This is a genomic window from Legionella sp. ST3F1, from assembly GCF_048553315.1.
Classification (GTDB): domain Bacteria; phylum Pseudomonadota; class Gammaproteobacteria; order Legionellales; family Legionellaceae; genus Tatlockia; species Tatlockia donaldsonii.
Genome location: NZ_JBLZIO010000022.1, coordinates 1 through 57,671, shown reverse-complemented (window position 1 = coordinate 57,671; position 57,671 = coordinate 1). Strand labels below are relative to the sequence as shown.

Genomic DNA, 57,671 nt, shown 5'->3' with positions numbered 1-57,671 from the left:
GTTTTAGGCGCGAGAAATTTGTGCCCTTCGGTGGTCCAGATGGTGGAGATGGTGGCGATGGCGGAAGTGTAGTTCTGGAGGCGAATGCGAACTTAAATACGTTGGTGGATTTTCGTTACCAACGCCATTACAAAGCCGAAAATGGTCAACCGGGTATGGGAGGCAATTGCACTGGCAAGAAAGGTGATGATTGTGTTATTCAAGTTCCTGTGGGTACCATGGTTTTTGACGTCGATACCGGCGAACTTTTAGGCGATATTAAACAAGCGGGTGAGCGCTTGCTTGTTGCGCAGGGTGGCTTTCACGGCTTAGGAAATACTCGTTACAAGAGTAGTGTTAATCGGGCACCACGACAAACCAGTCCAGGTACCCCAGGCGAATCGCGGCATCTGCGTTTAGAATTACGCGTATTGGCGGATGTAGGCTTACTGGGTTTACCTAATGCAGGGAAGTCGACACTAATTCGCGCTGTTTCAAGTGCAAAGCCTAAAGTTGCCGATTATCCTTTTACGACGTTACATCCAGGATTGGGAGTAGTGAGAGTTTCTTCCCATAAAAGTTTTGTTATGGCTGATATTCCTGGTTTAATTGAAGGGGCAGCCAGTGGCGCAGGCCTTGGTCACCGCTTCCTAAAGCATTTATCCCGTACTTGTGTTTTATTGCACGTTGTGGACGTGGCGCCTGTAGATGAGAGCGATCCCGTGGAATCAGCAAAAGCAATCCTTAATGAATTGAAAGAGTATGATCCGGAGTTACTTGATAAACCACGATGGTTGGTACTCAATAAAATTGATATGTTACCCGATGAGCAAATAAGGCAAAAAACCGTGCAAGCCATTGTTGATGGCTTGCAGTGGCAAGGAAAAATATTTGCTATATCGGCTATGACCGGTGAAGGAACACAGCAACTATGTTATTCATTGATGCAGTTGATTGATGAGATGAAAGAGGCGGAAGCTTAACCATTCAGCGGCAAAATGGACAACCAGATTACTGCGGTAAGGAATCATGTGCTCTTCTTTTCCTTGTTTATTGCCATGTTGATAACGAATTAATAGATCAGTCTTGGCATTTGCCGCAGGTTTTTGCTCCCAATATTCCTTAAGCCCTTGCAAATGAAAATGAAATTTGGCATCCGGGCTGTCATAAAATTTCAACCAGGGGTAACTGCCAGGTTGTTGCAGAAGTGTCTGTAAAATGCCTCCCGTTACCTCATCAATAATAGCAATAGGCATTTGCAATTGCTGAATTCGTTCAGAGAAGCACTCAGACGCTTTTTGGGTTGGTGTCGCGATAATATGGGGAGCAACAATAGGCTCCATGATTTGTTTGACAGTGGCGACCAGATGTTCTTTACAGCGTACTTTACACTCTACATAAGGTGTTTCTAAGCGGTAACCAGTCTGGCAATCTATGCCTGCCAGGGCGTCATCGATTTGTTGGGCAATTTGACTTTCAGCAACGCCAAACAAGCGCCACTTGAATAAATGCTTATCACTATGTTCTGTCTGTTGTAATAAGGGAAGGATGTAATTGTTAAACATAGGTAGGCATTCGCGCGGAGGCCCAGGAAGAAGAATGAAGAGTTTGTTTTGCCAGCCATAATAACAACCCATGGCTGTACCATTAGGATTGGCCAGAATAGTTGCCTCGGCAGGAAAAAGAGCCTGCTGTCTATTCCCTGGGCTTAATTCAATATGTCCGCTTTTTAAGCGCGACCGGATATGTTCAATAGCGGCTGGAAATTCTATCAAAGGTGTCTCAACAAAATGTCCCAGGGCAAAGCGTGTTCGGTCATCTGAAGTAGGGCCCAGGCCGCCAGTAATAATAATAATGTCATGGTTTGTTGCTAAAAAACCAATACAAGCCTGGATTTCTTCTTCCTTATCACTGCAGGCTAGCTGTAAGCCTAAGGAGAGTCCTTCAGAGCTTAAAGCATGAGCAATGTTGTAGCTATTGGTGTTTAGGGTATCGCCATGAATAATTTCATCACCAGTGGCAAGTAGGGCTATGGTCATTGTTTAGCTTCCAGGTAAATATAGTTTAATGCAGCAACATGGGGGCGTCTGGCGTACCAGGATCCATCTTATACGCGATGCACGGTCACTTGAGGTAGTGGCGTTTCTATCCCTTCACGATCAAATTGATGCTTAATCGTTTCCTGCAAGGTATTTCTGGTGGCAGATACATCCACAGTATTAACCCAAACCATGAATTTAAGCTCGACTGCCGCGTTAGCGAAATTATCAATGGTAACGTATGGCGCCGGATCTTTTAAAACCAGGTCGCAGTTATCCGCAATAGTAAGTAGCATTGCTTTTACCTGAGTAATGTCGCAGTCGTAGGCAACACTAATAATTAAATCAATACGGCGTGTTGAGAAGTAACTTAAATTGGTAATTTCAGATTTAATCAAGGCTTCATTGGGTATCCGTACCAATTTATTGTCTGGTGTTTTCAGCTTGGTGGATAACAAATCAATTGAATCGACAATACCATTGATTCCTTTAACCTCAACGGTATCACCTACTTTAAAAGGGCGCTCAAAAAGTAAAAAAATACCACTGACTAAGTTGGATGCAGCAGTTTGTGAAGCAAAACTAATTGCAACAGTAAAAACACCGGCAGCCCCTAACAAGACACTTAAGTGAAAACCAAGGTGTTGGAGGCTAGCCACGAAAAAAATAGTAAAAACCACATAAAAAACCGAGCGATTAATGAGCATGGTATGGTGGCGAGAAAAGCGATTCGCAAGAGCGCGTTCGGCAATAATGCCCAGTCGCTTGGCGACTATATAGCCTACTAAAAACAAACTGATGGCATAACCAATATTTAGCAATTTTTCGGGGTCAAACAGGTTCATTTCTTTCTCCATCACTCGACAGTAGCCATGATAAGCGCTTGCAAGGGATAGAATACCATAACTCAGTCTAAGCAAGTAGATTGGTTAATAAAGCTGGAGAGGCCATTGCCAGATTGCATGACTGAAATGGATTACAGGATGCAGGCAAACTCTGAGGCCGAGGCAACATGTGATTTAACGAAGAGGGGGGCGGTCCTCTATTACTGACTACGCAGATGGAGTGAATCTGTGAAGAGCAGTAAGTCGTTTCCTAGTGGGCCTATAGGCGTCAGGGCATCTTTTGCCAGTTTGAAATGATGGGCAATCAGATCAAAAAGTTCTGTTTGAGTGTAAAGGCTGGTAAAAGTAAGTTTTTGGTTGGCGGCGTCTGAAGCTCGACCTTTACCAAGTAAATCGCCTTTAGCATAGTAATCAAGATAATCGTCTTGCATTTGAAAGACTAAACCCAGATGGGTTGCATAACTGCGTAAAGCATTGGCTGTACTCGCAGAAGGAGCTGAGGCCGCTAATACCATATTGAAACAGGCTAGAATCAATTTTCCAGTTTTCAGAGAATGAATTTGACGTAACTGTGATTCATTAATGGCAGGTTTGCACAATTCGGAGAGATCAAGGCTCTGGCCGCTTACCATGCCGGCTGGGCCGCTGGCATTTACCAATTCTCGCGTTATTTCGATTGATTGTGCAAGAGATAGATGTTTGGGCAAGTAAGTAAGAAGGATGTCAATGGCCAGTGCCTGCATGCCATCGCCAACTAAAATTGCTGTTGCTTCATCGAATGCTTTATGGCAGCTTGGTTTACCTCGTCTCATATCATCATCATCCATAGCAGGCAGATCATCATGGACCAGGGAATAACAATGAGTAAGTTCAACTGCTGCGGCAATAATATCCAGAATGGCTGGTGCGATAGCCATTATTTCACCGCATAAATAGACCAGGGTTGGTCGTAAACGTTTACCACCTGGAAAAAGGGCATAGAGCATCGCATTTTTGATTTGTTCGGCAGGAATTTCAGCGGACAAGACTAATTGGCGAAGAACCGATTCATGGTGAGTTAAATAAGTGTTGATGTTTTTATTGGCCATCGAATTGTTCGCTATCTTTGATGTTAGACAGAGTGAGCGTCTCGATTTTTTGCTCAGCCTGACTTAAAACGTCCTGGCATCGGCGTGCAAGTGTGATTCCTTTTTCGAATTGTTTTAGAGAATCTTCAAGTGATAATTCCCCTTTTTCTAATTGCATGACGATTTCTTCGAGTTCAATCATGGTTTTTTCAAAATGAATAGGTTTTGTCATCGCTGCCAGCCTAGTTTGGCAAATGATGGCAGTATACTGCCTGATCATGAAGTTTCAACAGCTTTTGTGTGAAAAAGGTCCGGGAGATGACAAAATAAATACCAAAAATAGCAGGCATGAATTGCTTAAGTAGGGTACTTGAACCAGGTTGATATGACCTTGTCCAAGTAAACCATGAATTTCCACAATCCTACTTGCGATTCGATACTACCATAAGAATCTGCTTTCATTTCCGGGTAGGCGATTCCCAAACCAAATAACCCTGGTCCTATGATTCCCACATGTGGATTATGATGAGTATCTTCATAATCACCAATGACAATATTTTTGCGTTTTTCAAACCCAACTGCGTAGATGACTTTGTCACACTCAGGAAGAAAACGTGCAATATTAGGTTCACTGGTGTTGTAACGCACAAGATTGGGAGGTAAAACACCATCTATATTTTGTCTGGCCCAAGTCGCAGTTTGTCCCTTGAGTCCGGTATTATCAAATAAGATCCAATCGCCCATATCGATTGCGTAACGACAAGGAGAGCGGTAAAAATTAATAATTTTTTTCACACCCAACTCAACCAGATAGCGCACGATGATGATTGCTGAGTGGGAAGAACCAAAGACGGCGTAAGTTTCGTTAGTGTTGACCGTCGCAGCCAATCGATCTTTATCAATGGCTACATCGAAAGGGATGACATCAACACCAGGGTAATTCAGGCTTGAAGGAACTGCCCCAGTAGCTAAAATTACATTTTTCGCTCTGAAGGTGTGAGTATCGGTATTTAAGGTCCAGGTGCGTTCGGATAAGGCCATACTATGCACTGTTGCTTGTTGGGCAACCACTTTTTTTGTTAAGTGTTCTGAAACCCATTCTAGTGGTTTAACAACCTCGAGCAGAGTGCAAGTACTTTCCGGTTCTATGCGATTAAGCTGAAAATCAATGGGTGTGTGGTTATAGTTAAATGAATCAACGGCCTTTAAAAAATCAACAAAGCGTCTTACCGTGGTGTTACTGGAAACATGGCGCCATAATTGGCCAAAATCACCTACCTTGAAATGGGGATCAAGCCATAAAATATGCTGTGGATGAATATTGTTATCCAGTAATTTTCCTACGGCAGCGATTCCGGCTGGCCCAGCTCCAACAACTGCCCAATGAAAAGGCTTTTTGGTAAATTGATTCAAAATAGTTTTCTTCGGTTTAAATAAAATAATTTTACTGGTGGAACCTTTTTTAAACAAGAACATGATCCTGACAAAAAATATTTTTTTGCCTGTAGCAAATTTAATTGCATGATTTTTGGTATTCATGCAGGATTGGCTATTAAAAAATAGCCGCCAAGGCAGTAAGTTAATAGATGAAAACGAAGACCCGATTTGTTTGCAATCAATGTGCAGCGGTTTTTTCTCAATGGGCTGGCCAGTGTACACAATGTTCTGCCTGGAATTCAGTGAGTGAAGAAGGCATTACTGCTGCTGGACGTAATACCCGGATGGGACATTATGCGAATCAGCGTTCGGCAGTGACGTCCGTTGAGGAGGTTGTGCTTGATGCAGAAGTGCGTATGGATTGCGGTTTGTCAGAATTAAATCGGGTCCTGGGTGGTGGTTTGGTGGACGGCTCAGTGGTATTGATTGGTGGCGATCCCGGTATAGGTAAATCTACCTTATTGCTACAAACGTTAGCCAATTTATCCCAAACGCAGAAAGTTCTTTATGTGACCGGCGAAGAATCTTTACAACAAGTCGCAATGCGAGCCAAGCGTCTGCAATTACCTCTGGCGAATTTACGCTTGTTAGCAGAAACACAAGTAGAAATCATCCTCAGTCATGTCCAGCAGGAAAAACCACGCATTGTTGTGATTGATTCTGTACAAACCATTTTTACCGAAACGTTAAGCTCAGCACCGGGGGGAGTAAGTCAGGTCAGGGAATCAGCAGCGCAATTAGTACGTTTTGCTAAAATGACGCAGACTGCTGTGTTTATTGTGGGACATGTCACGAAAGAAGGCGCTTTGGCTGGTCCTAGAGTATTAGAGCATATGGTTGACAGCGTGTTGTATTTTGAAGGCCAAAGTGACAGTCGTTTTCGAGTAATTCGGGCTATCAAAAACCGTTTTGGTGCGGTGAATGAGCTGGGTGTTTTTGCGATGACTGATCGTGGATTAAAAGAGGTCGCTAACCCTTCAGCTATTTTTTTGTCCCGTCAGCCGGAAGCAACGCCTGGAAGTGCCGTTATGGTAACCTGGGAAGGTTCACGGCCAATGTTGGTTGAGGTACAGGCTTTAGTGGATGAGGCTCATGGTCAGCAAGCCAAGCGAGTTACGGCAGGTCTTGAGCATAATCGCCTGGCTATTTTACTGGCAGTATTGCATCGTCACGGGGGGGTTGCGACGTTCGATCAAGACGTTTTTATCAATGTTGTTGGCGGTGTGAAAGTCACGGAAACGGGCAGCGATTTAGCCTTATTGGCTGCTGTAGTTTCCAGCCTTCGTAATCGAGTTTTTGATCGTGAAACCATTATTTTTGGAGAAGTAGGTTTAGCAGGAGAAATAAGACCCGTACAAAGTGGCCAGGAGCGTTTGCGTGAGGCAGCCAAGCATGGCTTTAAACGGGCTATTGTCCCCTTTGCTAATGCGCCCAAACAAAGCAATTCGTCGTCGATGGAGGTAATTGCTGTTAAGCATTTGCAGGAAGTATTAGGGCAACTCTAGATTTGCTGATCAACGTCCTTGTTATCCAGCAAGAGATAATTTACGCTGTGAAAAGTGCGCGGTAGTTTTCTTCACTAATTTCCGATTTTTCGATACCCTGAGTTAGCCCCAGAGAGTCACTGGTCTGCAAATATTTTTCTTTATCGTCCACTAACTTCGAGACCATCTCCATAACCGCTTCCTGACAAAACATATCTTGCACAGACAGAGAGTGTGGGCCAAAGATTGCTTGTTCTGTGGCACTATTACAATTACTTGCTGGGATATATCGGTCGTAGAACGGATGCAGGCTGCTGTGCAAAGTATAATTGGCTTTTTCTGCTAAAAGATATTCTACGTTTTCACGGTAAGTTTTCGCATTAATACTTAAACCTGGTACTAAAGGGATAATATGGAAAAAAAGCGGATAATGAGGTAAGGATTTTGCTCTTTCAAACCATTTCTTTAGATCTTCTTCTACTGAGGTAAATTGTGGAAGAAAAACGCGTAGATCTAGCGGTAGATCTTTGAAGCGGGAATCAGGAATGCGTTTTTGTTTGCTGACTACTTTATTAGTGTCAGGCCGTTTACTCATTGAACAGGTAATGGCCCCATTTTCATTCGTTATAAATGAGAAATTATGGCCCGGGTATACACTCTTTCCGAAAGTACTCGTTAAGCTGGTGGTCGTCGGTGTTGTACCAATAAATAAACTGTTTTTATGAGCTTCTATAATGCTTTTGCTAATGGTAGAAAAAGGATTAGAGTTACCTGAAAAAAGTATTTTTACTATTTTTCCCGTTTGCTTTGGCGTACTCGCCAAACTGAATTCGCCAATGCGAGTGGAAAAGTTTCTGTGTGGCAAAGTATACAAGGATGGTATGCCAATTCTTGTTGGGTTTCGAAAAAATTTAGGCATAAGTTTCTCCCGATTTTAATCTAGGCAGGTTAGTCCCTTTACCTTGCGGCTAGTTTATTTTGATGAATTAATAAATTTGCAAGAAAAGCTAAGTTCTATTGCCAGGAAATTGCCTGTTCCACTACCCCTACTTTTTAGCGGGCCAGCAAAACAGGCGAATCACTTGATAAATCAGCTGAGGAATAGTGAGTAAAATAATAGAGATAAGAGAAAATCTTACTGTATGAGTTGCATTGGTTACTGCTAACAATAGGATAGTTGTAGTTTTCATCTCTTTACTCTTCAATGAAGTAAATTATCTAAAAATTATTTTTCATGGCCTTCTAATATACATGTTGATAATATTGTTGGCAACAAGTCGGTGGTAAAAATTTTATTTTTTTGTGAATTAATTTCACATTGATTTTATAAGAGGGTTAATCATGGACGACGATTAATTGGTTGTGGGTTAGCGGGTTCGGGCTTTAGGTTCCCGCGAGCAAGTCGCGGGAGGTTGAGAAGGGTAAACGTTCTTAGGGCTGTTATCTTTTAGGATTACCAAATAACACAGCGATTCTGGTTAATCATCGGGCTTGGTTCTGAAATGGCAAAAGCAGCCTGGAATTGCGGCATATTGGCTAAAGTTCCATTGACGCGGTAAATCATAGGTGGATGTGGATCGGTAGTCACCATATTGCGGAGTTGTTGAGGACGTACATTAGAAGCCCAAACATGCGCTGTGCCTAAAAAGAATTGTTGATCGGGCGTAAATCCATTGATGGTTTTAGCATTTTTATAGGCTTTGGAAGCATGGAAGGCGTGATAGGCCAGAGTGAGCCCGCCGAGATCAGCAGTCGCTTCGCCCATTACCAGTTTACCTTTCACTGGCAAATCGCCATCTACCTTATATTGGGAAAATTGCTTCTTAATACAATTGGTTGCATTTTGGAATTTCTTTAAATCCTCCGCTGTCCACCAATTTTTCAAATTACCATGACCATCAAATTGAGCACCTTGATCATCAAAACCGTGGGTTATCTCATGACCAATGACAAAGCCAATTGCACCATAATTGACAGCAGCTGGCGCTTTGGGATCAAAGAAAGGTGGCTGCAAAATACCAGCTGGGATATTGATATTATTCATAGAGGGATCATAGTAAGCATTGATCGTTTGTGGTGTCATATTCCATTCACTTCTATCAATCGGCTTACCAATTTTGTTGAGATCGCGCTTGATCAAAAACTCATTAGCACGACTTACATTGAGCACATAGGGGCCACGGTCAATCTTCAAGGTGGAGTAATCCCACCATTTACTCGGGTAACCAACACGCTCTTCAATCAGGGCTAATTTTTGCAGGGCTGCCTTCCGTGTAGCAGGGGTCATCCAGCTTAGGGTGGTTAGATCGTTATGCAAAGCCTGGCGGATATTATGTAAAATTTCCAATACCTCCTTTTTGGAGTCAGGCGAGAAATATTTTTCTACATACAATTTACCAATAGCGAATCCTAATGCCTCATTTTCTGTATGAACTACTCGTCGCCAACGCGGCAGTAATTTTTCTGTCCCCGTTAAAGCAGAAACCATACGGAAATTTTGCTCAACGAAGGGTTGCGATAAGTAAGCGGCGAAAGCATCGATTAAATGCCAACGCAAATAGATTTTCCAATCTTCGAGAGAAACACTTGGTAATAGTTCATTCACTTTAGTAAAAAATTCAGGCATTGCTAAATTAATTCGTTTTATTTCTGGTTGACCGATGGCGTTAAAATACCGTGGCCATGAAAAATTAGGGGTAATTTTATCGAGTTGTTTTATATCCATCATATGATAGATAGCATGAGGATCACGTTGTGCCGTTTGGGACATCGATGCTTTGGCCAAGGTTGTTTCAATAGTCATGATGGTCTTGGCTGCGGTAGCGGCTTGTGCGGGAGTATCGCCTAATAATTCAAACATTTTAGCGATGTGCTGCACATAGGCACTGCGAATTTGCTGAAATTTTTTATCGTCTTTTAAATAGTAATCGCGAGTAGGTAAGCCCAAGCCGCCTTGCATGGCAGCACCAATCATTTCGTTACTATTTTTGAAGTCTTGCATACTGCCAAAACCAAACAGGGCATTGACTCCAATCAGTTGCAGATGAGTAATTACCGTTTGCAAATCAGCCAAATTTTTTATGGAATCAATACGCGCAAATTCGGGGTTTAACGGTGTGGCTCCCAGTTTATTAATACGGTCCTCATTCATACCACTGAAGTAAAAATCACCAACTTTTTGTTCGATACTGCCAGGTTTTGCTTGTTTGTCATTTGCTGCCTGGATCAGCATTTGATGAATCGTTTTTTGATTTTTCTCTTGTAGAATATAAAAAGTACCCCAACTGGCATATTCAGGAGGGATAGGATTTTGTTTTTGCCAGGTGCCGTTTGCATAGCTAAAGAAATCTTGATGAGGCGCAATACTCGTATCAAGCCAGTTTAAATGGAGTGCTTCGGCACCCTCATTTGTGGTAGCAACTGGTTCTGCAGCGAAACTGGGTAAGCAGAACATCAGGGTGAAAATTCCATGCATTAATCGCATAAAAGAACTCCTTTAGAGTAGTTTTGTCAAAATCTCTATAATACAGTAATTAGAAGTATATCTATTCATTTTAGTATCATAGTAGTAAGGGGCAACGCCCTACTTGTCAATTCTATCTTTGCTATACTGATAAGGCGAATATCAGATTGTAGGGATACTTAGTTTATTATAAAGAGCGTCAAGGGAAAAACATGGATAAATTCCGCCTCTTTGTTTTCTTATTAGCCTTACCTTTTCTTTTTATCTCTCTTGCGAATGCTGATGATAGTGAGCAACGAGTCTGTACCTGGGCTGAGCAAATACTTATGAAAACCTTGTCAGCCAGTTATGCGGACACTCCCGAGGATATTGCGTCAGTTCAGCAATATTACATGCCTTCAGCCTGGTGGCCGATGAAGGAGTTTTTTTCCGATAAACGGGATTTAATCAATAACCAAAGACTGATTTTGCATCCGCAATTGCAAACAGCTGCTACAGTGATATCGCAGGGTTATTGCGGTGGTGTGCTATGCTGGCGAGTCAATCTTGCTTTTTATATCCCTGAGTTACATCAGGATATTAAGTTTTCTTTATTGATTCTGCCTACCTCTAAAGCTAATGCGCCATTTATTGTTCAAAGTTTGGACATGATTCTGAATTATTATTAACTGGCTTTATTGGGAAGGTTGACTAAGGGGGCGTTAGCATCTTCGCGATCGAGGGTAAGGATTTCTTCTAAATAGCGCCGTAAGACAATAGCTTCCGTTGTATACCCTAGGAGCTGTTCTTCGTTATCAAGGACAACCAATTCATTCGTAAAATTTTCTTTATTGGATTCAATATGTTGCGCTAGAGAGTCAGTGGCGTGGACACAACTTGGCTTTTCAATCAGTTTATTGAGGGGTAGTTGGGGATTTGTTGCCGCAGAGGCAAGTAAATGTTGGGCACGAATAAAACCAATAAAACGATTATGCTCGACAACCGCCAGCATTTGATTGTTTGTCCCGAGGAGAGGCAACAATTCACTTATTGAATGGTTAGGGGTTACCCGTAGTGGATTAATAAGCGCTAGATCAGCGAATTTTAAACTTCGCAAGCGGCCGATATCACGTGGGCTGGATAAATCATTCCCACGCACATGGAAGCGCCAGGTTGAGAATGAGTAACCAAACCAGTAACGAGTCAGATAATTGGCAATGACAACGGTAATGGCAGTAGTCACTACTCCAACTTGTAGGCCAGCTGTTTCCAGCGTTAGCAGGACAATAGCGATAGGAGTACCAATAATCGAAGTGGCTACCCCTGCCATACCGGCAATAACGGTTAGATCAAGGGGGGCCTGAGAACCCAGGAAAGGAACAATAAGAAGACCATGGATTAGACAGCCTAGTGCTGCTCCCATAAATAGAGAGGTAGAAAATAGACCACCACGAAATCCTGAACCAACACAGGCGACTGAAGCAGCTATTTTTGCCAGTAAAAGAGCCAAGGTTGGGCCAATCAAATCGTAGCCATCAAGAATTTGTCCAATACTATGATGACCAGGACCCATGACTTGGGGGATAAGTAGAGAAATGGATGCTAAGATGAGGCCGCCAATGACAGGTTTTAAGGCTGCGGGGATCCCAACCAACTGAAGTAAATTTTCGAACGCAGTAGTTCCACGCATGACCGCGATACCCACAATAGCAGCAGAAACACCCACCACTAAAGCCAGCGGAAAATGCCAGAGTGCTGGTATACCTAAATGAGAGGCAAGGAAAATAGGCCGGTAGCCAATCAGCGTATAAATGGCATGGCTACTCATCGCACTGGCCAAGAGGGTTGGTAACAAGGCGCGCATGCCATAACCACCAATAACCAACTCTAGAGCGTAGAAAGCGCCTGCCAGGGGGGCGCCAAAAATAGCAGCAATGCCAGCCCCTGTCCCGCAGGAAACGAGTATTCTTAAATCACTGCGTGGGAGTTTCAAGCGTTGGCCAATAGCACTCAATGTACCTGCACCCAGTTGAGTCATAGCTGCCTCAAAACCCACTGAGCCGCCAATCGTAATGGAGACGGCTGATAATCCAACAAGAATTAAGCTGTCCATAAAGGACATTTTCCCTCCTTCAAGGGCATTAGCTTCTACTGGATCAACAATAGAAAGGCGATTAAAGCGACCTGCAAGAACGAGAAGTAAGCCAAGCAACAAACTACCGGGCAAAATGATGGCCATGAGTCGCCATGGCGCGATGCTTACTGCGTTAAGATTGACATCCGTACCAAACAAAATTGTTTGTATAAAGCCGACGCAAAAGCGGATGCCCGCTACGGTCGTACCAATTGCAGCACCACCCAAGGTAGCAAGTAAAATTATTTTGACATTGGGCACTTCTCGCCCAAGGGCAACTTTGTCAGTTGTAGTCAGTGTTGGTGTTGAAAAAGAAGTCATGGTCGATCAATGGGTGGCTGACAAAAAATATTGTTGAATAATCTGATAGAGAAAATCAATATAAACAAAGAGTAATTTCAAAATTTTCTATCCTTGGCAGGGAGCTCTGTTCGTTGAAATTGAAGTGTGCTTATGGAAAAGTACCTCGCCTGATACTTATTCTTCAACCTTAAGAAGCCGTTTGGGTCATTATGATTTTTTTCCCTGTTAAAAATCTTGTTGACAGCATATCTTTTAATCTGATAGGGTAAAAAAATGAACAGGGGTATTTATATGATGTCAAAAAACCAACAAAATGCACAAGTGATACAGAAGAGCTCGCTCTCTGTAATGAGTGCTTTTGTACCTGCTCATCGCATTTTAAATCTTCACTCTAACCTTCTACTTAGCCTTAGTCGCCTTTCTTAGCGGCCATGCTTTGTTTTGCAACGCTAAGTTAGGCTCTTCAGTACAGCAAAACACAAAACGTCCTTAAAGAACTCAAGGTTAAAGAGAAGAAGGTTATGACAATTCAACAAACCACTCGTTACTATAAAATTAATTATTTTATGCCTGCCTGCAAAGCTGGCTTATCTACCTCTATTTTATTCTCCGCAGTGTTTCTTCTTAGTCTACTCCTTTGCCTTGATTTGGGGCGACTTAGGAATGGCCTATCCAAGATTGGCCTAATACCGAGGGCGCCCATAGAGGCGCCTTTTTTTTATCTTAAGAGGTATAAATAATGGAACAGAAAAAGACTGAGAAAATTATAATTTTTGATACAAGCTTGCGAGATGGTGAACAAGCACCTGGTGCGACCATGACTTTAGCTGAAAAAATCACTATTGCTGAATCATTGGATAATATGGGAGTTGATGTCATCGAAGCGGGGTTTGCTATCGCTTCGCCAGGGGATTTCAATTGCATTGAAACCATTTGTAAACAGGTTAAAAATGCGTCTGTTTGCAGTTTGGCTCGTGCAAAAAAAACGGATATAGAGGCTGCACATGCAGCTCTGAGGACGGCCTTTAACCCTAGAATTCATACCTTTATTTCGACCAGTGCGATTCACATGCAGCATCAGTTAAAGATGACACAAGAAGAGGTGCTGCAAGCAATTTATGAGTCTGTCTATTATGCCAGAAGGCTGTGTGCCAACGTTGAGTGGTCTGCGATGGATGCTACCCGCAGTGAGATTGATTTTCTAGCGCGCGCTGTGGAGACGGCAATTAGTGCTGGAGCCACCACGATTAATATTCCTGATACAGTAGGATATACCATTCCAAGTGAATATGCGGCACTGATCCGAACAATAAGGGAAAAGGTTCCGACTAGCGATAAAGCGATTATTTCGGTTCATTGTCATAACGATCTTGGTTTGGCAGTTGCTAATTCATTGGCAGCAATTTCAGCAGGTGCCAGGCAAATAGAATGTACTGTAAATGGTATCGGTGAACGTGCTGGTAATGCGGCCTTGGAAGAGATTGTGATGGCTATCAAAACTCGTCGTGATCAATTCAATTACATGACTCAGGTTGATCCCAAGCATATTGCTGCAGTATCGAAATTGGTTTCTGCTGCAACGGGTTTTCCAATACAAAAAAATAAAGCAATTGTCGGAGCCAATGCTTTCGCTCATGAGTCTGGAATCCATCAGGATGGGATGTTGAAAGCCCGTGAAACCTATGAAATTATCAGCCCTGAATCAGTTGGTTTTGGCGAATCAGAACTGGTATTAGGCAAACACTCAGGTCGTGCAGCCTTACGGGATAAATTAAAGGCTTTGGGTATTGAATTAGACGAGACTCATTTTTCTCGTGTATTTAACTGCTTTAAGCGTTTGGGTGATGCCAAGAAACAGATCTGTGATGAAGATATTATTGCTTTAGTTAGTGACAAAGAATCCCAGATCATCGCTTTAAATGAAGCTAAACTGCAAGTTATTTGGTTGAACGGAGAGTTTGTGCCTTGGGATGAGGCTAAAACCCATGTTTTAACGCATGGTCTTCACTATGCAAGTTCTGTCTTCGAAGGGGAGCGGGCTTATGAAGGCAACGTGTTTAAATTAACTGAACATAATAAGCGTCTGCATGAGTCAGCTAATATTTTAGGATTCAAAATTCCTTATTCGGTCAGCGAATTGAATACGGTTACCCGTGAATTACTCAAAAGAAATCAATTAAAGAATGCTTACATAAGGCCAGTTGCCTGGTGTGGAACTGAAACTTTAAGTGTTGCTTCACAAACTTGTTCAGTGCAAGTGGCTATTGCTGCCTGGGAGTGGCGTTCTTATTTTGCAGCCGACGATTTATTTAACAAAGGGTTAAAGCTGATGTGGGCGGATTGGGTAAGGCCATCACCCTCGATGGCACCAGTCAAAGCAAAGGCTGCTGGATTATATATGATTGGTTCTTTGAGTAAAAACAAGGCTGAGCGCGCAGGTTTTCATGATGCATTGATGTTGGATTATCGTGGCTATGTTGCTGAATGCACTGGGGCTAATTTTTTCATGGTGAAAGATGGGGTTATTTACACGCCGATCGCTGATTGTTTTTTGAATGGTATTACTCGTCAAACCATCATAAAACTGGCTCGAAAACATCATATTCCCGTTATTGAACGCCATATTTATCCGCATGAAATTGCGCAGGCGGATGAAATCTTTATTACAGGTAGTGCTGTTGAAGTAGCGCCTGTGGGGCAAATCGGTAATCACCGCTTTGCCATAGGAAATATTAGTAAAACGATCGCGGCAGCATATAGCCAATTAGTGAGGGGGCATGAGTATGAAAACATTGTACGACAAGATTCTGGCGCAGCATAAGGTCTGTGATATGACAGATGGTACCTCGCTTGTTTATATCGATAAGCATTTAATTCATGAGGTAACAAGTCCACAAGCTTTTGAGGGGATAGAGCTGGCTGGCAGGAAAATTCGTCGTCCGGATAGTATTTTAGCGGTCAGTGATCATAATGTACCTACAAGTAATCGACGTTTAGGTATTGCCGATCCAGAGTCACGAATACAAGTAGCTACCTTGCAGGCGAATTGTTTCAAACACCGTATTCCTTACATTGAACTTTTGGATAAAAGGCAGGGAATTGTTCATATTGTTGGGCCAGAACAGGGATTTACTTTGCCAGGTACAACCCTTGTTTGTGGTGATAGCCATACGGCAACCCATGGTGCTTTTGGTGCCTTGGCGTTTGGTATTGGTACCAGTGAAGTAGAGCATGTTTTTGCTACCCAAACACTTCGACTGAAAAAGGCAAAGAATTTTTGTATTGCCATAGAGGGTAATTTGCCCGCTGGGGTTACTGCAAAAGATCTCATTTTAACGATCATTGCTAAAATTGGTACAGCAGGTGCGACAGGATATGTGATTGAGTACACAGGAAACGTCATTAAATCACTATCCATGGAAGCCAGAATGACACTATGTAATATGTCTATTGAGGCAGGTGCACGGGCGGGTTTAATAGCACCCGATGAAGTCACTTTTGCGTATTTGCAAGGAAAACCCTATGCACCGAAGGGAGAACTGTGGGATAAAGCGGTCAGCTATTGGAAATCCCTCTACTCCGATCCAGGTGCTCATTATGATAAGCAAATGAAGATACAGGCCGATGAACTTGCTCCCTATGTTACCTGGGGAACAAGTCCTGAAAATGCCTTGCCCATTGATGCTTTAGTACCTGATCCGGCGGCTGAAAACGATCCGGTTCGTCAACAGAGCATGTTACGGTCTTTGCACTATATGGGTTTGCAACCAGGTATGCGATTGCAAGATATTCCCATCGATAAAGTATTCATTGGTTCTTGTACGAATGCCCGCATTGAAGATTTACGTGAAGCGGCCAAAATCCTGGAAGGACGTCAAATAGCCTCCCGTATTTCGGCAATGGTGGTCCCCGGTTCTGGGTTGGTCAAGGCTCAAGCAGAAGCGGAAGGGTTGGATAAAATTTTTATTGCCAGTGGTTTTGACTGGCGAGAACCGGGTTGTTCAATGTGTCTGGCGATGAATGCAGATAAATTAAATCCGGGCGAGCGCTGTGCTTCGACGTCAAATCGCAATTTTGAAGGACGGCAGGGGCGCGGAGGGCGCAGTCATTTGATGAGTCCGGCAATGGCTGCAGCTGCAGCCATTACAGGCTATTTAACGGATGTCCGAACACTGAATAATGAGAGGTAAACATGCGGGCTTTTAAAAAAATTACTAGTATTGCGGTTCATTTGCCAATTGCTAATATTGATACCGATATGATCATCCCTAAGCAATATCTTAAAACGATAAAAAGAACCGGATTGGGTAAATGTCTCTTTGCAGAATTACGGTACGATGAAGCGAATCAATTAAAGGCAGATTTTGTTTTGAATAAACCTGCGTATCGAAATGCTGGTATTTTATTGACAGAAAAAAATTTTGGCTGCGGTTCAAGTCGTGAACATGCTGTGTGGTCGCTGCTGGATTTTGGGATTCAAGTGATTATCGCACCCAGTTTTGCTGATATTTTTTATGATAATTGTTTTAAAAATGGCTTATTGCCAATTCAATTATCGTCGGAAGCGATTCATTCTTTGGCAAATAAAAAGGATGAATTGATGACTGTTGATTTGGAAAGCCAATGGATACAAGTTGGTTCGCTACAAATCTTATTTTCTATCGACGCCTATCGACGCGATCAAATTTTACAAGGTCTCGATGACATTGCTCGAACCTTGGTCTACGAGCAACAAATTACCGCTTTCGAACAAAACCAGAGAAGAGGACAGCCCTGGTTATACGCTGGAGAGAGAAATGACTAAAACGATTTTGATTTTACCTGGTGATGGAATTGGACCTGAAGTAACAGCCGAGGCAAGCAAAATTTTCGCTTGGTTTAATCAACATACGGGACATCGCTTTGAGTTAATGCATGATTTAATTGGTGGGGCGGCCATTGAGCGAAGCGGCATCCCTCTGCAAGAAAATACAATTGCTTTGGCAAAGCAGGTCGATTCCGTCTTGTTAGGGGCTGTAGGTGGGCCACAATGGGATGCTGTAGAGGAAGCGAGCAGGCCTGAAAAAGGCTTACTGAAAATTCGCCAGGAATTAGGCTTGTTTGCCAATCTGCGTCCGGCAACTTGTTTCACCGCATTGGCAGATGCTTCGCCGCTAAAGCCTGGGTTAATAACCGATTTGGATTTAATGATCGTGCGCGAATTAACTGGCGATGTTTATTTCGGACAACCGCGCGGTATTACTAGAAAGGGAGAAGAGCAGGTTGCTTTCAACACGATGTGTTATTCCACGACAGAAATTGCCCGCATTGCCAGAGTCGCCTTTGATTTGGCAAGGCAGCGCGATAAAAAAGTTTGTTCGGTGGATAAAGCAAATGTTTTGGAAACTTCTGCTTTGTGGCGTACAACGGTTCAGTCGATTCGTGACCAGGAATACCCGGATGTTCTTTTGTCGCATATGTATGTTGATAATGCTGCCATGCAATTGATCCGTAATCCTAATCAATTTGATGTCCTATTAACTGCTAATTTGTTTGGCGATATTTTATCGGACGAAGCATCCATGTTAACGGGGTCTCTCGGGATGTTGCCATCAGCTTCATTGGGGAATAAACACTCTCTTTATGAACCTATTCACGGCAGTGCACCCGATATCGCAGGGCGAAGTATCGCTAATCCTCTAGGAACGATGCTGAGTGTTGCCATGATGTTTCACTATTCCTTCCAGCTAAAAAAAGAAGCTGAAATGATTCGCATGGCAATCACAGAAGTACTGGATGAAGGATACCGTACCGCTGATATGATGACGCCAGGGGGCATATTACTATCCACGGCAGAGATGGGTGATAAAGTGATCGCAAAACTGGGGAACGGGGCTCGGGGCTAAAACCATTGCCCCGCCCTGTTCAGGATGAGGCATTTAAACTAATGCTGGTCAAAATAATCAGAGGGTACACCATAAATAGAACAGGCTAGTGTTTTTTGTGATTTTTTCTCCCACTCGGGATTATCAAGTACAGCAAGCGCATTTTTGTACCCTGTTTCAATACGGAAGTTAACAGCCGAACGTATAAAATTATAATCTTTAAAGGAATGGGCATAAGGGGTACCATTGTAAATAATGTGCACGACACTGAATCGTTTCTCATGGCCAAGTGCCAGTATCTTTTGTACTTCGGGATCTTTTTTTGCTTCAGGGGTTAATTTGTCACTGAGAAACTGGATAGCTGCCTGTAAATTTTGGCGACTGGTATAAACATTAGTGAGACGGCGTGAATGGCTGGCATAGCGAATATCTTTTTGCCGCTCTTCAAGTTGATCCATGTTTTGTGGCAAGGGTCCCTTTAAAGAGAAACAGTCTACAACAAAGCACAGCGTATCTTGTTCGGGTAGGGCATCCAGTACAGTCACTAAGGGGGTATTAGCATAAATACCTCCATCCCAAAAGTAATCTTCGCCGATTTTAATGGCCGGAAAGCCAGGGGGTAAGGCACCACTCGCCATAACGTGCTCAGGAGTGATGGTGATCATTTGATTATTGAAAAACTCCATTTCACCGGAAGTAATATTCACTGCACCAAGACATAAGGTTACTTTTTTGTCGTTGATACGATTAAAATCAATCAGATTTTCCAAGGTATGGCGGAGTTCGCCTGTATCATAAAAGCTCAATTGGTCAGGCGTATCCTGGGTAAACGCTGAGGGTGGAATAAGCCGTGGTTTAAAAAAACCATCCAGACCAAAAAACAAAGAACGCAAAGCTCCAAAACGATTATGTAAATGGTGGGTTATCTCAAAGGTATCAAAATCGATGAACTGATCGCTCCACAGTTTCGGGGTGACCAGATCCCAAAATTCCATCAGTTTTTCGATTTGTTTTTCACGTGGATTACCGGCAATGATGGCACTATTAATGGCGCCAATGGATACACCAGCCAGAAAATTAGGGGTATACCCGCGTTCATGGATGGCTCGAAAGGCGCCTACCTGATAAGCCCCTAGGGCACCCCCTCCTTGAAATACACAGGCAATACGTTCATAAGTTTGTTTTGCGGTAGTTGTTTTTTCTGGTTTGTTGATTAGGCCAAGTGCGCGTTTGTGAGGTTTCCGAGATGTCTTAGTTCGGGCTTCTTTTGCCGCCATGAGTATGCTCCAAAAATCCCTGTATTAAAGAAGTATATACCCGCTAATAATAATTTTGTAATTGCAAGCTGAAAAACTGGTTAAAAGAGGACAATGTGATTAGTTATCATCGCTTGCATAAGCGATTGCAAGGGTAAGCCTCGAATAGTGCTGTCACTACCTTGCACATTCTTAAAGAGCCATTTTCCTCTTCCTTCGTAATGATAGGCACCACAACTTTGATAGGGTTGTTCTAATCTTAAATAGGATTCGATAGTTTGATTGTTGAGTTCCCGCATAGTCAGGGTTGCGGTTTCATAACCTTGCCAAACAATCTCACCTGCCTTAACAAGACAACAGGCAGAAATTTGTCGATGAGCCTTCCCACTCAGTAAACGAAGGTGCGTGATTGCCGTAGGATGATTTATTGGTTTATCAAGACATTGTTCACCGATTAAGCAGAGTTGATCGGCACCAATAACAAAATAGTCCGGATAACGCTGGCTAATTTCCATTGCTTTACTACGGGCAAGCAGAGCGGCCAACTCAAGCTTGGAGCCTGTAAAGGCTCTTTTGAGGCTCTCTTCATCACAGTTGGCGGGAATGACCTCAAATTGCAAGCCTAGTGCTCTTAGTAGTTGTATCCGACTTTGCGAGGCAGATGCTAATATAATCGGTTGCTGATTGATAAAATCAGACATAAATAGCAACCGAAGCCATCAATAAAAAGCCAATAATGACAAAGCTGAAATCACGCAGATTACAGCAGCGCTCAACCATGACGCAACGCTCCAGGCCATGCAGGGTACCGAGGTAGAGAAAGGTTCCAGCTGAGGCAGCAATGAGGATTGGATCAAACAGGGAGTTTGTTTCTACCCCATGGCCAAAATACCAGCCAAAGAAAATACCGAGAGGAGTCATAAGACTAAAGCTGATGAAAAATGCGAGACTTTGTGCTCTGCTTAATGAGCTTTTAGTCAATTGAACCGCGATTGCAAAACTCTCAGCCCATTTATGAGTGATGATTGCCAGAAACAGCATGATGATCATGGAATTGCTTTCATTCAACCCCAAGGCTGCACCAAGCATGATAGAGTGAACGGAAAGCATGCCCCAAGCCATGATAGCGAAGGCCGGATGGCTTGCATCATGATGGTGATACAATTCTTTGCCTAAATGCTCAAACCATAAAAAAATCAGGAACACTGCACCCGTGATAATGTAAGCAAAGGGATAATGATAACCCATCTCATGAAACAAACTGCTTGATTCAGGGAGCATATGTAAGAGGCCTGCGCCAAGGAAAACGCCTGTTGCCAGAGTTTCACCAATTGGAAAATCAACGTGATGTTCTTCATCTTTACCTTGTTTTCGCTTTTTAAAGGGGTACCAGCCTGCAAGTAAGATGACTATAAAAATAGCTAAAGCAAAGATTATTTTTAAAGTGGCCACAGCCATAATGTTTTATCCTCTATGAAAGCTGAACGACGTTAATAGGTTTTTGATCAAGGAAGTGAATAATATTTTCACAAACTATATTTAGCAAGCGTTTTCTTGCAGCCACACTGGCCCAGGCAATATGAGGCGTGATAATACAGTTTTTTATACCGAGTAAAGGATTATCCGTTGCAGGCGGTTCCTGACTCAGGACATCAAGGTAGGCTGCTGCAATACCTTTTTGTTTTAAGGATTCAGCTAAGGCCGCTTCGTCGATTAATCCTCCACGTCCTGTGTTAATCAGGATACTGTTTTTCTTCATTAGCGGAAGGGTATTGCGATTGATAATGTGTTGGGTCGCTTCTGTTAGAGGGCAGTGTAGGCTTAAGACATCGCTTTGTTCCAGGAGTGTGGTAAAGGAAACCGAGGTTACCAGATTGTCGCTAAAAGGTTTTGGTTTATGAGCAATGACCTTCATTCCCAGGACCTGCGCGATAGCAGCTACTTTTTGTGCCACTTTACCGTAACCCAGCAAACCTAAAGTCATGCCCGCCAATTCCGTAATTGGATTAAGCCAATAGGCAAAAAAAGGTTGTTTTTGCCAATCTCCCTGTTGGATGGAGTGATTGTGGGCTTCAACCTGATTGGTATGCGTTAATAGTAAGGCAATCACATGTTGGGCAACACTATTGGTGCTGTAATCAGGAATATTAGTGACGACAATACCTCGTTTTGTTGCGGCTGCGATATCAATATTGTCTACTCCAGTCGCTGTTTCACCAATATAACGAAGCTTAGGTAATTGTGAAAAGTGGGAATCATTTAATTTAATCTTATTAGTAATAATAATGTCCGCATCTCTAGCACGTTCGAGTACTTGTTCTGCTGTAGTTTGATCATAAAGATTCACTTCACCGAGTTCATATAAATTATCTAAACCTAAGCCATCATTAATCAGGGGGTTAGTATCAAGGAAGACAATATTAGGCTTTTTCATGAGTGATAACTCCCTGTTGACTTAATACACGTATTTGTTTGATTTCTTGATAAGCTTGCAGATCAGAACTAATACGTCCTTTGAGTGATTCTAATCGAGTACTATTATTCTTACAGATCAAGTCGATGGTCATTTTGCCATCGAGATAATGGATCGTCCAATCTTGCAATTCAGGATACTCTAGCTGCCAGGCCCGCAAGAGTTTTTTTTGTAGTACTTTACGGCTTGGCAGATTAAAGGAAGGACAAGTGATTTCATCATCTTCAGGATCAACATGAACGATAACATCTTTGACCCGCATAAATTGTTTAATCAGGGTTCGATGGACGTGTTGAGCAATATAATGACCTTCCGATACTGAAATATGTGGAGTGACCAAAATATGAACGTCAATCAAGATATCCCCACCCATGAAACGACTGCGTAACTGATGAATTTTTTCTACACCATCAACAGCTTGAATAATTTGCTCTATTTGAGTTAGCAGTTTGGGATCAACGGCAGTATCGACTAATTCCTTGACACTGTTCCAACCATAACTCCAGCCCATTTTAACGATCATGCATCCAACAATAATTGCCGCGATGGCGTCAAGATAGATAAAGCCAGCCAGAGAACCTATTAAACCCAGGGCAACCACGATGGAAGAGGCAGCATCAGAACGGTGATGCCAAGCATTAGCAAGGACCAGAGCTGATTGAATAGAGGTTCCTACATGCCGAGTATAATGAAATAAAATTTCATTGGCGACAATAGATAACAAGGCAATGGGAAGTGCAATCCAACCTGGTTTATCATGATTACCATGAATGATTTCATCCAAAGAATCCCAGGCAATACCGATCCCTGCCAAGATAAGCAGTAAGGCCAGAATAAGGGTAGCTGCCGTTTCAATCCGCTGATGGCCATAGGGGTGGGAATCGTCGGCATCTTGACTGCCATATTTGGAAGCAAAGATCACCATAAAATCGGTGATGAGATCAGCAAAAGAATGCACACCATCAGCGGCCAGGGCATGTGAGTGATAGAGAAAACCACCAATTAGTTTAATAACACCCAATACAGCGTTAGTAAGTGCGCCAATAAGCGTGACTTTTTTCGCCTGCCAGTAACGATCCTGTTGTATCATTCGCTATCCTTCACTAGTTGTAAAGTAATATGGATTTCATCATCCTTGTGTATGCAGTCGATAAGTTTGTGGCCATTAATACGACACCAGCTTGGCAGATCGTGTTGGGCGCCGGGATCGGTTGCAATGATTGTTAATGTATCACCATGGTTCAGTTTTTTCGCCATGTTTTGTGCTTTTATGACGGGCATAGGGCATAACAAGCGACGAGCGTCTAATTCGAAATGGGGCATAACAATCTCACAAATACCATTCTTGGGGAATTTCTTCCGCGCGCATCGGTTTAGCCTGTAATATCTGAGTTTGGCCATCCAGATGGTGTAAATCTACTTCAATCTGCGGCTCATCACGTCCGGAGCAAAAGCGGCCAGCAATGCGAGCACAAGTAAACAAGTCATCCGCTGTAGGTTGCCCCTCAATCAAAATCATCGGACCACGATGTGTGCGTACTTGCATATGAATGAATTCTTTGCGATAGCCGGTTAAGAAATTACTTTCGGCTTCGTCGCGGGCAATGATCATTTTATAATGAGGTTGGGGACGGATATGCCTGCCTGCTTTTAAAAGAATAATATCTTCCATATCGTAATTACGACTGTCACGGTGTTCCCACATATCTCGTAAGCGTCGGGTGTAATTTTCATCAGTTAATACACAACAACCGCCAGCAGGCTGGGCGAATTCTTCAATGGCCATTGCTGCAGCCAACCCTAACTGTGGTTTTCGATTACGGCCTTGAAAATCATACAGTTTTTCACGATTAATCCAACCCTCACGTTCTGGCAAGGTTGGCGGCAATAACTTCGCACATAAAGGGCGCAATAAACGATCGTCTGCCCCTGATTCGTCTGCAATAAGAGGCATGGTGGCTTTTCGTTGCGATTTTGGACGTTGGCCGACGACTTCACCAGTAATAATGAAGTCAAAATGATTCTCTACCATCCATTCGTGTGCTTGTTGCACCATGAAAATTTTGCAATCGAGGCAAGGATTAATATTTTTGCCATAACCGTGTTTGGGATTCAATAGAACATCTTTGTAAGGCTCAACGATATCAATGATGTGTAATTTAATGCCGAGTTGCTCTGCAACCCACAGAGCATCATTGCGAAGGGGTTTTGCACTATTTTTCCGATTACGGATGGCTGACGTATGTCCGGAATGGCAAAAACCCGTATAAAAATTGATTCCCTCAACATGAATGCCTTGTTCTTGAACAACTTTAACGGCTAACATGGAATCTAAACCACCAGAAATCAAGGCGACTGCTTTACGTTGTAACGACATGGGGTGACCTGATAATAAAATGACCAGTATTTTAACCTTTCCCTGCTAAGGGTCAAGCTCAAGTATTTCAGGACTTACGCAAAATCCGATCTATTCGTTAAAATTTCATTTTAATTCATATGGTTAGTTTTGATGAAGGCCGTCATTAAAAGCGAATTTTGCCTTAATCTCGACGTGTTTCATAAGCCTTGTTAGTAAGCGGGAGCAGGTTGGTAAGTTCTGAAGCAGGTAAATGATACGCTTTATTTTCAAGCTTTTTCCCATCCTGTACACAGGATTATCCACAGATTATGTGGATAAAAGGAAGCGCTAAATAACTAAAGAAAAAACAATATAAGCTGTTCCTGGCAAAGATCGATGGTAGAGAAGGGGGCATGGCGCGTGTTATGGTGGTAGAAGTAATGAATAAGTTATCCACAGGAATGGCTTGAGGTGACAGCGAAACCATTTCGACTATATTAGCTAAAGAAAAAATGAAAAAACAGTCTTGACTTGGAATATTTTAACTATTTTTACAAAATTTATTGTTGCGAGGAAAAATAGCTTTCCAGGCGTTTTAACCTTGCAAAAATTGTTCAAAATCACCTAACCAACGCTGAGCAATTGCGCGTGCCAGCTGAGGATTCTCAAGCACTAACTGTTTGGCCATGCTTGCCACGACCGGGAAAAAATGTTGATCGCGCTGTAGATTGGCCACTTTAAATTGATGGTAACCTGTTTGCCGAGTACCCAATACTTCACCCGCTCCACGTAATTGCAGATCTTTTTCTGCAATGATAAAACCATCGCAGGTTGCCCGCATAATGCGTAAACGTTCAGCACCCAATTGTGAAAGGGGTGACTGGTAAAGGAGCAGGCAATGAGATTGTGTACTACCACGACCGACTCGGCCGCGTAATTGATGCAATTGTGAAAGGCCCAGGCGTTCTGCATTTTCAATAATCATTAAACTGGCTTTAGGTACATCTACCCCCACTTCAATAACGGTAGTTGCCACTAATAAATCGATTTCTCCTTGTTTAAATGCTGCCATAGTGGCTTCTTTTTCGATGCTTTTCATTCGACCATGAACCAAACCTACACGGACATTGGGTAATTGGGCCTGGAGGTTTTCTGCAGTGGCAGTTGCTGCCATACACTGTAATTTTTCCGACTCTTCAATAAGCGTGCATACCCAATAGGCCTGCCGGCCATCAGCAATGGCTGATTGTAAGCGACTGATAACTGGTTCACGTTTTTCCTGGCTTAATACGGCGGTGCTAATCGGTGTACGCCCTGGGGGTAATTCATCAATAATCGATAAATCAAGATGAGCAAATTGAGTCATTGCCAAGGTTCTTGGAATAGGGGTAGCAGTCATTAGCAGTTGATGAGGATTAAGTGCGGCCTGCTGTCCCTTTTGTTGTAATAATAAACGTTGCTCGACTCCAAAGCGATGTTGCTCGTCAATAATCACTAGGCCAAGTTTGGCAAAGAGCACATTCTCTTGAAAGAGGGCATGGGTTCCTATAAGCATTTGGCAGTCATTAGTTGCCAGCAATGCCAACGTTTCCTTGCGTTCACTGGTTTTCATGTTACCGCTGAGCCTACGGCAGCCTATCCCTAGAGGACTAAACCAGGTTTGTAGATTGGCTGCGTGTTGTTCGCTTAACAATTCTGTTGGTGCCATAAACGCCACTTGATAGCCATTCGCAATGGCTTGTAAAGCAGCCAGTGCCGCTACCACCGTTTTACCAGAACCCACATCACCTTGAACCAGGCGTAACATGGGTTTTGATTGCGATAAATCTGTCGCGATTTCTTCACTGATGCGTTGTTGTGCCGCTGTTAATGCAAAGGGTAACTGCTCAATAAAGCGTGTCTGTAATTCCTGATTTTGGGAAATCAGTGGTGCTGATAACTGGCTTCTATGCTGCCTGGCAAATTGCATGGCCAGGCGCTGCCCCAATAACTCATCAAATACCAGACGCTGCAGAGCAGGGTGTGTGCCTTCTTCTAAGGTTTGTAAGGAAATGTCGGGGGGTGGATTATGCAATGTTGTAAGGGCCTGTGCGAGAGGGTAAAACTGCTGTTGTTGTAGCTGCTCTGCTGTCATCCATTCCAATTCGTCGATGGTTTCTTGGCAGGTTTGCAGGGCTATTTTGACCAGTTGTCGCAGGCGGCTTTGTGTTAACCCTTGTGTAGAAGGATAAATCGGAGTCAAGGTTTCATCCACTATACAATCTTCTTCATTCGCTAATAATTGGTATTCCGGGTGAATCATTTCAAACTTATTAGCAAATTCGCGAACTTCCCCAAAGGCGCGTATCAGAGTACATTCCTGCAATGCTTTGATTTGTTGTTTATTAAAGTGAAAAAAGCGCAGCTGCAAAATACCGCTTTTATCTTCCACATGGCAATAAAGCATCATGCGCTTGCCATATTTCACCTCTGTTTTGCAGACTCTGCCCACAATAACAGCCCAGTCATTGGCGCGCAGGTCACGAATGGCTGTAATGCGAGTTCTATCCTGGTAGCGATAAGGTAGATGAAAGAGCAGATCAGCCACTGTGGTTATACCACATTTGCTAAGTTTGGCACTCAATGTCGGGCCTACCCCTGCTAAAATTTCACAAGATTGATGTAACACAGTATGATTTGTAAGAAAAAAAACTCATAATAGCAGAAAATAAGTTACTGTTGACCGTTATGACTATAAATGCTGGAACAAGGGTTCGTACCGTTACATTTGCAGCCAGTTTGATTTTAGTATGGATCATCGGCTATTTGCTTATTGCTGGTCGCAGTTTATTAATTCCTATCGTCATTGCAGTCTTTATCTGGCATCTGTTAAACACAATCCATAACGCTGTGCAGCGGACACCTTTTGTTGGTCCCCGGTTACCTAATTGGCTTAGTATGGTACTGGCGTTATTGGTAGTAGCACTTCTGGTGAAGATTCTCATTGATATTATTGGTAATAATGTCAATGACGTGATTGCTGCTTCCTCTCGTTATCAGGAGAATTTGACCAATATTTTTAATAAGGTGGACGAGCGTTTTCATATTAAAACCCTGGCAAATGTGGATGGTTTTATCCGTGGCCTTAGTTTGCAAGGTATTTTAGTCAACATTTACGGTGTTTTTACCTCTATCACAGGCTCTGCCGTTTTAATTGCTCTCTATGTCATATTTTTATTTGTAGAACAACATTTTTTCACTCAAAAGCTGGACGCTCTTTTTCCTCAGGCTGGCCATCGCCAATTGGTCAATAACATCATTAGCCACATTGTAAAGGATACCCAAACCTATTTGGGTTTAAAAACCCTGTTGAGTTTACTTACGGCAACGACGAGTTGGATTATCATGAAATGCGTCGGTTTGGATTTTGCAGAATTCTGGGCCTTACTGATTTTTTTCTTAAATTTTATTCCCAATATTGGTGCTATCCTGGCGACAGCTTTTCCTGCGTTATTGGCGCTAATTCAATTTCAAAGTTGGCTGCCTTTTATAATCATTACTTCAGGCCTTGTCGCAATACAATTTATTGTTGGTAATCTTGTGGAACCACGCTTTTTAGGAAAATCATTAAATTTAAGTGCCCTGGTCATTTTATTTGCCTTGGCTTTATGGGGTGCTGTCTGGGGTGTTTTAGGCATGTTTCTTTCGGTGCCTATTACCGTCATGATGATGATTATTTTTGCTCATTTTGAGGCAACCCGGCCTTTGGCTATTATGTTGTCGCAGGATGGGCAAATACACAAGGCCTACGAAACCTTATAGCGGCTGGCTTTCTAATAATTTTATTTGGTTTATACTGATAGAAACGGCTTCATTCAAGGCGCTTACTGATGTCAGTTTTTAAGAAGCTAAAAAAATTTTATCAAGCATCTGCAGAGAATAGAACCCAGATTCATGTCTTTTTGGGCTTTCTTGTCATTCCTGTGATTGGTATGAGTCTTCTTTATGCCTATGTTTGTATTTTTTGGTTATGAATGAATAGACCCAGGTTCTGACGTAACTTGCTAATGGCTCATTCCTTTTGCGGATTGAAAACCTGCCCTATAAAGAGAATTACTCCTGATTGTGTATCATAGAGAATAAATAAAAAAGGATGGTTTGCATTGAATTGCATCGGTTGCTGTACAGCGGTACCGAACATCACTACAGCCGTTGCAGCCGCCGCTACAGTACCTTTTTCATCGACTTCTATAACCGCCTTTTGAATCATATCGGAAATTGCCAACGCAGACATTGTTATGTTGGAAAAGTCAGCTTTATCACTGAAAGCATCGATAACACCCATCTGTTGTAAAGGCTGTTTTAAGGATTTAAAGGTGGATGCCAGTTTGAATTTCGGCAGACTAACAAGAACCTTGCGGTTAGTGGCGCTTTGAAGAAGCTGGGCAAATGTTTCTTGAGTCAATGTTTGTTGTATTTCCTTTACTGAGTGAGTCGGTTTTGGCAATAAGACCGCCATTCTTATGGTGCTTTTTAAATAAGGTAATTGCAGCATTTGTAAACGATCATTTTCACTATAGAAAAAGTTATCCAGCTTTCCCATCATAGCTGTTTGTAGAGGGTTTCCGTCTGATAACAGGAAGGGTTTTTGTTCCGTGGCTTCCGGTTTGAAGGGGGACTCCCATACCCCATTAAAATAAATCGCATTGACCAGAATGAGTTGCGTCGCTCTGGTAATCATGCCTGGAGTAATCAGCTCTTTGATATATTGGTCTGTTTTCTCTTCGACCCAGTTATTAATACGTTGTCTGGCAGCCTCAGGTGCTTTATTAAAATTAACTCGGTAAAAATGATTTATTTGTCCCATAGCGGCCAGGAAGGGCGTCTTATAAATCAAACGTTCTTCTGCCCAAAATGAATTAGCAATTAAAAAAGTGGATGATTGGTTGAAGCCAAACCATTTACCAGCGTGTTTAAATTTGCAACTGAGCCATCCCTGGCAATCCCCATCGGGCATTAACGCGGTATCAATTTGAGCTAATTCAGCGGCATGATCGGTATTTCCTGCAGGAAAATGAAGCGCTTGATTTAGCTGTTGTTGAGTATTGCCACTAGCACCATTAGCTAAAATAACTAGAAGGGACGATAGGCTATAGGGTGATAAAATAAGATTTTGATCGGTTGTGCCTAGTTGTCGATAAAGATCAAAAGCGAACTCATTGAATGGTTGTGCTTCGGGGGCGAAATGGGTTGTTCTACTTGATACTGACAAAGCATAGCCCAGAAATAGAAACAGGAGAATAAAGAGACATCCTTTGGGTCTTATTGCTTTCAAAATAGCCTCCCTTTTCCCTATGCGGCAGTTACAAAAAATTCCTTACGAATAGTTCTTTTTTTTCCATAATAATGATTGTAAACCATTGGGTCATTTTTTATTCTAAATGTTTAATATTTTCTTAATTGTTGATCGTTAAAATAGGGCTCTTTGTGTTAAAAAAATAAGCCATGATTATTCTTTACATTCCTTTTTCCAGAGATGAAGCAGGGGATCTGCCGAGTGGGGCTGCCTTATGGAAAACAAATCATAGAGTAAGCTCACAAGAGCGGTTGAAAGTTATTTATCATCAAGATGACTACTCTCCAGACTTAATAAGCCCGGAGAGTAAAGTTTATATACTTGCTCATGGTTACGAAGAGAAACCAACGGTAGTTGCTAATTGTGCGGAAGCCAGCCAAGCTATTTTCCTGGATATGGAAACTGTAACAAAGCGCTTTGAATATGATCTGCTTGTTATAGCTCCTTTTATCACAACAGTGCACACTTATTTTTGCGGCTCACAGAAAAATAATTATGAACGTGCCTCAACCTTTCAAACTCAATGGTTGCGATCAGAGCAAGCTCCCATTCATTATTATGCGGGTAATCTTGCGACACCGGATAGAAATGGTTTTTTCTGGGCACAATCTAATAGCGAGTATGTTCCTTTAACCCGCTGTTGCCACACCCTGAATTCCACTTCAATTGATGAGGAAGAAGCTCCTAAACGCGCTAACATTAAGATGGAAAAAATGCCAGCAATGTTCGCTCATCGACATGAAAAGAAGCGAGAAAATTTTTTTACCCAAGCTAAGAAAAATAGACAGGATTTAATTGCTCTTTATAGAAATATTGATGAATCTATACCACCAGTGAGTTGTAGCCTGTAGATCTCCTTTTGTGTTTTTGTTTTAGTAAGAAGATAGACCGGTTTAAACCGGTCTTTTATAGAGCTAGCACCTATAGAGGACACTTATTTAGGGCCATTGAAAGCGCTACCAGTACCAAGGACAGAATCTTCATTATGGAAACGAGTCTCTTTTGACTCTCCATAACCATTAATTGCTGTAGCAACAGATCGAGTTATTAAGCTAACTGCGGATTTTAAGAAGCTTGCAACTGCGCCCACAAAGCTTGCTGCGGAAACCATTAAACCAATGGCAGCATTTTCTCCATGCTCTTTCCCATCGTCTTTAGCGAATCCTGCATGAATTGCTAAAGCTTGAGCACCTTCCCATATAGCGTAACCAAGAGCAGCAACAGAAGCTACCATTCCTAGAGCCGGAATGGCAGTAGCCCCCACTACTTCATCTGCAAAATCATAACGATCACGAAATCCCTCAAGGAAGTTCATTCGTTTAGTAGCTTCATCTTTGATGAAGTTAAAGGCTTCTTCGAAAGAACCTTTGTTTTTTGTTTTTTCCCATATTTTTTTAGCATCTATTTCTAATTGATCCAAATGATCAGAATAGTTCTGGAGAAAATTTTTCTTAGCATCGGGTGTTTTTTGGCTAGAGACTACCTTAACATCTTTTGCCCCTTGCCACAGCTTATCGAAAAAACCGGGATTTTTAGGCATGTTGATCTCCTTAGGGAAGCGAATGCATTTCTTTAATTTTAGTATAATATTTAATTATTAAGAAAAAATTACAAACATTGTGTGTTTGCGATGAACAATAAAATGAATCAATAGGGTATTTTTTGTTTTGCAAAAATTAGTTTCAGTGTTGCTTTGTGGGAGTTAAAACAGAAAAATTAAGTGTATGCTGGAAAACAGTTAATGTACGGCGTAATTATCTGGCTTTGGATTTTCTTTCTCTAATAAAAATAACACGGCCTTTTGCCCAGACTCTTCATACGGATTAAAATCCATTGTTACCGCAAAACCGAGATCATTATCCTCAGTAGACCAGGAGCGTTGATGCAAAATAGGTTCTATTCGTTTGGTTATAGCCTGCAAGGCTACTTCGTCGATAGAGAGGAGATATTGTTTGCTACTGGTTAGCATTTTTTGCAGGGTGATATGAAGAGCGTATTTTAATAGATAGAGCGCATGTTCATCGGTTTTGCTTCGCTCGCTCTGTCGAATAGGTTGGGCTCCATCATAGAGATGGCTAAACTGATATTCATAAGCAGAAAAGGCTTGCTCAATAAGCTCTTTTTTATCTGTTTTATCGCATTCACAACGAAAAAAGAGCAATCGTTGCTTATTTTTGCTTTTATCTGTCAATTTAAAACAGCCTTGAAAGACAAAAGGCTTCTCCCAAACTGCCACGAGTATTAAAGTCTCTATATTAATAGAAGTGAATGTCGACATGGTTGATTTACCTATTACTGCGAAGCACCCCGTGCATCAATATCCCAGACGTCAATAACGATGTCGTTGCTGGTGATATAAAATTTATCGAATAAATTGATGGTGGGATCACAATGCGGAACGATTAATTCCAGGACTTCTTTATTAGCTGGTAGTGGAGCATTGTTTTGGGCCGTTATTTTGCCATGCTCATCACCAAAGCCACCCCATTCGTAATTTAAATGAGGATGACTGATGATTTTAGGTTTATTTACGGGATCAAAATAAAGTGCTTTTGTACCTGCATCAACAGTAACATGTTCCTGACGGTTACTGCTAATGACAGTAGTCAGTAATGTCATGGCATGTTGAAAAGTAGTGAACTGATGAGGATTTTCTTTGGAGCCAATTCTGGCGTAATCAACATCCATAACGGCATACGATCCTGGTTGTATTTCAGTGATTTCTGCCGCTACGCTATCGATATCATAGGTGCCTGTGCCAGTACCCGTTAGGATAGGGCAGGGCAGTCCGGCTTTTTTAAGTGTTTGTACTACTTCGCTGGCCTGTTGCATTACTTGTAAAGAGCTTTCTTGCCGTTGCTGATAAGAAATAATATGTTGCAAATTCCCTGCATAGCACTGGACTCCAAGGAAGTTTAGCCATTGGGAATTCATGATAGCGGTTGCCAAGGGCAAAGCGAGCTCAGGTTTGACCCCAGTTCTCCCTATACCTGGATCCAAATCAAGTAACACATTTATTTTTTGATTAATGGAAGCAGCTGCTGTGGCAAGCTCCGCAATATTCTCCTCATTATCAACGACTAATATCGTATCAGGTGATTTTTTTAGGCAGTTCAATAAACGTCTGATTTTGTAGGTACTGACAAGGGGAGACGTAATTAGAAGACCCGTGATCCCTTGGTTAATGAGTACTTCTGCCTCAGAGATTTTTGCTGCGCTAATACCAATTGCGCCATATTGGCGTTGAAGTTTTGCCAGTTGCGAGCATTTATGAGTTTTACAGTGGGGTCTAAGATTAATACGATTTGCATCAGCATGTTGCTGCATGAGTTTAAGATTGTAATCCAGTTTGTCTTTATCAATAACTAGGCAGGGAGTATCCAGGGCAAATTTATTAACCCCCATAAACGCTTTTGGCATGTTCATTTTAGAGCTAAGGTTTGTTAGGGAGGTAGGATAGCACAAAAAATCCAGGCCTAACTGCTCATTCGAGTAGAAATGTAAACAACCCTTAAATAGGTTTAAACAAATGCTGAGAGGAGAAATCCTCTATCAAATAGTCCGTTTACTCTATCTCAGGATAAATTACTGACGCCTTATGACTGCCGTGCCAAATTTCTTGCTCACTTAATTCTGTTTCAATGAATTCAATAGGTGCACCACACTCTGCAATCATAGCGACCTTAAATCCCGGGAAAGGCTCATAAGGTGCAAGAATCACTTCTTTCCCTGCTATGGCTTCATTAAGGCTAGGTACTTGAAAGGCCACATGGACTTTGGATTTTATTAAAGGATGTAAAGGAGAATCGGGTTCAAAGCGATGGTATTGAATACGATACTCACTGTTTTGCCCGCCACTCGTGTACATTTTGAATGTGGAACTGTATTTTTCACCTTCACGGGGACTATCCGTCGGTATACCTAAGTGATGGTATTGATAGCCTGTGGTTTTTATAGTCATTTTTTTGCCTCGTTGACAACTTTATAATGAGTATAATTAAGTTAAAAAAGTTGTAAATTTACTTATAATTCATTCATTATGAACAATAAGTTCATAATCAAGGTTCAAAGCAATGTATAACCAGGGGCAGGTATCCTGTTTTTTAAAAGTGGCTGAGTTGGCTAGTTTCTCTCTCGCAGCCCAGACCTTACATTTGACTGTAACAGCTGTCAGTAAACAAATTAAAAATTTAGAGCAGGCAATTGGTGAACAATTGTTCTTACGGACCACTCGTCGTGTCGATCTTACCGAGTTTGGCCACCTATTTTATGAGCGTTGTAAGGCAATTGAAGAGCAAATCCAGGCTGTTAATCGATTTATCGAATCAAACCGCGAGGAGCCCCAAGGGGAATTAAGGGTCCTGGTTTCAACAATTACTGCCAAGGAATGGGTGTTACAGCATTTGCCAGCGTTTATCAATGCTTACCCATTGCTTGATCTTGAGTTGGTTTTTTCAGAACAGGATGATGAATTGGCACGGACTGACATCGATATTATGGTAGGGTTTCCGGTTATTCCGCCGGCAACAGAAATACTGAAATACCGTAAAATGTTTAATGTGAATAATATCCTCTGTGCTTCCAAAGAATTTGCTGCCCGTTATGGCTTGCCAAAGGATGCAGAGGAATTACCGCACTTTAAGATCATTTCACACAGCCTGCGTAAACCGGCTCACTTTTTACCACTTGCTGATGGAGGGCAATTACATTGTGCGAAACCCATTCTTTACATGGATAATTTTGAGGCATTAAATCAAGCCTGTCTGGCCGGGGCTGGTTTGTTTTTGACGGGGGATATCTTGGTGAAATCCTGGTTGGATAGTGGTGATTTAGTCCCGGTGTTAGCGCAATATGTTTTTCGTCATTATGAAATTTTCATGTTTTACCGTGCTTATGATTTTGAATTACCAAAGATTCGTGCTTTTGTCGATTTTTTTACCGCTAAACTCGCCTGATTATTTCTGTTTTAGGGTTAACAGGTTTAATTGCCATGGATTTCCTTTGATATTGCCAATAGACTTTGCAACTGGTACGAAAAAGCGCATAATAGCTGCTTTTTGACGAGTGAAAAAAGTGTTATGAAACAAACCGTCGAACAATTGCTCACCCAGGCGCTTACAACGCTCAAAGAATCAACTGTTATTCCGCAAGATGTTGAAGTAGACATCAAAGTTGAGCGCGCTAAAGAGAGCAGTCATGGTGATTTTGCGACGAATTTAGCTATGATGTTGGCCAAGCCATGTCGCCAGGCGCCCCGTCAATTAGCTGAATTAATCATCAATCATTTACCTTCCCATTCAGCTGTAGAGCGAGTTGAGATAGCGGGTCCCGGATTTATTAATTTTTTCATGCGTAATGAAGCACGCAGCCAAATCATTGCTCAGATACTTAGAGAAGGCGAGCTGTTCGGTCGTAGTGATTTTGGGCAAGGAAAGAAAGTTATTCTGGAGTTTGTCTCGGCAAATCCAACTGGTCCTCTGCATGTTGGTCATGGCCGTGGTGCTGCTTTTGGTGCAACATTGGCAAATCTATTAGTGGCTGCAGGTTTTGCGGTGAGTAGTGAATATTATGTGAATGATGCTGGCCGTCAAATGAATATTCTTGCTGCAAGTGTTTGGCTGCGTTATTTGAGTCTGGCTGGTGAGGGAATTGTTTTTCCTGCTAATGGTTATCGTGGTGATTATGTCGTCACGATTGCCCAGGACGCTTTAAACCAATACGGCCATGATTTTGTACATCCCTGGTCTGTGGTGCAAGAGGGCTTGCCTGCTGATGAGCCACAAGGGGGGGATAAAGAAGTCTATATCGATGCCATGATTGTTCGAGCGCGTACTCTGCTCGGTGAAAAGGGCTTTAAATTGTTCCACAAGCTGGCTTTGGATTCGGTACTCGATGATATTAAAGATGATTTGGCAGGTTTTGGTGTTAATTATGATTACTGGTTTTCAGAACAATCATTACTGGATGGCGGAGCAATTGATAAAGGGATCCAGGCATTAAAAGACGCTGGCCATACTTACGAAAAAGAAGGCGCTTTATGGTTCCGTGCAACTGATTTTGGCGACGAGAAAGATCGTGTGTTGGTCCGTGCAAATGGGCATACCACCTATTTTGCTTCGGATGTAGCTTATCACTGGGATAAGTACGCTCGAGGTTTTGAACGCGTTATCGATATTTTTGGTGCCGATCATCACGGCTATGTAACGCGAGTCAGGGCAGCAGTAACGGCTTTGGGTCATGACCAAAATGCCTTGGATGTTTTATTGGTACAATTTGCGATACTTTATCGTAGTAGTGAGCGAGTTCAAATGTCTACTCGCAGTGGTTCTTTCGTGACTTTGCGCGAACTACGTGAAGAAGTTGGCAATGATGCTGCTCGTTTCTTCTATGTGATGCGTAAACCAGAGCAACATATGGATTTTGATTTGGATTTGGCTAAGTCTGAATCAAATGATAATCCTGTTTATTACATTCAATATGCTCATGCACGTATTAGTTCAGTGTTGCGGCAATTACAAGAGCGTGGTTTGCAATGGGATGAGGAAAAGGGGCTTGCCCATATTGAATTGCTCGTGGAACCACAGGAAGCCGCTCTAATTTCTTTAATAAATCGTTACCCGGAAGTAATTGTAGCAGCCGCCAGTGCGTGTGAACCGCATCAGCTTGCCTATTATTTACGGGAGTTAGCGAATGGATTGCATAGCTATTACAATGCCGTACAATTATTGTGCGAGCAAGAGGTCTTAAGGAATGCGCGTTTATGCCTTCTAAAAGCAGTACGTCAAATCTTGAGGAATGGCTTGCATTTAATTGGTGTATCAACTCCTGAGAGCATGTGATGGCAAAGGATTACGGAAGAAGGCCGAGTAGGCAAAGGAGTAGTGCCCCTAAGCAAGTATTTTGGGTGCTAGCTTCTTTTGTAGGTGGTTATTTGGCAGCGACAGTGTTTGATTTTACCAGCTTAACTACATGGATTAATACGCAGGTATTAGGACAGCAAAATGAGCAAAAAAATACGGCACAAGTCGTTGCAAAACCCAATGAAATGCCAAAGCCAAAATTTGAGTTTTATACCTTACTAGCTAAAGATCGCAGCGCACCTGCACAGGTAACCCATCAGGTTAATCCTGCTACGATAGCGGCGCAAACAAAAGTTGTAGCTTCACCTTCATCACCTGCAGCCTCTGTTTCGATTACTCCTACGCCACCCGCTGCAAATCAGCAAACGCAGACCTCTGCTGTCGTTGCAGAAGGTAAACCTATAACAGCCGCTAATACCAGTAGCAAAGAGTCTTATTTGCTGCAGCTTGCTTCATTCAAAAATAAGCAGGAGGCTGAACGTTTGAAAGCGGCTCTGACTTTGAAGGGCTTTGACGTTCACGTTGCTATGTCTTCTCAGCAGCAGGGCAATTGGTTTAGGGTAGTTCTCGGACCTTTTCATTCACGAGGAGATGCTGAAAAAGCACGGATAGCCGTAGCACGGAGAGAGCGTATTACAGGGATGATTCGTAAAATGGATGCCTAGGAGAATCAATAAATTTCTTCAGTAGTTCGCTTTAGTGAAGCTGGGGAAGGAGAGCGCAGAACCGAAATGCGCACGGTAGTACAGGAGGGTTTGAGCACCGTAGTGACGAAACGATACTTCATGACAGTAGAATTTCGAGAGAAGTGAGTTCCAACAGAAACAGGAAGTCAAGGTAATACTTACTTGATGCCGTTACCTCTGCCGTCGTTGAAAGGAGGTTAGAAACTACACTCAACGATAATTTCTTGCAAGGGCATGCATCACGACAGGAATTTAGCTTATGCCAAAAAATATAATATTTCATGGTTCTTTTTTAGTTTCTGGGATTATGTGTCATGCTGGGTGTGGTTCTTTAGTTCAGAGTGCACTGAGTGATTTAAGTGGGGTTGGATTACCCTCGGACGCTGAAGTCCATTCTATCGATGCACAACCTAAAACGTTAGGTATTCATGAAATATCTATATCGATTCAGAGTGAACAGGAAGGATTTAACCAGAGTGGTGAAAAGAATAAAACTATTCTTGCTGGCCTCACAAGTAAGTTAACCGAATATAGTTTTCAGATTATTGACGAAAAAAATCTTGAATCCGAAGATGAATCAAAATGGCCTAACCGGATCAACATACTAGTTAATCTGGTTGCTATGTTTGGTATTCTTGTTTTATCACTTATCTATCCTCCTTCACTGCTCTTGACAGTTGCTTTAACAGCTGTGACTACTCTAACTACTGCTTTCACCGGAAGAAATTATCTCTCTGCCTTTTTAAATAACCTGCGCAATAAAAAAATTAATGATATGTCATCGACGATTAGTCTCGGTTGGTTATTATCCTTGACTCACACGCTCTATCATTCAATCACTATGCCACTGGCCAGTAGTTTTTCGATGGTATTCATGAGTTTTATTATGCCGGTGATGCTGATTGCAATGGTAAATGGTATGGATGAAATTAAACGTCTGGTACTGCAAAAATCAAAGACAATTCATTTAAAAGGCATGAAATCATTATTCCCACAAATGGCAGAAGAGTACCTTTGCCATCAAGTTCCCCAAGAGGCACAAGAAAAATTAATGTCATTAATGGAGACTCAACCTACTGACGTTAGTGTTGAAGAATTTTTAATTCCCGTACAGACTTGGTTGAGTAGTGATAAAGTTAAGCAATCCAAGCAATCGTTACAGAAGGGGATGCTTATTCAAGTGAATGCCGGGGATTGTTTTCCAGTCGATTGTATCCTTGTACAGGGAAATACTCTGGTTGATGCATCGTTGTTAACCGGTGAACCACAACAGCCCAAACAGCTTCTGGATACTATTCCGGCTGGTGCGATTAATCTTGGACAGGCAGTTACAGTGTATGTGACTAACGATTCTTATAATAGTACTGTCAATAAATTATTGTTTCGCTCAAATCGAGCCCCAGAAAAGAGTACTTCGCCAGATGACACTACCAAATTCACATCTCTTTATACGAGTCTGATAATGGTCAGTATTGTTGCCTCTATTATAACACCGCTTTCTTTGGGAGTATTCACTGTCCCTCTGGTTTTAAAAAATGTCATCGGTATTTTATTTGCAGTTTGCCCTTGCACCATTGCTATCGCCCACCAGTTACCGCAGTTGTTAAGTATTTATCAGCGCAATAATAAAAATATCTTATTGCGCAATGAGAATATGAATTCGACTCAAGAGATGATTCATACCGTGGTATTTGATAAAACAGGTACGCTGACAACCGGGAGGAGTAAGGTAGAGTCCTATGAGGGGCTTGATGAGGCCCTTTGGCAAAAAATTCATTTATTGGAACAATGCCATGGTGCGGGTCATCCCCTGGCCAACGCAATTAATAGTTTTTACGACTCCCACATTGCCCAGAAGATTGTCTTTAAAGATATAAGTAACCCGATTCTTGATCCAAAAAATCGTGGTTTATCAGCGACGGTTCAGGGGAAATCAATTCACATAGGTAATCTCAGTTATATGCAGGAAATCCAGGAGTCCCAGATAGTGGTGGCAGAAGAGCATACTTCTTTAATTCAAAGCAAATTATTGCAGGGCTATACACCAATTTATGTGGCTGAAGAAAAGGTTTATAAAGGAGTTATTTTCATACAACATGAACCAAGAAGTGATATTTTAGCAGCACTTAAGCGCTTAAAGAATGAAGGTAAAACTTTAATTATGCTTACCGGTGACAATTCAGTGTCGGCGATGGCATTTAATCAACAAATATCGGCAAAGGCCTATCCACATAGCGAAGAAACCATTTTTGAGCCACAAAATATTCATGCAGAGCAACAACCACATATGAAGGAAGCGTTTTTGCGGAAATTGATGAAATCTTTTGAGCCTGTTGCTGCACCTAAAAAAGAAAGTAGTAAACAAGGTTTTCTAAGTACAGTAAGAGGTTTTTTTGGGGGCGGGATGACGCCTTCAGAACCTAAAAAATCTCAAGGAGGGGTTTGGTTTGTTGGAGATGGCTTAAATGATGCTCCATGCGCCCGAATCGTGACAGAAAAAAAAGGTGTCAGTTGTGCAATGAACTCTACTGACAAGGCTGCTTTTTTTACAGATATTAGCTTGAATGGTTCATTGGCTTATCTATTTGAACATCATAAACTGGATCGTTTTTTTCAAAAAAATATTCGTCAAAACCAAGCGTTACTGGTTTATAGTGCCATTGCCTTTTTAGCGTTTATTATTAGTTTTTCAATTGCAGGCCTTGCTGTGTCTCCTTTGATTCCGATGTTGATCATGATGTCGACTACCGGATTTACTTTACTCAACTGTTACCGGGTAAAACTTTCAGTTGATGAGGCACTTGATAAACATCGCTCATGGTTTAGAGGCTTTTTTGTTTCAGATGCGTCTGTTGGTTTAGCGGCTGGCGCAAGTACATTATTAATTGTTGGCCTGCTCATCTCAACCGTGATGTCGAAGGGATTGGGGTTACCTGCATTGACTGCCGGAGGTTGGGCCGCAATAGGCAGTGCCTCCGCTCTGTCAGGAGGGATACTATTAACGTTATTCACTTTGACAGCGGTCGGCTATCTAATTTTTGATCAATTTAGCCCAATGGCTGGTGACGACGCAATAATCCAGAATGAGCCTTCAGTTATCAAAAGACAGCGGGGGACTCCACAACTCGCAACAACTCCTGCCCATCAAGAAGTTCATAAAGGACTTTTTTCGTTATCTGAGCCAATTACCGGTGACAGGATGGTAGGAACCAGGTCTCCGACTGTAGAGCCAACCAGCTTGACAGTCGGCTTTATCTAACGCGTTACAGTGACCCGAATATCGCGAGCATTTTTTATTGCTTGCGGTTTACTAATGCTAATGGTTAGCTGTGGGAGGTTATACTCATTTTTAATTAATCGAGCAATTTGGTCAGCGACTGTTTCGATCAGATGAAAGGAGTTTGTTTCCACATAGTTGGTGACTTGTTGGCATAGTTTGGCGTAATCGATAGTATTCGCTAAATTATCTTCACAATGAGTAAAGTCGGCTGGAATAGTAATATCGATTAATAAAGGTTGGCAAATTCGCTGTTCCCAATCATAGACGCCAATACGGGCGGCTACCGTGAGACCCTGGATATGAAGACTGTCCATAAGCAAACTTAAGCAGAAAGAAGTTTTGCTAGCATAGCAAGGGAGCGTTTTAGGGGCAATCATTTATGGATATGAATATTTTTATAAAAACAAAGCGTTAATCTGTTTGCTTGAATTAGCAAGACTGAATGAATAGACTAAATGCCATTGAAACAATGGCAATATAGCGATGCCAGTAGTTAATTAACAAAAATTGATGACCTCTATTTATAGCCCTGAAATGCAGCAACAACTCAAAGATAGCCTGGAATTATTGAAAATGATTTTAGGAGCTGATCTTTGGGGCGTTTATCTGTATGGTTCCTCCCTGGTGGGCGGACTGCAAAAATATAGCGACATTGACTTATTCGTTGTCACCAAGCGCGCAACAACCTCAGAGGAAAAAGCCAGATTAATTGCTGAGTTTCTTCAAATCTCTGGTATTTACATGAAAGGTTCAAAGTTACCTATTGAAATGACCCTTGTAGAGAAGACAGCGATTAACCCTTGGCGGTATCCCCCTCACTTTGATTTTCAATATGGGGATTGGTTACGCCAATCCTTTGAGAAGGGCATCATTGAACCTTGGCTGACTCATGAAATGCCTGATCTTGCGCTAATTGTTACGCAAGTGTTATTAAAGAGCCAAACTTTATTGGGGTTAGAGCCTGAGCGGCTATTGGCACCAGTGCCATACCATGATTTTATAAAAGCGATGCTTCATGATTTAAATAGACTTGCCATGGATCTTGAGCATGATACGCGAAATGTCCTACTTACTTATGCGCGAATCTGGAGTACTTTGGAAACCAATGCGATAAGATCTAAACCTGCGGCGGCGGACTGGGTAATGAATCATTTACCTGAAGTATATCAACCGGTGATGCAGCGGGCCAAATCAATTTGTATTGGTATAGAAACTGAATATTGGGACGATGTAAAAATCCTTATAAAGTCTTGCGCAGATTTTATGGCAAATAAAATCAATGAACAGGCTTCATTGATTAATTTTGATGATTCCAAGTTAATAAAACTCGTTGGGGAACCATTGTCAGGAGAGCCCTTGTAGATGACGTGCAGTTACGATCCTAAAACCATTCCCTCGGAAGGTTGTTGGGTATTTAAGGCACTGGTTCCCGGCTGTGGCATAAATCTGCAAGTCTTGATATGACTGGATGAGAGAGGAGGATTCTCACGCCAAGCACCTAAAGAAGTTTGTTCCTCTGTTAGCTCAGTGGATGGGGCAACTGGATTGACTGTTGTAGTGATTAAGTGATCCATCATTGAGCGCGCTGCTTCTTCTTCCAGAGGCGATGTTACCACTGCTGTGCTTTTAGCAGTTGGCTGTTCGAGTTTTGGAGAATAGATAAAACTTAACAATCTTAATTTGGCAACCAGCCAAATGGCAGAGAAATAACCTAATTCCTTATACCCATGATTAGCAGGATCTTGACGTGTTGCTGCATATTGCCCAGCACTTAATAGGTCTACTCGGCTTATATTCGCTCGATAATAAACCTTGCCATCTACTCCGTGTATCAATAGGGGCTGAGGCTGCGATTCCTTGTAATTCACCTCAGGCAGGAACGCAAGGCCACCGTATTGGGATGGTTGCGGTTTTTTGCCGCCTAACAAGCGTCTCGTAATATCACCGAGTGAATTATCCATGCCATTAATGAGTTGGTTGCTATCTTCATCGTTTGAGCGTTCAAAATAGGTCCCATCACCGTATGCTTGATCTTCACTAGGGTTAACACCAAAAACGGTATCCGCTCCATAGTGTTTATAGCCTTTTGGTTGAAACGGATTTAAGACGTTTAATCCAAAGGTATTATCTTCATTGTGCATATTGTTGATGAGAATAGATCCCCAATTACCAAATTGTGCAGGCATAATTTGGCGCAACAAACCTATGCGGCTTAGATGTCCGCCAGCAAAGTGATCAGAATAAAAATGCATGGTAAATAGATCTTGCCCAACAGCCAGTGCATGGTAACGATAATACAATTCGTTGTAGAGCGTCTTATTGTCCAGTGAGGCTTTATAACCATAAGCAGTCGGATTTTGACCTATTGCTTCTGCAACACGTTCTGCTTCGCTAAGTATCCCGGGCTCAATTTCACTGAGATCGCCCTCAGTAGCCAAGAGTTTAAACGCGTAAGCCAGCTCAGTAGAATGGAGTGCTTCTGTGTGGCCAACCATGTAGGCTCGAGTTGACCAGGGAGCAAAATGAGCTTCGTTCAATGTTAGTTTTTTATTGTAACCATTAACGCGAAATGCATAGACCAGTTGTTGAAAAATGCTATTCAACGAGGGAAAAAAAGGAATATAGGTTCTTTCTTCAATAGCATAAATCTGTTGGATATCCGCTTTCCGGAGAGTTGGGGAAGCTAAATCACCATAGGCCTGAAGATAAACATCGTTCTCTTTGGGGCTGACAGGCAAGTTGAATAAGGCTTCATTATCTTTTTTTACATGACCTGTTAAAGGGGGAAGTTGTAAATCCAGACCCCAACCTGCTTTGGTGTAATAATCTCCAGCCAACGCAACAATATCACCGGCTTCTAATGCAAATTCTAACGGAACAGGTATGCCATTAACGAGCCGCATCATGTGGACATGCAAATTATTGTTATCGCTCTCAGATAGGCCTTCACTTCCCTTTAAATAACGGTTGCCCAGGGTCATTATGCGAATTTTATTACCGGCATTACGGTGTTCATTGGTTTCCATGCGTGTTCCACAACAAATGTCTTGCCTAATTTTAACGTCTAAAAGTTAAGGTAACCTTAAGCTGGAAAGCTAAAACAGTGCTAAAATTGATAATTCTACTAATAAAAAAATGGTTGTTTATGACAAGCAGTAATGAATCCTTGTTTATTCGAGCGTTGCAGCGGAAATCAGTTACTCGAACCCCTGTATGGTTTATGCGTCAGGCTGGCCGTTACTTGCCGGAATATCGCAAAGTTCGTGAACAAGCGGGTGATTTTCTCAATCTATGTAAAAATCCTGAGTTAGCCTGTGAAGTTACCTTGCAGCCTCTTAGGCGTTTTTCCTTGGACGCAGCCATTTTATTTTCTGATATTCTCACTATTCCTGACGCTATGGATTTAGGTCTTTATTTTGCTGAGGGGGAAGGGCCTTGCTTTAAAAGGCCAGTACAGACTATACAGGCCATAGATGCCTTACCTATTCCCAATCCTGCTGATGAGTTAGCCTATGTGATGAACGCCGTGCGCTTGATCCGCCAGGAGATGCCGAAAGAGTTGCCTTTGATTGGTTTTGCTGGCAGTCCATGGACTCTGGCTTGCTACATGGTGGAAGGAGGGAGTAGCCGTGAATTTAAGAAAGTTTTGCATTTACTCTATTCAGAGCCACACGCAGCTCACTTGCTTTTAGCCAAACTTGCGCAGGCAGTTAGCCTCTATTTAGACGAACAGGTCAAAGCAGGCGTGAATGCCTTGATGATTTTTGATACCTGGGGAGGAATTCTGACTCCTGCGAACTACCGTGATTTTTCACTTCATTACATGGCGGAAATTGTTACGCAATTAAAATCCAGGTATCCCGACATTCCCATTATCCTTTTTACCAAGGGGGGAGGTCAGTGGTTGCAGCAGATGGCAGGTACTGGTTGTGATGCGCTTGGTCTGGACTGGACAGTTGATCTCGGCAGGGCTCGGGCCCAGGTCGGTGACCAGGTTGCTTTACAAGGTAACCTTGATCCGGCTGTGTTACTAACAAATCCGGATTGTATACGTCAACAAGTGAAACAGGTTTTGGCCTCGTTTGGTCGGGGAAATGGCCATGTATTTAATCTGGGTCATGGGATTACTCCGGATGTGCCCCCTGAACATGTTGCCGCAATGATAGAGGCTGTTCATGAATACAGTCCTGCTTATCACAAGGAAGCGCTCTCATGATAATAGAAAGCTCTTTCAAGCCCGCTTGGTGGTTGCCAAATTCTCATGTGCAGACGATATATCCAACCCTGACTCGCCGTATTCAGGCGCCAGTTGATTTGCGCGAGCGCATTGAACTACCTGATGGCGACTTCATTGATTTGGCTTGGGCAATTAATGGCAACAATAGTAAAACACCCTTAGTTATTTTATTGCATGGTTTAGGTGGAAATGTTCAATCTTCTTATGTAGGTGGATTAATGCAAGCATTTAATCGCTATGGCTGGCGGGCTGTATTAATGCATTTCAGAGGAGCAAGTGAGGAACCGAATCGTTTGTTACGGGCTTACCATTCTGGCGATACGGAAGATATCAATTATTTACTGAACCTATTAAAGCAAAGGGAACCCTCCAGTAAAAAAGCGGTCGTTGGGATATCACTGGGAGGTAATGTTTTACTCAAATGGCTTGGAGAACAGGGGCAACAATCTTTAATTGATGCTGCGGTGGCTGTATCGGTGCCTTTCCAATTACGTTTGGTTGCTGATCGGATTAGCCAGGGTTTTTCTCGAGTTTATCAAGGTTACTTATTGCGTCGTTTAAGACAGGTTTTCGAACAAAAGAAAAATAACTATACAGAGGATTTACCCGAGGTTTTGCAGAATATGCATAAATGGCAATGTTTTTGGACTTTTGATGAGTTTGTAACGGCGCCTATACACGGGTTTCCTAATGTTCATGCGTACTATAGAGAGTCGAGTTCTCGCCGTTATCTGCGCCATATAGCTACCCAAACCTTGATTATTCATGCACTGGATGATCCTTTTATGACACCAGAGGTTTTGCCGCAAGCAGACGAGTTATCTTCAGATATTACCCTGGAACTGAGTTCCTCCGGGGGGCATGTTGGTTTTATTAGTGGAAAATTGCCAGGAAAGCCGCTCTATTGGCTAGAACAGCGGATTCCTGATTACTTGCAAAAAATATTTGCTACTTTGCATTAAATTGTTTACTGAGCTGGATCGCCATTTCTAACGATTGCTCGTAATTCAAGCGAGGATCCACTAGGCTGCGATAGGCATGTTTTAGATCTTCTGCACTTAAACCACGTGCACCGCCAATACATTCAGTAACGTTATCACCGGTCAATTCAAAGTGAACTCCACCCAGATAACTACCCATTTCACGATGAATTTTAACTGCTTGCTGTAATTCTGACAGGATGTTGTCAAAATGCCTGGTTTTAATGCCATCAGACGTTGTTTCTGTATTGCCATGCATGGGATCACAAGACCAAGTTACCGGGCTTTTGGTTGCCTTAACGGTTTCAATTAAAGGAGGCAATAATTTATCAATACCTTTTGCACCTAGACGGGTAATAAGTAACAAGCGTCCTTCCTCACGATTTGGATTAATTATTTCCATCACTTCGGTCAGCCATTCTTTCGTGGCTGAAGGGCCTACTTTAATGCCAATTGGATTTTGTACACCCCGCAAAAACTCCAAATGCGCACTATCCAATTTTGCAGTCCGCATGCCAATCCAGGGTAAATGAGTTGATAAATTATACCATAGGCCATCATGCAGATGCCGGGTTAAGGCTTGTTCATAATGAAGATGCAACGCTTCATGAGAAGTAAAAAAATCAACTTTATTAAATAGGCTATTGTTACTGGAGCCCTCAATTGCTTCAATAAAGGCTAAGGAATCAGACAACGAGCGCACAATAGCGTGGTATTCCTCGGCTTGTGGTGAGTGCTCAACGAAACGTAAATCCCAGCGCTGCGGATGGTGCAGATCTGCAAAGCCGCCATCTAATAAAGCACGAATAAAATTAAGCGTCATGGCGGCGCAGCTATAGCCTTGCAGCATCAATTTAGGGTTGGGTACACGCGAGGGGGCATCAAATTGTTGTGAATTAACCAAATCGCCACGATAACTTGGCAAAGTAACACCATCGATGGTTTCGTGATCAGATGAGCGCGGTTTCGCGTATTGGCCAGCGATACGGCCTATCCTTATGATTGGTTTGCGCATCCCGTGTAACAGGATCAGGCTCATTTGTAACAAAATCTTCAGCTTATTACTGATGATATCCGAACGGCATTCATTAAAAGATTCGGCACAATCGCCCCCTTGCAGGATAAACGCTTCGCCTCGACCAGCTTTTGCAATGGCTTGCTTTAAGTTTTTTATTTCACCACTGGTCACCAGTGGTGGCAGGTTGCTTAATTGTTCAACTACTTTGGCTAATTGATTCTGATCAGGGTAATTGGCAGCTTGCTCATAAGAATGTTGTTGCCATGACATCGGCGACCACTGGTGCATAAAAAAAATCCTTTGGTTATCTATAATACTGAGTATGCGATGAATGAACACTTCTAGCAAGATTTAGTTCTTGCTAAGGACAAGATTTTGCTTCCGCAGGAAACAGCTGGCTGGTTCGTAAAGAATTAAGCAATTTAATGGCAAACGGACTTGAAATTTTGCTGATAGCCCCCAACTATTGCCATCAAACTTATTCGGGAGTTTTTGCATGAGCGAAGATAAAAGAAAAAATTGGCATAAAATCAAAGAAAATAGTGAATTAGAAGACGAGATCCTTGACCATGAAGACTCTGAGGATGAAGAAGACGCAAAGTCGGAGCCTGGCGAAAATGCTTTAGAGCACCCAAGTTATTCTGCGCTTGAAGAGCAACTCACCCTTGCAGAACAAAAAGCCCATGAAAACTGGGAAAAAGCAGTGCGAGCCATGGCGGAAGTAGATAATATTCGCCGGCGTGCTGAGCGTGATGTGGCTCATGCACATCGCTATAGCCTGGAAAAAATAATTAATGCGTTATTACCGGTGGCTGATAGTCTCGAGCAGGCTCTACAGCTTTGTGAAAAGGAAGGTCAGGAAGGCATGAAGGAGGGCTTGGAGTTGACTATGAAGTTGTTCATCGATGCTTTGGAAAAACATGGTGTGACGCAGATAAATCCGGAAGGAGCTCCGTTTGATCCACAAGAGCATGAAGCGATGTCGATCCAAGAGGTTCCCGGTGTTGCAGCGAATACTGTTTTAACGGTATTCCAAAAAGGCTTCAAATTAAATGATCGACTAATTCGCCCAGCAAGGGTCATTGTTGCTAAAGCGAAATAAACCTATTAATGGTTAATTAGGTTACTTTATTACGGGTATAGCTTGAAATTGGCAAATTTTATCCCCATATGACAACTATTGCAGTACTAACTTTTGAGTGGAGCAAGAACAAATGGCAAAAATTATCGGAATTGACTTAGGTACAACAAATTCCTGCGTAGCAATAATGGAAGGTGATAAACCTCGTGTAATTGAAAATAGCGAAGGTTCTCGCACTACTCCTTCAATTGTTGCTTTTACCGATGATAATGAAGTATTGGTTGGGCAGTCTGCAAAGCGTCAGGCAGTGACTAACCCTAAAAAAACCCTGTTTGCAGTAAAACGATTAATCGGTCGTCGTTTTGATGATCCTATCGTACAAAAAGACATTAAAATGGTGCCTTATGAGATTGTTAAAGCAGACAATGGTGATGCCTGGGTAAGAGTAAATAATCAAGATAAAGCGCCACCACAAATCTCTGCAGAAGTTTTACGTAAAATGAAAAAAACTGCTGAAGATTATTTAGGTGAAGAAGTGAAAGAAGCAGTTATCACGGTACCTGCCTATTTCAATGATTCACAACGCCAGGCTACCAAAGATGCTGGTCGTATTGCTGGGCTTGAAGTCAAACGTATCATCAATGAGCCAACCGCAGCGGCGCTCGCTTACGGTATGGATAAAAAACGAGGTGATTCAGTCATTGCTGTTTATGATCTTGGTGGTGGTACTTTTGATATTTCTATTATTGAAATTGCTGAGGTAGATGGCGAGCATCAATTCGAAGTATTAGCTACTAATGGTGATACGTTCCTTGGTGGGGAAGATTTTGATTTGGCATTAATAGAATACCTGGCTGCCGAATTTAAAAAAGACAGTGGGATTGATTTACACAATGATCCCTTGGCTCTGCAGCGCTTAAAAGAAGCCGCTGAGAAAGCCAAGATTGAGCTGTCTTCTACACAACAAACTGATGTGAATTTGCCTTATATTACAGCTGATGCCTCCGGGCCAAAACATTTGAATATCAAATTGACTCGCGCCAAATTGGAGTCTTTGGTTGAGAAATTGGTCGAACGTTCTATTGAGCCTTGCCGTGTAGCCTTGAAAGATGCAGGCTTGACTGTATCGCAAATCAATGAAGTGATTCTGGTTGGTGGTCAAACACGCATGCCGCTTGTGCAAAAAACGGTACAAGATTTCTTTGGCAAAGAGCCACGCAAAGATGTGAATCCTGATGAAGCTGTAGCAGTTGGTGCTGCTATTCAAGCGGCTGTTCTATCAGGGGACGTAAAAGATATTCTCTTGCTTGATGTTACCCCACTTTCTTTGGGTATCGAAACGCTGGGTGGTGTGATGACCAAGCTAATCGAGAAAAATACCACTATTCCAACTAAAGCGAATCAAGTGTTTTCAACGGCGGATGATAATCAAACGGCAGTGACAGTTCATGTGTTACAAGGAGAGCGCGAACAGGCCTCTGCCAACAAATCGCTGGGTCGTTTTGATTTAACGGATATTCCTTCAGCACCGCGTGGGGTACCGCAGATTGAGGTAACTTTCGATATCGACGCGAATGGTATCCTTAATGTTTCTGCTAAAGATAAGGCAACTGGTAAGGCGCAATCCATCGTGATTAAGGCATCCAGTGGGTTGAGTGATGCAGAAGTTGAAGCGATGGTGAAAGACGCGCAATCGCACGCAGAAGAAGATAGAAAATTCAAAGAAATGGCTGATATACGTAACCAAGCCGATAGTCTTATTCATAACAGTGAGAAATCGTTAAAGGATTTAGCGACCGAATTGTCTGATGATGAGAAAAAAGGCATAGAAACGGCTATTGCTGAATTGAAAGAAGCTGTAAAAGGTAATGACAAGGCCCACATAGAAGATAAATTAAAAATTCTAAGTGATGCTTCTTCCAAGATGGCCGAGCGTATTTATGCGAAAAAATCAGCGGAAGGCCAGCAACAGGAAGCACCTGGTGACGCTAAAGCTCAAGAATCAACAAAAGCAGCAGATGAAGGTGTTGTCGATGCTGAGTTTGAAGAAGTTCAGGATGATAAGAAATAAAGCGTAACAAAGCACAGGACTTACGAAAAACACCGGGCTCGGAGTTTTGCGTAAGACCTATAAGAAGGTGATCGGGGTGCTTTGTGGCACTCCGTTCTTTTATGGCTACACGATAACGGTAGTCTTTAATTTTTGATGGTATTAGAGTTATGGAACAGCAGGATTATTATGAACTTCTTGGCGTTAGTCGTAATGCTGAGGAAAGCGAAATCAAAAAAGCTTATCGCAAACTGGCGATGAAATATCATCCCGACCGTAACTCTAATGATAAAGCAGCAGAAGAAAAGTTTAAAGAAATACAGAAAGCCTATGCTGTGTTATCCGATCAACAAAAACGTGCTGCTTATGATCGTTTTGGGCATGCAGGTGTTGATCCTTCTATGGGTGGGGGGCATGGCGGTTTTGGTGGCTTTGGCGATGTTTTTGAAGATATTTTTGAGAATATATTTTCGGGTGGGCGTTCTGCAGGTAGACAGTCCCGGGCACAACGTGGTGCAGATTTACAATTTAATGTGCAGCTCACCTTAGAGGAGGCTGCTCTTGGCAAACAAATTGAGATCACTGTTCCTAGACATGTAGTCTGCGAGGTTTGTACAGGTTCGGGTGCTAAAAAAGGAACCACGCCAAAAACTTGTGAAACCTGTAATGGCGTAGGCCAGGTTCGTATCCAGCAAGGGTTTTTTTCTATACAACAAACCTGTCCGACTTGTCATGGGGAAGGAAAAATCGTTACTGATCCTTGTACTAATTGTCATGGGCAAGGTCGAGTCCGAGAGAGCAAAAAATTAACTGTCAAAATTCCTGCTGGTGTTGATAATGGCGATCGTGTACGTCTAGGCGGTGAAGGAGAGGCTGGTATCCATGGTGGTCCACCGGGTGATTTATACGTACAGATAAATGTTAAAACACACGCTATTTTTGAACGGCATGAAAGTGATCTGTATTGCGAAGTACCTATTAGTTTTATTACTGCAGCACTAGGCGGATCAATTGAGGTACCTACCCTGGAGGGTCGGGTTACTTTGAAGATTCCCAGCGAAACACAAACTGGAAAAACATTCCGTTTGCGTGGCAAGGGTATGAAGTCAGTGCGAGGTCATGCGACAGGCGATTTATTATGTAGCGTTGTTGTAGAAACCCCGGTGAATTTATCAAAAGAACAAAAAGAGTTGCTTACTAAATTGCAAGATTCTTTGGATAGCAGCAAGAAAACGCATTCACCGCGCTCTACTTCCTGGTTTGATGGTGTAAAAAAGTTTTTTGAAGACATGAAATTTTAACGGCTGTGCTGTACAATTGATTATTTTTATCACAGCCTGTAGGCGTTGCGTGAAGCAAACTGAGGCTTTAGGTTGAAAGACCTAGGCAGGTTGCTTCGGTAGTAACGCCCTGATTAAAGAGTCTTAATATGTTCAATAAACCTGCAATATTAGTGCTTGCCGACGGGACGATTTTTGAAGGCGTCTCTGTTGGTGCCGATGGTGACTCCGTAGGTGAATTAGTGTTTAACACAGCAATGACTGGTTATCAGGAAATGCTGACAGATCCCTCCTATGCCAAACAAATTATTACTCTAACCACCGCCCATGTTGGAAATACAGGTTGTAATCTTGAAGATATGGAGTCATCAAAGATCTGGGCTGCTGGTTTAGTGATGCGCGATTGTTCTTTGGTGGCCTCAAATTACCGCTCTGAACAATCGTTACCAGATTGGTTAAAAAAACATGGTGTTGTGGCAATTGCTGGTATAGATACACGTGACTTAACACTGCGGTTGCGTCAACACGGTGCTGTGGCCGCCTGTATTAGTACGTCGACCAATGAAACTGAACTTGCTTTAGCGAAGGCTAAAGCCTTTGCTGGTTTGGAAGGCATGGATCTGGCCTGTGAGGTATCGCGGAAAACAGTGGAACGTTGGCATGAAGGGCGCGGGGGATGGGGAGAGGCTTCTAAACCCTCTCGATTTCATGTTGTAGCCTATGATTTTGGTGTGAAACATACTATTTTGCGTATTCTCCATGATAAAGGCTGCCATGTAACGATTGTACCGGCTAAAACTTCGGCTGAAGAGGCACTGGCACTGAATCCTGATGGCATCTTTTTATCTAATGGGCCAGGTGATCCATTGGCTTGTGATTATGCAATTGCAGCAACTAAAAAATTTCTCGATGCGAATGTACCGGTTTTTGGAATTTGTTTAGGTTTTCAAATACTGGGTTTGGCCTGTGGTGCAAAATCACTTAAAATGAAATTTGGCCATCATGGTGCTAACCATCCGGTAATCGAGACTGATGGACTTAAACGAGTTCTAATTACTAGTCAAAATCATGGTTTTGCAATTGATGAAGATTCTTTGCCGGATTGCCTGGAAGTCACACACCGTTCTTTATTTGATCAGAGCTTACAAGGAATCAGGCATAAGCATAAGCCAGCCTTTGGTTTTCAAGGTCATCCGGAAGCTAGTCCCGGGCCGCATGATATTGAAGCCATTTTTGAGCAGTTTATGGCAATGATGAGTTAAATTTAATGAGTATACAAGGGGATAAAGTGAGTGATTTTCATGTTTTTACCTCAGAATCAGTTTCTGAGGGGCATCCAGATAAGATCGCCGATCAAATTTCTGATGCTATTTTGGATGCTATTTTAGCTAAAGATCCTAAAGCCCGTGTGGCTTGTGAAACCTTTGTTAAAACCGGTATGGTTTTAGTGGGTGGTGAAATTACGACTACTGCATGGGTTGATGTTGATGAAATTACTCGTGCGGTGATTAAAGACATTGGCTACAACAGTTCAGAGATGGGATTTGATTGGGCTTCATGTGCAGTCTTATCAGCAATTGGCAAGCAATCTCCTGACATAGCCCAAGGAGTAGATAACCAACAGACTAAAATTCTTGGCGCAGGCGATCAAGGCATGATGTTTGGCTATGCCAGCAAGGAAACAGACGTATATATGCCGGCACCTATTGCCTACTCGCATCGCTTGATGAGAAAACAGGCCAGTCTTCGTAAAGAAAATAAGCTGCCCTGGTTACGCCCAGATGCGAAATGCCAATTAACTATGCGCTATGAGCAGGGACAACCTGTTGCTGTGGATACCATCGTATTTTCTACTCAGCATTCTCCCGATATTAGTCATCAGGAGTTAACTGAAGCGGTTAGAGAAGAAATTATTAAACCGATATTGCCTGCTGAGTGGTTATTGCCTAAAACGCGTTACTTTATTAATCCAACAGGACGTTTCGTCATTGGTGGCCCCCTTGGAGATTGTGGTTTAACGGGGCGTAAGATCATAGTTGATACCTATGGTGGTATGGCACGCCATGGCGGTGGTTGCTTCTCTGGTAAAGATCCTTCCAAAGTGGATCGATCAGCTGCCTATGCTGCGCGTCATGTGGCAAAAAATATTGTAGCGGCTGGTTTAGCAGACAAATGTGAAGTCCAGGTATCCTACGCTATCGGTGTTGCAGAGCCAACCTCTATCAGTGTGGATACTTTTGGTACTGGCCATCTGACTAATTCAGAAATTATTGAATTGATTAATACTCATTTTGATTTAACCCCACAGGGTATTATCGATCATCATAATTTATTACGTCCTATCTATAGGCAAACTGCTGCTTACGGACACTATGGACGCGAAGATTTACCTTGGGAGCGTTTAGATAAAGTGGCTGCTTTAAGTAAAGCCTTATGACCTTAACGCCCTAATAGTTGATTAGGGCTTGTTGACTTCTGTTGTCTTGGCCGAAAAGTATTGGTTTCCTGCGCTTCACCGCTCGCAAATCAGTACTTTCGACTTAGGCTGGCAGGATGTCAACAGCCCCTGGTTGAAGGATCGATTGAGAGGACAAACTCATGACACAGATGGATACTGTTGTAACAAAAAATCACACAACCCAAGATTATAAAGTTGCTGATTTGTCTTTAGCGGCCTGGGGGCGAAAAGAAATCGCCATTGCAGAAACAGAAATGCCGGGTTTGATGGCTTTGCGGAAGGAGTTCGCTACCGAAAAACCACTGCGAGGTGCACGTATTGCAGGTTGTTTGCATATGACAATTCAAACGGCTGTTTTGATCGAAACCTTGCTTGCTCTGGGAGCTGAAGTTCGTTGGTCATCATGCAATATCTTTTCAACGCAGAATCATGCTGCAGCCGCCATGGCGGCTGCAGGTATACCCGTATTTGCCTGGAAAGGTGAAACGGAAGATGAATATTGGTGGTGCGTGGAGCAAACGTTGCGTGGCCCCAATGACTGGTCACCCAATTTGCTACTCGATGATGGCGGTGATTTAACCCAGATTATCCATGAAAAATACCCATCCATGTTGGCGGCAATTAAGGGCGTATCTGAAGAAACGACAACTGGCGTAGCAAGACTTTACGACATGGCTAAAAAAGGCCAATTGGGAATGCCTGCTATTAATGTCAATGACTCAGTAACCAAATCTAAATTTGATAATCTTTACGGCTGTCGTGAATCACTTCTAGATGGCATTAAGCGCGCAACAGATGTGATGATAGCGGGAAAGGTAGCACTGGTTCTTGGTTATGGGGATGTAGGTAAAGGCTGTGCGCAAGCGCTGCGAGGTCAGGGTGCCTCGGTATGGATTAGTGAGATTGATCCAATTTGTGCGTTGCAAGCAGCCATGGAAGGGTATCGAGTCGTTAGACTGGATGAGGTCGCTGAGCAGGTTGATATTGTTATTACAGCGACAGGTAATTACCACGTGGTCAAACATGAGCATATGGTACGGATGCGGAATCAAGCTATTCTATGCAATATAGGCCATTTTGATTCAGAAATTGATATCCAGAGTTTACGTGGATATCAATGGGAAAATATTAAGCCTCAAGTTGATCATGTGATTTTCCCCGATGGTAAGCGGTTGATTATTCTTGCCGAAGGGCGTTTGGTCAATTTGGGTTGTGCCACCGGACACCCCAGTTTTGTTATGTCTACCTCTTTTACAAATCAGGTTTTGGCGCAAATAGAATTATTTCAACATACTCAACACTATGACAAGCAGGTCTATGTTCTCCCCAAACATCTGGATGAAAAAGTCGCGCGTTTACATTTAGACCGTATTGGTGCAAAACTGACACAGTTAACTAAGGAGCAGGCAAATTATCTCGGTGTTCCCATTGATGGTCCTTACAAACCTGAATACTATCGCTATTAGATAAGACGAGTAGCAACCCAAGAGACACCAAAATAAATAGACATGTAAGTCAGTGGTCTTGTTGTCACAACGCTTATTCTCTTACATACTTATTTGTTGAATTAGAGCAAAAGGAGTAGGATAGATGCGTTGTCAAGGATTGATAGGAGTAGTACTTTTTTCTTTTATTCATCTGGTTGCTGCTGAAGAAGCTGCTATAAGGGTTATTGTAAAATATAAACAACCTTTAGCAGTATCTTCTTTGCGAGCTTTACTAAGTCAAACTGCCCATTTGCCTATCTACTCATTAACACCTATTGCAGGTGGCGCTTATACATTAGCCTTTAATGATAAAAACTTACCGAAAACTGCTCTCAAAAAAATGGATAGCACTGCAAGGATTCTTGAACAACTCCGTAAAAATCCAAATATAATTTATGCCGTTAAAGACAGAGTAGGTTATTTCAAACCGGTTCCTAATCCTCAGTCAATGCGCTTAACGCCAATGCTTTCTCATGAATTGCAATGGGATGAGTTTTCACCCCCGGCGGGTATGATGTTGGAATCTGCACCAGGACGCCGAGATGGTGCCTGGGCTTATAGTACTGGCCTGGCAAGAAATCCAGTGATTGTTGCTGTCTTGGATACCGGTATTACCCTTAATGACAGTTTGGTTAATAACTTGGTTAAAGATACTGCAGGGAATATTTGGGGATGGAATTTTGCTGCAAATAATAACAATGTTCTTGATGAAACGGGTACTTACCATGGCACTCATGTAGCAGGGATTATTGCTGGTTATGGCGATGTCATGATGGGAGTTGGTGAGAATCTGAAAATTTTACCGGTTAAAATTCCTGACGCAACAGGGATGTTTTACGAAAGTCAGGTGATTAATGCCATATACTGGTCTGTGGGAGGACGTGTACCTGGGGCGCCGATTAACCCCTATCCCGCTAAAGTACTCAATATGAGTTTTGGTGTTGATGAACGTCCTGGCAAGGAAATTGACCATTGTGATGCGGCCTTACAGGATGCTTTGTTATTTGTACGCCAACAAGGCGCGGTTATTACCGCTGCTGCAGGTAATGACAATCGCTGGGAGCATTATAATGCACCCGCTGCGTGTAATGGGACTATGAAGATTGCGGCTACAGGACCAGAAGGTTTGCGTGCTTACTATTCCAATTATGGGCCGAGCGTCAGTTTTTCTGCTCCTGGAGGGGATCTGCGTTATGGTAGGGAAGGTGGAATTCTTTCCACGGTTAACCCCGGTGGTGGTTATCAAGGCTCGGGTTTTGATTTCTACCAGGGAAGCAGTATGGCTTCACCCCATGCAGCAGGTGTAGCGGGTTTGATTTTTGCAATTAGAGAAGGAGAAATATTACCAGAACAGGTAGAGCAAATTCTTTATGCAACGACCCATGATTTTGGGAAAAGTAACGATAGCAATAAATCTTGCGTTGGTGAAAAGCCTTGTGGGCATGGAATTTTAGATGCTGAGAAAGCTGTTAAAGCCACATTAGCCAATTTTGACAGGATTATTACTGTTCCAACAGCCAATGGATTAACTCTTTCATCTTGTGGCAGAAATACTTATCAACCTGCTGTTACCGTTCTAAATACTGGTACAAAGAAAGAGCCAACAGAATGGTTGCAAATGACGTCAGCTTGTCAGCAGAAAAAAGAATACGCCCGTATACAACTACAAACGAATGGGGACGAAATAATTGTGAACTATGGTGCGGTAAGTTACCGTTTAAATAATTCAGGATTTACCCATTGCCAGCTCATTGGTAAACAAGGTGTAGGCTGTTATCGCTAATACAAACGATAGTTATGATGGTGCAACGTTGTCTGATCCCTTTGTTTACTATTCCTGTCCTTAACTAGTTCGACAGTCTATACACATGGTTATCCACAGATTTTGTGGATAAACCACGAGATCGAAACAAAAAGGAAAAACAATTTAGTCTTTTAAATACAAGGTTTTTTTTGGAAGTAAGGCGTTTTATTAACAAATAAAAATAGGGGAAGGCTAAAAATTATCCACAGGATAGGAGGCCGGTAATAAATTTTACCAAGCCCGTGATCATAACAAATAAATAATAAAAAAACAGTCTTGACTTGCTCTATTATTTAGGATTCAGAGAGGTCTCAGGAATTTGAATAACAAAAGCTAATGGCACTGCTTTAGAGAGAGTTAATAGAGGGTATTCTTGTTATGGCAATCGCACTCAAATTTAGAGAAATAACCGATTGATTTTAAATAACTAAACGTATACTTTCTGCATAAAAAG

General features: G+C 42.4%; 49 protein-coding genes (1 of these 49 running past the window's edge). 24 read left to right on the top strand and 25 right to left on the bottom strand.

Going from position 1 to position 57,671, the window contains the following annotated elements; all coding sequences use genetic code 11:
• Nucleotides 1-962: the 3' portion of an Obg family GTPase CgtA gene (gene cgtA / locus ACN4Z1_RS13645; protein ID WP_115220562.1), read on the top strand. Its footprint begins 64 nt before the window's first position; 962 of the gene's 1,026 nt are visible here — the last part of the coding sequence; its start codon lies beyond the left edge, outside the window; its stop codon occupies nucleotides 960-962.
• Here the strand turns inward: cgtA and ACN4Z1_RS13640 are convergent.
• The 5 genes from ACN4Z1_RS13640 to ACN4Z1_RS13620 all read right to left on the bottom strand — a co-directional run bounded on the left by ACN4Z1_RS13640 (nucleotide 918) and on the right by ACN4Z1_RS13620 (nucleotide 5,343).
• The gene (locus tag ACN4Z1_RS13640; protein WP_228362957.1) at nucleotides 918-2,018 is read right to left on the bottom strand and encodes a competence/damage-inducible protein A; all 1,101 of its coding nucleotides are present in this window, start codon (nucleotides 2,016-2,018) and stop codon (nucleotides 918-920) included. The genes cgtA and ACN4Z1_RS13640 overlap by 45 nt on opposite strands.
• Nucleotides 2,019-2,086: 68 nt before the next feature.
• Nucleotides 2,087-2,863 carry a mechanosensitive ion channel family protein gene (locus tag ACN4Z1_RS13635; RefSeq protein WP_228362956.1) on the bottom strand — a complete coding sequence of 259 codons (777 nt, stop codon included), beginning with the start codon at nucleotides 2,861-2,863 and terminating at the stop codon, nucleotides 2,087-2,089.
• 200 nt (nucleotides 2,864-3,063) lie between these two features.
• The gene (locus tag ACN4Z1_RS13630) at nucleotides 3,064-3,951 is read right to left on the bottom strand and encodes a polyprenyl synthetase family protein (RefSeq protein ID WP_228362955.1); all 888 of its coding nucleotides are present in this window, start codon (nucleotides 3,949-3,951) and stop codon (nucleotides 3,064-3,066) included.
• A complete protein-coding gene (locus ACN4Z1_RS13625) occupies nucleotides 3,941-4,162 on the bottom strand; it encodes an exodeoxyribonuclease VII small subunit (RefSeq protein WP_058446848.1) in 222 nt (73 codons plus the stop codon). The genes ACN4Z1_RS13630 and ACN4Z1_RS13625 overlap by 11 nt, the downstream gene beginning before the upstream one ends.
• Nucleotides 4,163-4,287: 125 nt before the next feature.
• Complete coding sequence (locus ACN4Z1_RS13620; RefSeq protein ID WP_419388217.1) at nucleotides 4,288-5,343, bottom strand: FAD-dependent oxidoreductase; 1,056 nt, start codon at nucleotides 5,341-5,343, stop codon at nucleotides 4,288-4,290.
• A gap of 173 nt (nucleotides 5,344-5,516) precedes the next feature.
• On the opposite strand from ACN4Z1_RS13620, the gene radA reads away from it, so the two are divergent.
• On the top strand, nucleotides 5,517-6,872 hold the full coding sequence (gene radA / locus ACN4Z1_RS13615; protein ID WP_228362953.1) for a DNA repair protein RadA: 1,356 nt from the start codon (nucleotides 5,517-5,519) through the stop codon (nucleotides 6,870-6,872).
• Nucleotides 6,873-6,912: 40 nt separating this feature from the next.
• On the opposite strand, the gene ACN4Z1_RS13610 is transcribed toward radA, so the two are convergent.
• The 3 genes from ACN4Z1_RS13610 to ACN4Z1_RS13600 all read right to left on the bottom strand — a co-directional run bounded on the left by ACN4Z1_RS13610 (nucleotide 6,913) and on the right by ACN4Z1_RS13600 (nucleotide 10,305).
• Nucleotides 6,913-7,770: a hypothetical protein gene (locus ACN4Z1_RS13610; RefSeq protein ID WP_228362952.1), complete on the bottom strand. Its 858-nt coding sequence runs from the start codon at nucleotides 7,768-7,770 to the stop codon at nucleotides 6,913-6,915.
• Nucleotides 7,771-7,897: 127 nt separating this feature from the next.
• Nucleotides 7,898-8,041, bottom strand: coding sequence for a hypothetical protein (locus ACN4Z1_RS13605; RefSeq protein WP_181879312.1), 144 nt, complete (start codon nucleotides 8,039-8,041; stop codon nucleotides 7,898-7,900).
• 263 nt (nucleotides 8,042-8,304) lie between these two features.
• Nucleotides 8,305-10,305, bottom strand: a complete 2,001-nt coding sequence (locus tag ACN4Z1_RS13600) for a M13 family metallopeptidase (RefSeq protein ID WP_228363053.1) — start codon at nucleotides 10,303-10,305, stop codon at nucleotides 8,305-8,307.
• Nucleotides 10,306-10,526: 221 nt separating this feature from the next.
• Here ACN4Z1_RS13600 and ACN4Z1_RS13595 point away from each other — a divergent pair, with 221 nt between their 5' ends.
• A complete protein-coding gene (locus ACN4Z1_RS13595) occupies nucleotides 10,527-10,982 on the top strand; it encodes a hypothetical protein (protein WP_228362951.1) in 456 nt (151 codons plus the stop codon).
• Here ACN4Z1_RS13595 and ACN4Z1_RS13590 read toward each other — a convergent pair.
• Nucleotides 10,979-12,748, bottom strand: a complete 1,770-nt coding sequence (locus ACN4Z1_RS13590) for a chloride channel protein (protein WP_228362950.1) — start codon at nucleotides 12,746-12,748, stop codon at nucleotides 10,979-10,981. The two genes, ACN4Z1_RS13595 and ACN4Z1_RS13590, sit on opposite strands and share 4 nt — an antisense overlap.
• Before the next feature lie 721 nt (nucleotides 12,749-13,469).
• On the opposite strand from ACN4Z1_RS13590, the gene ACN4Z1_RS13585 reads away from it, so the two are divergent.
• Genes ACN4Z1_RS13585 through leuB form a run of 4 tightly spaced genes read left to right on the top strand, consistent with a single transcriptional unit; the run spans nucleotide 13,470 to nucleotide 18,615 of the window.
• On the top strand, nucleotides 13,470-15,551 hold the full coding sequence (locus ACN4Z1_RS13585) for a 2-isopropylmalate synthase (protein WP_419386117.1): 2,082 nt from the start codon (nucleotides 13,470-13,472) through the stop codon (nucleotides 15,549-15,551).
• On the top strand, nucleotides 15,514-16,920 hold the full coding sequence (gene leuC / locus ACN4Z1_RS13580; RefSeq protein WP_228362948.1) for a 3-isopropylmalate dehydratase large subunit: 1,407 nt from the start codon (nucleotides 15,514-15,516) through the stop codon (nucleotides 16,918-16,920). Before ACN4Z1_RS13585 ends, leuC begins: the two co-directional genes overlap by 38 nt.
• Nucleotides 16,921-16,922: 2 nt before the next feature.
• On the top strand, nucleotides 16,923-17,534 hold the full coding sequence (leuD, locus tag ACN4Z1_RS13575; protein WP_228362947.1) for a 3-isopropylmalate dehydratase small subunit: 612 nt from the start codon (nucleotides 16,923-16,925) through the stop codon (nucleotides 17,532-17,534).
• Nucleotides 17,527-18,615: a 3-isopropylmalate dehydrogenase gene (leuB, locus tag ACN4Z1_RS13570; protein ID WP_228362946.1), complete on the top strand. Its 1,089-nt coding sequence runs from the start codon at nucleotides 17,527-17,529 to the stop codon at nucleotides 18,613-18,615. The genes leuD and leuB overlap by 8 nt, the downstream gene beginning before the upstream one ends.
• 38 nt (nucleotides 18,616-18,653) lie before the next feature.
• On the opposite strand, the gene ACN4Z1_RS13565 is transcribed toward leuB, so the two are convergent.
• The 8 genes from ACN4Z1_RS13565 to recG form a co-directional block, all read right to left on the bottom strand.
• Nucleotides 18,654-19,871: a patatin-like phospholipase family protein gene (locus tag ACN4Z1_RS13565; protein WP_228362945.1), complete on the bottom strand. Its 1,218-nt coding sequence runs from the start codon at nucleotides 19,869-19,871 to the stop codon at nucleotides 18,654-18,656.
• 80 nt (nucleotides 19,872-19,951) lie between these two features.
• On the bottom strand, nucleotides 19,952-20,551 hold the full coding sequence (locus ACN4Z1_RS13560) for a Maf family protein (RefSeq protein ID WP_228362944.1): 600 nt from the start codon (nucleotides 20,549-20,551) through the stop codon (nucleotides 19,952-19,954).
• The gene (locus ACN4Z1_RS13555) at nucleotides 20,544-21,308 is read right to left on the bottom strand and encodes a ZIP family metal transporter (RefSeq protein WP_255673117.1); all 765 of its coding nucleotides are present in this window, start codon (nucleotides 21,306-21,308) and stop codon (nucleotides 20,544-20,546) included. Before ACN4Z1_RS13555 ends, ACN4Z1_RS13560 begins: the two co-directional genes overlap by 8 nt.
• 13 nt (nucleotides 21,309-21,321) lie before the next feature.
• A complete protein-coding gene (locus tag ACN4Z1_RS13550) occupies nucleotides 21,322-22,284 on the bottom strand; it encodes a D-2-hydroxyacid dehydrogenase (protein ID WP_228362943.1) in 963 nt (320 codons plus the stop codon).
• Nucleotides 22,271-23,413, bottom strand: coding sequence for a cation diffusion facilitator family transporter (locus tag ACN4Z1_RS13545; RefSeq protein WP_228362942.1), 1,143 nt, complete (start codon nucleotides 23,411-23,413; stop codon nucleotides 22,271-22,273). Before ACN4Z1_RS13545 ends, ACN4Z1_RS13550 begins: the two co-directional genes overlap by 14 nt.
• On the bottom strand, nucleotides 23,410-23,646 hold the full coding sequence (locus ACN4Z1_RS13540; protein WP_228362941.1) for a sulfurtransferase TusA family protein: 237 nt from the start codon (nucleotides 23,644-23,646) through the stop codon (nucleotides 23,410-23,412). The genes ACN4Z1_RS13545 and ACN4Z1_RS13540 overlap by 4 nt, the downstream gene beginning before the upstream one ends.
• A gap of 7 nt (nucleotides 23,647-23,653) precedes the next feature.
• Complete coding sequence (locus tag ACN4Z1_RS13535) at nucleotides 23,654-24,700, bottom strand: tRNA (5-methylaminomethyl-2-thiouridylate)-methyltransferase (RefSeq protein WP_228362940.1); 1,047 nt, start codon at nucleotides 24,698-24,700, stop codon at nucleotides 23,654-23,656.
• 556 nt (nucleotides 24,701-25,256) lie between these two features.
• Nucleotides 25,257-27,329, bottom strand: coding sequence for an ATP-dependent DNA helicase RecG (recG, locus tag ACN4Z1_RS13530; protein ID WP_228362939.1), 2,073 nt, complete (start codon nucleotides 27,327-27,329; stop codon nucleotides 25,257-25,259).
• Between the two features lie 59 nt (nucleotides 27,330-27,388).
• Between recG and ACN4Z1_RS13525 the strand changes: the two genes are divergently transcribed.
• A complete protein-coding gene (locus tag ACN4Z1_RS13525) occupies nucleotides 27,389-28,462 on the top strand; it encodes an AI-2E family transporter (RefSeq protein ID WP_058446677.1) in 1,074 nt (357 codons plus the stop codon).
• A gap of 68 nt (nucleotides 28,463-28,530) precedes the next feature.
• On the top strand, nucleotides 28,531-28,674 hold the full coding sequence (locus tag ACN4Z1_RS13520; RefSeq protein ID WP_165482115.1) for a hypothetical protein: 144 nt from the start codon (nucleotides 28,531-28,533) through the stop codon (nucleotides 28,672-28,674).
• A gap of 38 nt (nucleotides 28,675-28,712) precedes the next feature.
• Here ACN4Z1_RS13520 and ACN4Z1_RS13515 read toward each other — a convergent pair whose 3' ends face one another.
• On the bottom strand, nucleotides 28,713-29,975 hold the full coding sequence (locus tag ACN4Z1_RS13515) for a serpin family protein (protein ID WP_228362938.1): 1,263 nt from the start codon (nucleotides 29,973-29,975) through the stop codon (nucleotides 28,713-28,715).
• Nucleotides 29,976-30,145: 170 nt separating this feature from the next.
• On the opposite strand from ACN4Z1_RS13515, the gene ACN4Z1_RS13510 reads away from it, so the two are divergent.
• The gene (locus ACN4Z1_RS13510; protein ID WP_228362937.1) at nucleotides 30,146-30,847 is read left to right on the top strand and encodes a hypothetical protein; all 702 of its coding nucleotides are present in this window, start codon (nucleotides 30,146-30,148) and stop codon (nucleotides 30,845-30,847) included.
• 83 nt (nucleotides 30,848-30,930) lie between these two features.
• Here ACN4Z1_RS13510 and ACN4Z1_RS13505 read toward each other — a convergent pair whose 3' ends face one another.
• From ACN4Z1_RS13505 to ACN4Z1_RS13490, 4 genes are all read right to left on the bottom strand, one after another.
• Complete coding sequence (locus ACN4Z1_RS13505; protein WP_228362936.1) at nucleotides 30,931-31,536, bottom strand: hypothetical protein; 606 nt, start codon at nucleotides 31,534-31,536, stop codon at nucleotides 30,931-30,933.
• A gap of 198 nt (nucleotides 31,537-31,734) precedes the next feature.
• Complete coding sequence (locus tag ACN4Z1_RS13500; RefSeq protein WP_228362935.1) at nucleotides 31,735-32,274, bottom strand: hypothetical protein; 540 nt, start codon at nucleotides 32,272-32,274, stop codon at nucleotides 31,735-31,737.
• A gap of 14 nt (nucleotides 32,275-32,288) precedes the next feature.
• Complete coding sequence (locus ACN4Z1_RS13495) at nucleotides 32,289-33,416, bottom strand: DSD1 family PLP-dependent enzyme (RefSeq protein ID WP_228363052.1); 1,128 nt, start codon at nucleotides 33,414-33,416, stop codon at nucleotides 32,289-32,291.
• A 145-nt stretch (nucleotides 33,417-33,561) separates the two neighbouring features.
• Nucleotides 33,562-33,957, bottom strand: coding sequence for a hypothetical protein (locus tag ACN4Z1_RS13490; protein WP_228362934.1), 396 nt, complete (start codon nucleotides 33,955-33,957; stop codon nucleotides 33,562-33,564).
• 112 nt (nucleotides 33,958-34,069) lie between these two features.
• Between ACN4Z1_RS13490 and ACN4Z1_RS13485 the strand changes: the two genes are divergently transcribed.
• The 4 genes from ACN4Z1_RS13485 to ACN4Z1_RS13470 all read left to right on the top strand — a co-directional run bounded on the left by ACN4Z1_RS13485 (nucleotide 34,070) and on the right by ACN4Z1_RS13470 (nucleotide 40,801).
• Entirely contained in the window at nucleotides 34,070-34,951 is an 882-nt protein-coding gene (locus ACN4Z1_RS13485) for a LysR family transcriptional regulator (RefSeq protein WP_228362933.1), read from the top strand.
• Between the two features lie 123 nt (nucleotides 34,952-35,074).
• Nucleotides 35,075-36,835: an arginine--tRNA ligase gene (gene argS, locus ACN4Z1_RS13480; protein ID WP_228363051.1), complete on the top strand. Its 1,761-nt coding sequence runs from the start codon at nucleotides 35,075-35,077 to the stop codon at nucleotides 36,833-36,835.
• The gene (locus tag ACN4Z1_RS13475; RefSeq protein ID WP_228362932.1) at nucleotides 36,835-37,521 is read left to right on the top strand and encodes an SPOR domain-containing protein; all 687 of its coding nucleotides are present in this window, start codon (nucleotides 36,835-36,837) and stop codon (nucleotides 37,519-37,521) included. Before argS ends, ACN4Z1_RS13475 begins: the two co-directional genes overlap by 1 nt.
• Nucleotides 37,522-37,801: 280 nt before the next feature.
• Complete coding sequence (locus ACN4Z1_RS13470) at nucleotides 37,802-40,801, top strand: HAD-IC family P-type ATPase (protein WP_228362931.1); 3,000 nt, start codon at nucleotides 37,802-37,804, stop codon at nucleotides 40,799-40,801.
• Here ACN4Z1_RS13470 and folB read toward each other — a convergent pair.
• The gene (folB, locus tag ACN4Z1_RS13465) at nucleotides 40,798-41,136 is read right to left on the bottom strand and encodes a dihydroneopterin aldolase (protein WP_115222644.1); all 339 of its coding nucleotides are present in this window, start codon (nucleotides 41,134-41,136) and stop codon (nucleotides 40,798-40,800) included. The genes ACN4Z1_RS13470 and folB overlap by 4 nt on opposite strands.
• Nucleotides 41,137-41,332: 196 nt before the next feature.
• Here folB and ACN4Z1_RS13460 point away from each other — a divergent pair, with 196 nt between their 5' ends.
• Nucleotides 41,333-42,184, top strand: a complete 852-nt coding sequence (locus ACN4Z1_RS13460; protein WP_228362930.1) for an aminoglycoside adenylyltransferase family protein — start codon at nucleotides 41,333-41,335, stop codon at nucleotides 42,182-42,184.
• A gap of 11 nt (nucleotides 42,185-42,195) precedes the next feature.
• On the opposite strand, the gene ACN4Z1_RS13455 is transcribed toward ACN4Z1_RS13460, so the two are convergent.
• The gene (locus tag ACN4Z1_RS13455; protein ID WP_228362929.1) at nucleotides 42,196-43,848 is read right to left on the bottom strand and encodes a hypothetical protein; all 1,653 of its coding nucleotides are present in this window, start codon (nucleotides 43,846-43,848) and stop codon (nucleotides 42,196-42,198) included.
• Between the two features lie 119 nt (nucleotides 43,849-43,967).
• Here ACN4Z1_RS13455 and hemE point away from each other — a divergent pair, with 119 nt between their 5' ends.
• Both hemE and ACN4Z1_RS13445 read left to right on the top strand, forming a co-directional pair.
• Nucleotides 43,968-45,038, top strand: coding sequence for a uroporphyrinogen decarboxylase (gene hemE / locus ACN4Z1_RS13450; protein WP_228362928.1), 1,071 nt, complete (start codon nucleotides 43,968-43,970; stop codon nucleotides 45,036-45,038).
• A complete protein-coding gene (locus tag ACN4Z1_RS13445) occupies nucleotides 45,035-46,021 on the top strand; it encodes a hydrolase (protein WP_228362927.1) in 987 nt (328 codons plus the stop codon). The genes hemE and ACN4Z1_RS13445 overlap by 4 nt, the downstream gene beginning before the upstream one ends.
• Here the strand turns inward: ACN4Z1_RS13445 and ACN4Z1_RS13440 are convergent.
• Nucleotides 46,008-47,345 carry a 3-deoxy-7-phosphoheptulonate synthase class II gene (locus ACN4Z1_RS13440; protein ID WP_228362926.1) on the bottom strand — a complete coding sequence of 446 codons (1,338 nt, stop codon included), beginning with the start codon at nucleotides 47,343-47,345 and terminating at the stop codon, nucleotides 46,008-46,010. The genes ACN4Z1_RS13445 and ACN4Z1_RS13440 overlap by 14 nt on opposite strands.
• 208 nt (nucleotides 47,346-47,553) lie before the next feature.
• Between ACN4Z1_RS13440 and grpE the strand changes: the two genes are divergently transcribed.
• The 7 genes from grpE to ACN4Z1_RS13405 all read left to right on the top strand — a co-directional run bounded on the left by grpE (nucleotide 47,554) and on the right by ACN4Z1_RS13405 (nucleotide 57,196).
• Complete coding sequence (gene grpE, locus ACN4Z1_RS13435; RefSeq protein WP_228362925.1) at nucleotides 47,554-48,159, top strand: nucleotide exchange factor GrpE; 606 nt, start codon at nucleotides 47,554-47,556, stop codon at nucleotides 48,157-48,159.
• A gap of 112 nt (nucleotides 48,160-48,271) precedes the next feature.
• Complete coding sequence (gene dnaK / locus ACN4Z1_RS13430; RefSeq protein WP_228362924.1) at nucleotides 48,272-50,209, top strand: molecular chaperone DnaK; 1,938 nt, start codon at nucleotides 48,272-48,274, stop codon at nucleotides 50,207-50,209.
• 149 nt (nucleotides 50,210-50,358) lie between these two features.
• Nucleotides 50,359-51,489 (top strand): molecular chaperone DnaJ, encoded by a 1,131-nt coding sequence (dnaJ, locus tag ACN4Z1_RS13425; RefSeq protein ID WP_115220600.1) that lies wholly within the window; start codon nucleotides 50,359-50,361, stop codon nucleotides 51,487-51,489.
• Nucleotides 51,490-51,617: 128 nt separating this feature from the next.
• Nucleotides 51,618-52,730: a glutamine-hydrolyzing carbamoyl-phosphate synthase small subunit gene (gene carA / locus ACN4Z1_RS13420; RefSeq protein ID WP_228362923.1), complete on the top strand. Its 1,113-nt coding sequence runs from the start codon at nucleotides 51,618-51,620 to the stop codon at nucleotides 52,728-52,730.
• Nucleotides 52,731-52,756: 26 nt separating this feature from the next.
• Nucleotides 52,757-53,905, top strand: coding sequence for a methionine adenosyltransferase (gene metK, locus ACN4Z1_RS13415; RefSeq protein WP_115222645.1), 1,149 nt, complete (start codon nucleotides 52,757-52,759; stop codon nucleotides 53,903-53,905).
• Between the two features lie 161 nt (nucleotides 53,906-54,066).
• Nucleotides 54,067-55,392: an adenosylhomocysteinase gene (ahcY, locus tag ACN4Z1_RS13410; protein ID WP_228362922.1), complete on the top strand. Its 1,326-nt coding sequence runs from the start codon at nucleotides 54,067-54,069 to the stop codon at nucleotides 55,390-55,392.
• A gap of 124 nt (nucleotides 55,393-55,516) precedes the next feature.
• Nucleotides 55,517-57,196 carry a S8 family peptidase gene (locus ACN4Z1_RS13405; protein WP_228362921.1) on the top strand — a complete coding sequence of 560 codons (1,680 nt, stop codon included), beginning with the start codon at nucleotides 55,517-55,519 and terminating at the stop codon, nucleotides 57,194-57,196.
• The last annotated feature ends 475 nt before the right edge of the window (nucleotides 57,197-57,671 follow it).

What these genes read in the sequence shown, in the direction of transcription:
- ACN4Z1_RS13640 (WP_228362957.1), bottom strand. Translation starts at nt 2,018, where the DNA reads ATGACCATAGCCCTACTTGCCACTGGTGATGAAATTATTCATGGCGAT.
- ACN4Z1_RS13635 (WP_228362956.1), bottom strand. Translation starts at nt 2,863, where the DNA reads ATGAACCTGTTTGACCCCGAAAAATTGCTAAATATTGGTTATGCCATC.
- ACN4Z1_RS13630 (WP_228362955.1), bottom strand. Translation starts at nt 3,951, where the DNA reads ATGGCCAATAAAAACATCAACACTTATTTAACTCACCATGAATCGGTT.
- ACN4Z1_RS13625 (WP_058446848.1), bottom strand. Translation starts at nt 4,162, where the DNA reads ATGACAAAACCTATTCATTTTGAAAAAACCATGATTGAACTCGAAGAA.
- radA (WP_228362953.1), top strand. Translation starts at nt 5,517, where the DNA reads ATGAAAACGAAGACCCGATTTGTTTGCAATCAATGTGCAGCGGTTTTT.
- ACN4Z1_RS13610 (WP_228362952.1), bottom strand. Translation starts at nt 7,770, where the DNA reads ATGCCTAAATTTTTTCGAAACCCAACAAGAATTGGCATACCATCCTTG.
- ACN4Z1_RS13605 (WP_181879312.1), bottom strand. Translation starts at nt 8,041, where the DNA reads ATGAAAACTACAACTATCCTATTGTTAGCAGTAACCAATGCAACTCAT.
- ACN4Z1_RS13600 (WP_228363053.1), bottom strand. Translation starts at nt 10,305, where the DNA reads ATGTTCTGCTTACCCAGTTTCGCTGCAGAACCAGTTGCTACCACAAAT.
- ACN4Z1_RS13595 (WP_228362951.1), top strand. Translation starts at nt 10,527, where the DNA reads ATGGATAAATTCCGCCTCTTTGTTTTCTTATTAGCCTTACCTTTTCTT.
- ACN4Z1_RS13590 (WP_228362950.1), bottom strand. Translation starts at nt 12,748, where the DNA reads ATGACTTCTTTTTCAACACCAACACTGACTACAACTGACAAAGTTGCC.
- ACN4Z1_RS13585 (WP_419386117.1), top strand. Translation starts at nt 13,470, where the DNA reads ATGGAACAGAAAAAGACTGAGAAAATTATAATTTTTGATACAAGCTTG.
- leuC (WP_228362948.1), top strand. Translation starts at nt 15,514, where the DNA reads ATGAAAACATTGTACGACAAGATTCTGGCGCAGCATAAGGTCTGTGAT.
- leuD (WP_228362947.1), top strand. Translation starts at nt 16,923, where the DNA reads ATGCGGGCTTTTAAAAAAATTACTAGTATTGCGGTTCATTTGCCAATT.
- leuB (WP_228362946.1), top strand. Translation starts at nt 17,527, where the DNA reads ATGACTAAAACGATTTTGATTTTACCTGGTGATGGAATTGGACCTGAA.
- ACN4Z1_RS13565 (WP_228362945.1), bottom strand. Translation starts at nt 19,871, where the DNA reads ATGGCGGCAAAAGAAGCCCGAACTAAGACATCTCGGAAACCTCACAAA.
- ACN4Z1_RS13560 (WP_228362944.1), bottom strand. Translation starts at nt 20,551, where the DNA reads ATGTCTGATTTTATCAATCAGCAACCGATTATATTAGCATCTGCCTCG.
- ACN4Z1_RS13555 (WP_255673117.1), bottom strand. Translation starts at nt 21,308, where the DNA reads ATGGCTGTGGCCACTTTAAAAATAATCTTTGCTTTAGCTATTTTTATA.
- ACN4Z1_RS13550 (WP_228362943.1), bottom strand. Translation starts at nt 22,284, where the DNA reads ATGAAAAAGCCTAATATTGTCTTCCTTGATACTAACCCCCTGATTAAT.
- ACN4Z1_RS13545 (WP_228362942.1), bottom strand. Translation starts at nt 23,413, where the DNA reads ATGATACAACAGGATCGTTACTGGCAGGCGAAAAAAGTCACGCTTATT.
- ACN4Z1_RS13540 (WP_228362941.1), bottom strand. Translation starts at nt 23,646, where the DNA reads ATGCCCCATTTCGAATTAGACGCTCGTCGCTTGTTATGCCCTATGCCC.
- ACN4Z1_RS13535 (WP_228362940.1), bottom strand. Translation starts at nt 24,700, where the DNA reads ATGTCGTTACAACGTAAAGCAGTCGCCTTGATTTCTGGTGGTTTAGAT.
- ACN4Z1_RS13525 (WP_058446677.1), top strand. Translation starts at nt 27,389, where the DNA reads ATGACTATAAATGCTGGAACAAGGGTTCGTACCGTTACATTTGCAGCC.
- ACN4Z1_RS13520 (WP_165482115.1), top strand. Translation starts at nt 28,531, where the DNA reads ATGTCAGTTTTTAAGAAGCTAAAAAAATTTTATCAAGCATCTGCAGAG.
- ACN4Z1_RS13510 (WP_228362937.1), top strand. Translation starts at nt 30,146, where the DNA reads ATGATTATTCTTTACATTCCTTTTTCCAGAGATGAAGCAGGGGATCTG.
- ACN4Z1_RS13505 (WP_228362936.1), bottom strand. Translation starts at nt 31,536, where the DNA reads ATGCCTAAAAATCCCGGTTTTTTCGATAAGCTGTGGCAAGGGGCAAAA.
- ACN4Z1_RS13500 (WP_228362935.1), bottom strand. Translation starts at nt 32,274, where the DNA reads ATGTCGACATTCACTTCTATTAATATAGAGACTTTAATACTCGTGGCA.
- ACN4Z1_RS13495 (WP_228363052.1), bottom strand. Translation starts at nt 33,416, where the DNA reads ATGCCAAAAGCGTTTATGGGGGTTAATAAATTTGCCCTGGATACTCCC.
- ACN4Z1_RS13490 (WP_228362934.1), bottom strand. Translation starts at nt 33,957, where the DNA reads ATGACTATAAAAACCACAGGCTATCAATACCATCACTTAGGTATACCG.
- ACN4Z1_RS13485 (WP_228362933.1), top strand. Translation starts at nt 34,070, where the DNA reads ATGTATAACCAGGGGCAGGTATCCTGTTTTTTAAAAGTGGCTGAGTTG.
- argS (WP_228363051.1), top strand. Translation starts at nt 35,075, where the DNA reads ATGAAACAAACCGTCGAACAATTGCTCACCCAGGCGCTTACAACGCTC.
- ACN4Z1_RS13475 (WP_228362932.1), top strand. Translation starts at nt 36,835, where the DNA reads ATGGCAAAGGATTACGGAAGAAGGCCGAGTAGGCAAAGGAGTAGTGCC.
- ACN4Z1_RS13470 (WP_228362931.1), top strand. Translation starts at nt 37,802, where the DNA reads ATGCCAAAAAATATAATATTTCATGGTTCTTTTTTAGTTTCTGGGATT.
- folB (WP_115222644.1), bottom strand. Translation starts at nt 41,136, where the DNA reads ATGGACAGTCTTCATATCCAGGGTCTCACGGTAGCCGCCCGTATTGGC.
- ACN4Z1_RS13460 (WP_228362930.1), top strand. Translation starts at nt 41,333, where the DNA reads ATGACCTCTATTTATAGCCCTGAAATGCAGCAACAACTCAAAGATAGC.
- ACN4Z1_RS13455 (WP_228362929.1), bottom strand. Translation starts at nt 43,848, where the DNA reads ATGGAAACCAATGAACACCGTAATGCCGGTAATAAAATTCGCATAATG.
- hemE (WP_228362928.1), top strand. Translation starts at nt 43,968, where the DNA reads ATGACAAGCAGTAATGAATCCTTGTTTATTCGAGCGTTGCAGCGGAAA.
- ACN4Z1_RS13445 (WP_228362927.1), top strand. Translation starts at nt 45,035, where the DNA reads ATGATAATAGAAAGCTCTTTCAAGCCCGCTTGGTGGTTGCCAAATTCT.
- ACN4Z1_RS13440 (WP_228362926.1), bottom strand. Translation starts at nt 47,345, where the DNA reads ATGCACCAGTGGTCGCCGATGTCATGGCAACAACATTCTTATGAGCAA.
- grpE (WP_228362925.1), top strand. Translation starts at nt 47,554, where the DNA reads ATGAGCGAAGATAAAAGAAAAAATTGGCATAAAATCAAAGAAAATAGT.
- dnaK (WP_228362924.1), top strand. Translation starts at nt 48,272, where the DNA reads ATGGCAAAAATTATCGGAATTGACTTAGGTACAACAAATTCCTGCGTA.
- dnaJ (WP_115220600.1), top strand. Translation starts at nt 50,359, where the DNA reads ATGGAACAGCAGGATTATTATGAACTTCTTGGCGTTAGTCGTAATGCT.
- carA (WP_228362923.1), top strand. Translation starts at nt 51,618, where the DNA reads ATGTTCAATAAACCTGCAATATTAGTGCTTGCCGACGGGACGATTTTT.
- ahcY (WP_228362922.1), top strand. Translation starts at nt 54,067, where the DNA reads ATGACACAGATGGATACTGTTGTAACAAAAAATCACACAACCCAAGAT.
- ACN4Z1_RS13405 (WP_228362921.1), top strand. Translation starts at nt 55,517, where the DNA reads ATGCGTTGTCAAGGATTGATAGGAGTAGTACTTTTTTCTTTTATTCAT.